This is a genomic window from Bifidobacterium stellenboschense, from assembly GCF_000741785.1.
Lineage (GTDB): Bacteria > Actinomycetota > Actinomycetes > Actinomycetales > Bifidobacteriaceae > Bifidobacterium > Bifidobacterium stellenboschense.
The window spans coordinates 1-41,920 of sequence record NZ_JGZP01000018.1 but is presented as its reverse complement, the minus strand read 5'-3'; the positions used below and the strand labels follow the sequence as shown (position 1 = coordinate 41,920).

The following is a 41,920-nucleotide window of genomic DNA, read 5'->3' as shown; positions in this document are numbered from 1 at the left end:
ATCGGCGACCGCGTGTTCGCGAACTTCAACTTCACCGTGCTCGACTGCSSGSCGGYCACGRYCGGYGCCGCTTCCGGTACCGGAGTGCCCGGAACGCCCGGTACCGGCATCCCCGGCACTCCCGCGGCTCCCAACGGCTTCGCAGCCATGCCCGACGGCGGCAAGCCGAAGGGCGCGAAGCTGGGCGGCAAGGCGGTGGCGATCATCGCCGGCGTGACGCTGGTGTGCGGCCTGCTCGGCGGTGTGGCGGGCGGCGCGGTCGTCAACGCGTTCTCCGATTCCGGCCGCAGCGGCGACGGCACGAGCCAGATGGGCCAGATGCCCGGCGGCTCGTCCGACGGCAACAGCCAGGGCGGCCAGATGGGCGAACCGCCGAGCGGCGGCATGGGCCCCGGCGGCGACTCCAACGGCGGCTCCTCCAAGGGTCAGGGCGGCTCCTCCGACGGCGATTCCGACTCGTCCGGCTCGGGCTCGTCCAGCTCGAAGGGCTCCGGTTCGTCCAACAACTCGTCCGACACCGACTCCAGTTCCACGGCCTCCGGCAGCTCCATCGCCTCCTGACGGTTCCGCCGGCGAAACTGGGGGAGCGATACCGCGGACGGTTGTGTTCCGGCTATGCCTCCCCCACCCGGCTTCGCCGGGAGCCCCCTCCAGAGGGGGCCAAAGAAGAAGCCGTCGTTGCGGACAACCATCCGCAAGTACGGACGGCCTGCGGCCGATCTTATATCGGCTCGCACATCGCCTACAAACGCCTCTGGCGTTTGCTTCACGGCGATGTCCCGTCAGAGGGGGCCAAGGAAGAAGACCACCCCAAAATTAGACAGATTGACTAGCGACACGGCAATCGTTGCGGTTCCTTCATCACCTTCTACTAGGGTGAACACTGAAATCGTCTCGCACGACAGCAGTAAGTAGAAGGAACACACAGGCATGGGCAACGTTCTCGCGATCATCAAACGCGACCTCATCCGCATGCTGAAAGTGCCGGCCGCATGGGTCATCGCCGCCGGACTGACTTTCATCCCCCCGCTGTACGCATGGTTCAACATCGTGGGATTCTGGAACCCGTACGGCAACACGCAGGGCATCCAGGTGGTCATCGCCAACAACGACAAGGGCACGAACAGCGCGCTCATCGGCAAGCAGAACCTCGGCGACCAGATCGTCACGCAACTCAAGGCGAACCATCAGCTCGGATGGACGTTCACCGACCAATCCGAGGCGATGAACCGCGTCGAATCCGGCAAGGCGTACGCGGCCATCATCATCCCCAAGGACTTCAGCGACCGCATGGCCGGCGTCGTCACCGGCGGCGACCGCCCGCAACTCGAATACTACGTGAACGAGAAGGCGAACGCCGTCGCCCCGAAGATCACCGACGTAGGCGCCGGCACCGTCGACACGCAGGTCAACGGCACGTTCGTCTCCACCGTCAGCAAAGTCCTCTCCGAAGCCGTCAACAAGGCGAGCGACAAGGCCGGCACCACCGCCGGAACCCTCCAGACGAAAACCTTGAAATCCCTCGACGACGCGCGCCGCGACGTCGTCGACACGCGCGGCAAGATCGACGACCTCACCGCCACGCTCAAACAGACGCCGGCCAAGACCCAGCAGGCGCGCAAGGCGCTCACCGACGTGCAACGCCTCGCCAACGACGCGACCACCGGACTCAACAGCACGTCGCAGCTCATCGGCACCACGCAGACGACACTCAACACGTTCGTCACGACCACATCCGGCACGCTCGACACCGGCACGTCGCTCCTGTCGCAGGCCTCCCAGCAGGCCACCGACGGCGTCAACCAGATCGCCGGCGGCATCACCGTCGCGAACGGCGCGGTCGGCGACGCGGTCACGACGCTCACGCAGGTCAACCAGACCAACAAGCAGATCATCGACCAGCTCAAGACCATCGTCACGAACCCGCCCGACGGCATCGACACGACCGCGCTCAAGAAGGTCGTCGACGAACTCGAACAACGCAACGCGGCCACCGCGGAAACGCTGAAGAACGCGAAAACCCTCAACGACGACACGACGAAAACCGTCACGTCGGTCTCCGGCCTCGCCACGACGTTCAACACAGCCACGCAGTCGACGCTCACGACGACCACCAACGCGCGCAAGACGCTCACCACCGGCGCCCTGCCGCAGCTCAACAGCGGACTCAACACGCTCGCCGGCACGACCGGCACGCTCGCCGGCGGCCTCACCAGCCAGGGCGCGCTCATCAGCCAGACGAACGTCGTGCTCGACCAGCTCGACCGCGCCGCCGCCGACACCGTCACCGCGCTCGGCGACACCGACAAGGCGCTCGCCGGCATGGAGACGAAACTCGACACCGTCGCCACCGACCTGCGCGCGCTCGACACGTCCAGCATGCTCGGCGACCTGTTCGGCTCGGACGGCAAACTCGACACGAAACGCATCGCCGAGTTCATGCTCTCCCCCACCATGATCAACAAGAAGATCCTCTATCCGGTCGCCTCCTACGGTTCCGGCATGGCGCCGCTGTTCACCAACATGGCGCTGTGGGTGGGCGCGTTCGCGCTCGCCGTGATCCTGAAGCTCGAAACCGACGACGAAGGCATCGAGAACATGACGATCACGCAGGGCTATCTGGGCCGGTTCCTGCTGTTCTGCGTGTTCGCGGCCGCGCAGGGACTCGCGACCACGGTCGGCGACCTCATCATCGGCGTGCAGAGCGTGAACCCGTTCGCGTTCGTGCTCACCGGCGTGATCACGTCGCTCGTCTACGCCTCGCTGATCTTCGCATTGTCGACCACGTTCCTGCACGTCGGCAAGGGCGTGTGCGTGGCGCTCATCATCCTGCAGATCCCCGGCGCGTCCGGCCTGTACCCGATCGAGATGATGCCGGCCTTCTTCCGCAACCTGTACCCGATGTTCCCGTTCACGTATTCGATCGACGCGTTCCGCGAGACGATCGGCGGATTCTACGACGGCCAATGGTTCGCGGCGATCGGCCACCTGCTGCTGTTCGCCCTGGTCGGTCTCGCGATCGGCCTGTTCGTCCGCCCGCTCATGGCGAACATGAACCGCCTGTTCGCGCGCGAGATCGAGGAAAGCGACATGATCATCGGCGAACCGGTGCACATGCCCGGCACCGAATACCGGCTCTCCACGGCCGTGCGCATGCTGTCCAGCCACGAAGGCTACCGCGAGCGCATCGAACGGCAGGCGGCCCGCTTCGCCGTCCACTACCCGCGGCTCAAGCAGGGCGCGCTCGTCGCCGGCATCGTCGTGCCGGTCATCCTCGCCGTCACGTTCTCGCTCACGCCGAACACGAAGCTCGAGGCGCTGCTCGCGTGGATCATCTGGATCCTCATCATCATCGCGTTCCTGCTCACCATCGAATTCATGAACGACAACCTGCGCCGGCAGATGGAACTCGGCAACCTGGACGACGAGGCGATCCGCACGTACATCCGCGAGCGCGAACGCATCCGCGAGAAGGCGAAGGCGCGCAAGCGCGAACGCGTGCGGGAGAAACTCGCGCAACCGCTCAATCCGACGCACGAGGGGAGGCACGCGCAATGAGCGTGAACGATACGACCGAACGCATCGAGCCCATCGCCGATTCCATCGGCGGTGACGCGGGTACGCGCCGTGCCGCGGCCGTGGGCACCGCGGCCGGCGCGCACGCCGCGGCGCCGCGCGTCACGCACAAGACGTGGCGGCTGTTCGTCGGCGACGTGCGCCGCATGTTCAGCAACGTCGTCTCCATCATCATCGTGATCGGCCTCGTGTCGATCCCCGGATTGTTCTCCTGGTTCAACATCGCCGCCAGCTGGAACCCGTTCGGCGACCTCAAGAACCTGAAGTTCGCGGTCGCGAGCGTCGACGAAGGCTACAAGTCCGACCTGATTCCGGTGAAGATGACGATCGGCGACACCGTCGTCAACACGCTGCGCGCCAACTCGCAGCTCGACTGGACGATCACCACGAAGGCCGACGCGATCGACGGCACGAAATCCGGCAAATACTATGCGGCCATCGTCATCCCCAAGGACTTCAGCAAGAAGATGATGACGTTCTTCTCCGCCGACGTCGACAACGTGAAGATCGACTACTACGACAACGAGAAGAAGAACGCGCTCGCGCCGAACCTCACCAACGAGGGCGCGAACGAGGTGAGCACGCAGATCAACCAGATGTTCGCGAAGACGCTGACGAGCACCGCGCTCTCCATCGCGTCGCAGCTCGCCGACGACCTCTCCGAGCCGGGCGCGCAGACCGCGCTCGCACGGTTCAGCGCGAACATCGGCGACTTCGCGACCACGCTCAACGACACGTCGTCGATGCTGTCCAGCTACGCGACGATTACCGGCTCGGCGAGCGCGCTGCTCGACGATTCGAGCGCGCTGCTCGCCAACGCGTCGAACGCCGCGACCGCCGCCGGCTCCCAACTGGACACCGCGAAACAAGGCGCGACCGACCTGTCCGGCGCAATGACCACCGCGGCGGACACGCTCGCCGGCGCGGTCGCATCCAGCGCCGACAGCTACGGCGCGGTCGCCGACGCGGTGGACACGCTGTACGCGAACGCGGGCACGCAGGCCACCGACACGGCCGCCGCGCTCGACACGCAGGCGAAGCACGTGGGCGACCAGATCGCCGAATACCAGTCGATCCGCCAGTCGATCGCCGACCTGCAGGCCAAGCTGCCGGAGAATCTGCAATCCGTGCTGCAGCCGATGCTCGACCGGTTGGACACGGCGATCGGCGTGCAGCAGACGCTGCAGACGCGTCTGACCGACGCCGCGGACGCGGTGCGCGCGAAGAACACGGACGTGCAGAACCAGCACGCGCAGGTCAGGGATCTCGCCACGCAGGCGCAGTCCGCGATCGCCGGCGTGAAATCGAACTTCGACACGCAGGTCAAACCGCAGCTCGCCCAGTTGAACGCGTCCGTGACCGACGCGACGCAGGTGCTCGACGCGGGCGCGGCGAAACTCAAGACCACGCTCGGCGACCTCGACACGACCGCCGCGAACGCGAAGACCGGACTCGCCGAGGTGCAGCAGACGCTCACCGACGTGTCCGGCAAGCTCGCGAAGGCCGGCAAGCGGCTCGGCGCGTTCGACGAGAAGCTCGCCGCCGCGCTGAACAGCGGCGACATGAGCATGGTCAAGGAGGTGCTCGGCAACGATCCGGACACGCTGGCCGCCACGTTGGCCGCGCCGGTCGCGCTGCAACGCAAGGCCGTGTTCCCGGTGGAGAGCTTCGGTTCGTCGCTCGCGCCGCTCTACCTGCTGCTGCCGTTGTGGGTGGGCGCACTGCTCATGGCGGTCACGTTGAAGACGACCGTCTCGCATCGTGTGCGCCGCGAACTCGGCGACCCGCGCCCGCATCAGATGTATCTCGGCCATTACGGGATCTTCGCGCTGATCGCGCTGCTGCAGAGCACGTTCTCGTTCGGCGGCGCGCTGCTGTTCATCCACGTGCAGGCCGTGCATCCGCTGCTGTTCATGCTCACCGGATGGGTGAGCTCGCTGGTGTTCTCGTTCTTCGCCTACACGATGGTGGTGAGCTTCGGCAACGTGGGCAAGGCGATCGGCGTACTCATGCTCATCATGCAGATCGCCGGTTCGAACGCCGCCTACCCGTTGCAGATGCTGCCCGGATGGCTGGGCGCGATCAGCCCGGCGTTGCCCGTCACCCACGCGGTGACGATGATCCGCGCCGCCATCGCCGGCATCTACGACATGGATTACTGGCGTGCGATGGGCGCGCTGCTGCTGGTCATCCCGCCGCTGCTGCTCATCGGACTCGTGCTGAGGAAGCCCTTGGTGCGGTTCAACCAGTGGTATGTGGCCAAGGTGGAAAGCACCAAGGTCATCGCGTAGGGGCGAGCTCCGAGTCTCCGCGAAGGAACGGCAGGGTCGTGAACAGCGGCAGGGCGGTGAACACCGGAATCGGGTACCAGAACAGCGCCTCGGGCGAGGCGTACAGCGACATCACGGTGAAGACCAGCAATCCGAATGCGGCGAGACGCGGGCCGATGGACGCGGTGGCCCCGCCCCGGGAATCATCCACCCCAGAACCGTCCATCATGGGTTCGGACGCATCGGAATCCGCGCGTGATTCCCGATCATCGCGGGAATCACGGGAATCGGCGGAATCCCCGCGGCGGCGATGTCGCATCATCACCGCCTCCGCGATCAGCGCGAGCGCGATCATCAACGGAATCCACGTGACGTAGAGCGCCATCGACGTGAGCGGATTGCCGGGACGGGCGGCGGTGCCGGAGGCCGCCGCGACCGTGCCGGCGTTCGCGCCGCGCGCCCAGTCGCGGACCGCGCGCAACGTGTCGCGCTGCCACTGCAGCCTGTCCGATGTGCCGGCGAGCGGCGCGAGGTCTCGCGCGATGGCGGTCATGCGCGCGGACTCGCCGGACGTGGCGGGATTGGCGGACGTTTCGTTGCCGCCGATGCCGCCGCCCGCGCGGCGCACCTCGGCGGCGGTCAGATATGTGGACCATTGCCGCAGATACCCGTCGCGCAGCAGGTAGTCGGAGTCCGTGGGGTAGGCGAAATTGACGTTCGGATCCCACCATCCGCGCGTCTGGGCGGCGTACGTGCGCGCGTAGACGAGCGGATGCGAGAGGCCGAGCCGCGCCCACGCGCGCACGGCCGCGAGCTTCTGCGCGGAGGTCGGGCCGGGCGCGATGACGGTGCCGTCGGCGTCGCGGCGCGGCTCCTTGAGCGTGTGGAACGTCTCGTCGGTCCGATGCGGGTTGATGGCCGCGGCGGCCTTGTCGAGGTCCATGATGCCGTTCAACGCGCGGCGCTGCGCGGGGGTGATCGCGGACGGGTCGTCGTGGGCGAGGCGGGCGACCGGCTGCGTGACGATGCCCCACACCTCGCGGCCGGGGGATTTGCTCGCGTGGGTCGCGGCGGCGGCGATCGGCGCGAACACGGCTTGCGCGAGGAGGACGGCGACGATTAGGCAGATCGCGGCCCGGGCGCGGTCGGAGAGGCGGGGTACCACGGATTCGGAAAGACGCGGTACCACGGATTCGGCGGGGGCACGGTCGGAGGCACGGGATTTCCGCCCGGCGCAGACGCACAGCAATCCGATACCGCCGCAGACGACGATGGGCAGGGCCGTGCGCTTCGACGCGACGGACGCGAACGTGAACAGCGTGAACGCAACGGCGACCGGCATGCGGCGCAGCACGCGGCCGCGCGTAAGGCACGTTTCGGTGAAGATCACCGCCATCGGGAGGAAGAAGACCGTGTGCAGCGAATCCTTGCCCATCGTCGTTGTGGCGCCGACGACCACATAACTCGTCGCCGCGTAGACGAGGCCGAGGGTGACGAGCCATAGGGGCGCGCCGAGTTTGCGGATGTAGCAGAGGATGAACGCGCCGCCGGCGGCGAGGGCGAGCGCCTGCGCGATCGTGTAGGCGGCCTGGCCGGCGAGCGGGGAGCCGAAGACCATGGCGCCGAAACGCCAGAAGAGACCGAAGATCAGGGTGTCGAACAGCGGATGCTGCGTGTAGTAGTGGTGCAGGCCCATCGCCTGAAGGTACTGGGCCATCGTGTCGTCGCGCATGGCGCCGGGCCACGTGAGCGCGATCCACGGCAGCCAGCATGTGGCAATCAGGGCGAAGTAGAGAAGAAAGCGCTTGCGCAACGCGACGGTGAAGGTCGAGGGCCGGCGGTCGGCGAACCAGAGACGCGCGGCGGCGAGCCAGATACGGCTGATACCGGAACCGGTCCGTGCGGCGATGCCGGACCGAGTGCGCGCGGCGGATGACCAAGTATCCCATTCAGACACGGCCCCCAGTGTACGCGGCTTCGCGGCACCGTGGCGATTGGTGCCATCGGACGCTACTGGACGCTACTGGATGGAGGCCTGCTGGCGGCAGAGGTCGAGGGCCTTGTTGAACGCGTCGGACGTCCAGCTGGCGCCGGCGACCTTGTCGACCTTGAGACCTTTGAGCGGCTTGCCATCCACCACGCCGTTGATCGCGTTCGCGAAATCGGTCTGATGCTTCTTCGAGATCGACGTGAACGGGTGGCCGATCACCTCGACCGTCTGAACGTTCTGATCCTTGATCGTGAAGTGGACGTCGATTGAATCCTCGCCCACCGGACCGTACTGGCCGTTGATCGAATACGTGCCGTCCTTGTAGTTGCCGGTGTCCTTCGCGTCGGAGGACGACGAACCGGAATCGCCCGAGCCGGAGTCACTGTTGCCGTCCGACGAGGAATCGGAGCCGGACTGCGACTGCTCCTCCTGGGATTTCTCGGTCTCGCCCGAATTGCCGGCGTACTGGTCGTCCATCGGCGTGGCCTTCGACTCGGCGCAGCCGGCCACGCCACCCAGCAACACCAACGTGGCGGCCGTCAACGCGACCGTCTTGACGGCCTTCCGCTTGCCGTCGTTCTTCTGCTCGTGCATATCACTCATATTCACTCTTCTACACCATGAGATGGGCCCATGTCACGCCATGTCACGGGCTGATTTCGTTTCTTAGGTACATTGCACGTTTCTTAGGTGGGTGTTCCCGCGGGCCGGGGCCGCGATGACATCGTTTCGGGGCCAATTGCCGCGGGGGACGTACCTAAGAAACGACGGATGTACCTAAGAAATGGGGTTGCGGACTGTTGAGCCCCCTCAGTCCGCTTCGCAGCCAGCTCCCCCTGCAAGGGGGAGCAGAGAATGCTTTGGGTTTGCCGGCAATCCTGACCCTACGCGGTCACGGACGACCTTCGACCTACTACACGTCCGCTTGCCCTCCGGCAGGTCCGCCGCTCAGTCCTCGCCGCCGGTTTTGGCGGCCTTGGTGGGGTCGGCGAAGCCGATGGCGGTCTCGCCGGTCTGCGCGCCCTCGACCTGCGCGCCGGTGGAGGCCGGACGTCCGCCGGCGGCCTCGTACGCCTTGCGCGCGGCCTCATCGTTCCACTTCTCGCCGACGAGCACACCGTGGTTGAGCATGATCTCGCGCTGGGCGCAGCTGGCGACGAGTGCGTCGTGCGTAACGACGATGATTGTCGTGCCCTGCTCGTGCAGCTGGCGGAACAGGTCGAGCACGATCTTCTCGTTCTTCTCGTCGAGGTTGCCGGTCGGCTCGTCGGCGAGGATGAGCTTCGGCTCGTTGATGAGGGCGCGCGCGATGCACACGCGCTGCTGCTCGCCGCCGGACAGCTGGCTCGGCAGATGGTGGGCGCGGTCCTTGAGGCCGACGCGCTCCAGCGCCTTCATGGCCTGGTCCTCGTCGACGACCGAATGGTAGTACTGGGCGACCATCACGTTCTCCACGGCCGTCAGATGCGGCACGAGGTAGAACTTCTGGAACACGAGACCGATCATGTTCTTGCGCACGTCGGCGAGCTGCGAGGCGTTGAGATCCTCGAGCTTGCGGCCTTCGAGCTTCACGGAACCCTTCGACGGGGAGTCCATGCAACCGATCATGTTCATCAGCGTGGTCTTGCCGGAGCCGGACGAGCCGACGATTGCCAGCCATTCGCCTTCCGGCACGGTGAGGTTGAGGTCGTCCACGGCATGCAGGTCGCCGTAGATCTTCGAGATGTGGTCGAGTTCAAGCAACATGGTGGTTTTCCTTTCCCAAGGAATCGGCCCCCGCTGGCGGGGGCTGTCACAGGTGGTACGGCGAAAGTCGTCGTTGCGGATCAATCGGCCCCCGCTGGCGGGGACTGTCGGCGGAGCCGACTGGGGGTGGTCGCCGTCGCGGCGCGCGGTGGGATTACTCCTCGCGCAACACGATGGCGGGGTCGATGCGGGTGGCGCGGTGGACGGGCGGGATGGAGGCGACGACGGCGACGAGCGCGGCGAGCACCACGGACGCGACGCCGAGCGCCCAGTTGAACGCGATCGCGCGTTCGAACACGGCGACGCACAGCCAACTGGCGAGCCCGTAGCCGATCGCCGTGCCGACGAGGCCGCCGATCAGGCCGTACATCGCGGATTCGACGTAGAACTCCACGCCGATCGCGGCGGAGCTCGCGCCGAGCGCCTTGCGCAGGCCGATCTCGTTACGCCGCTGCGAGACGATCGAGCTGATGGTCGTGCCGACGCCGACGAGCGTGAGCACGAGCACGACGAGCGAGACGATCCAGAAGAGGGTCTGCAGCATCGTGATGATGCGCGTGTCCGACGCGGTGATCTTCGTGACCTGCTGCGCCTTCACGTGCATCGACGTCATGTCGTTGATGCTGGTGACGAGCGCATTCAGGTCGCTCGCGCCGGACGAGTATTCGATGACGTCCACGCCGCGCTTCACGCCGGTGAGCTTGTCGACGTCGGCGTTGGTCGCGTAGATGATGGAGTCCTCGCTGCCGCCGGTGTCGACGATGCCGGCCACGCGGAACTCGGTTCCGGTGGTGTCCATGATGTCGCTGTTGACGCGGCCGTCGCGCATCTGCTGCGACGATTGCGCGGATTGGGAAGCGGCGTCGGATTCGGGGGATTCGGCGGTGGAGGCCGAAGAGGAAGAGGCGTTGTCGGAGGCGCGGTAGCCGATGGTGATCGAACCGCCGACCTTGAGACCCATCGCGTCGGCGACATCACGGCCGACGAGCACCTTGCCGGCGGTCGGCCAGGAGCCGTCCACCACCCAATGATGGTTGAGGTTGCGCACCTGGGCGGCGTCCACGCCGGCCATCACGTACGGCGCGGCGTTGACGCGCACGTTCTCGTAACGGTAGGTCGCGTGCTTCTGCGAGCCTTTCGCCGCGACCATCTCGGTGGTGTGCTTCACCATCGCCGCGTCGATGCCGGTGGATTTCGCGTCGGACGAGCCGGTGCCGGACGTTCCGGACGACGAACCGGCATCACCGGACGACGACGCGTCGGACTCCGCGCCCGCGCCCGAACCGGCGTCTCCGGTGGGCGTGACGATGAGGTTCGCGCCGTACGCGCGCATCTCCTGGTTCATCTGCTGCGGCACGGCGATGCAGATCATCGCCAGGCAGAACAGCGTGGCCGCGCCGACCAGCGACGCGATGACCGCCATGACCGCGCGCGAACGGCGGCGGAACACGGCGCTGAACAGCATCCGGAAGAACATGCCGGTATTCGTCATCGCAACCCTCCTTCTTCTTCCAAGCAAGCACGACCACCCTCAGTCCCGCTGCGCGGGACAGCTCCCGCCAGCGGGAGCGGGCACATCTCATCGCGCGAAGCGCAATTCCGTAGCGTCATCGCGAACTCAGCGGCCATGGAGCACCTCCGCGGGCTTGAGGCTCAGAATCGAGCGAATCGACGAGGCGCTGGCCACCGCGACCGTGAGCGCGAGCAGCACGAACACGAGCACGAACACCATCGGACGCATCGTGATGCCGGAACCGAACACCACCTGTCCGATGATCTGCGCGACGCCCGAACCGAGTCCTGCGCCGACCACCGCGCCGAGCAGCGAGACGGTCGCCGTCTCCGCCATCATCAGGCGGGAAACCGCGCCGTCGGTCGCGCCGATCGCCTTGAGCAACGCGAGTTCGCTGGAACGCTCGCCGATCGACGCGACCATCAGGTTCGCGACGGCCACCGCGGCGGCGATCAGCGAGAGCACCGTCATCAGGATCATCACGGCCTGAGTCTTCTGCAGGACGTTGCCCTGCAACGCGGCGACCTGACGCACCTGCTTGGCGACCGCCCCCGGAATCACCTCTTCGATCTGGTAGGCGATCGAGCTCGGGTAGGCGGTGCAGTACCAGGTCTCCCACTCGTCCTGGCTCAGCGCGGCCGGGTTCTTCGCGGCCTTGCGAGCCAGATCGTTCTCCGGCGTGGTGAGCGCCTTCACCTCGATCTTGTCGATTGAGTCGGGCAGGTCGGCGAGCACCTGCGCGGTGGACGAGGCGATGTACAGCGAACCGTTCTCGTCGTCGCCGGAATCGTAGACGCCGGTCAGGCGGATCTTCTGCGTGTGCGTCTGCCCGGACGCGGTCTTCTTGGTGAGCGTGACCGTGTCGCCGCGCTTGACGCCGAGCTGCTGCGCGAGCGTCGCGCCGATCACGCCCTGGTCGGAATCGTCCTTCGGCCACGTGCCGTCGAGCGTCCACCACGAGCGCATGCCTTCGACGCCCACGACGGTGGTCTCGCCGGATTCGAGCTTCAGCGTCTTGTTGAACCACGTGCCGACGATCGGCGCGTTGACCGACTGCCCACCGCCGTTCGCGCCCGAAACCTCGGCGTGCACATTGAGCTGCGGCGCGAAGTTCGTGATGTTGAACGCCCAGAAGATCGTCTTGATCTTCGCCGCGTCCGACTCCTTGAGGAACGACGTCGGATCGGTGACGCCCGACCCCGACGACCCGCCCGACGCGCCATCCGTGTTGTACAGGTCGGAGACGACGGCGTCCGACTTCGGCTGCACGGTGATGTTCGAGCCGTACGTCGACAGTTCGGCGTTGAGCTTGTCGCCCACGTCGAACACGACGCCGAGCATCGCCACGCTCACCGTGGCCGACAGGCACACGGTGAGGGCGATGAGCAGCCGTCGCCGCAACTGGCGCGTGAACGACCGCGCGATCATTCGCAGAAAGAACATGACTACCTCACCTCCCGCCGGCGGGAGGTGTCATGCGCGGCATGACGGTGGGTGGTTGCCCGACGACCTCCCTCAGTCGGCTTTGCCGACAGCCCCCTCCAGAGGGGGCCGAAAACGATGTTCCCCATGGCGATCCTCCTCACTGGAAGTGGGCGCTCAGGGCGTCCAGGTCGGCGGTGTGGATCGTGATCTTGCCGTTGCCGGTCTTGTACGGGAACGGGATCGGGTTGCATCCGCCCTTGAATCCGATGGTCGCCAGGTTGATCGCGACCTCGCACTTCTTGCAGATGATCTTGCCGTCCTTCTCGTAGTAGCCGGCGTCGCCGCAGTTCTCGCACGCGTCGAGGCCGATGCCGTACGCGCCGCCGTTCTTCTTGATGATGATGAACCGCATCGACGTGCCGTCCTTCGCCTTGTATTCGAAGCGGTGCAGATGCCCGTCCTCGACCTGGCTGAACGGGATCGTCGCCACGCCGTCCTTGAGCGAATACGCTTCCGGCGGCGAGAGCGTGATCGTGCGCGTGGTCGCGGCGACGCCCGCGGTGAGCGTCACGGTCACGCCGATCGCGGCGACGAGACTCCACACGGCCGCGGCGACGGCACGACGGCGGAACGCCTTGTGCCGTCGCACGTCGGCCTCGTTCTCGCCGTCGCGCGGTTTCGTCGGCGTGCGGAAGCCGGCGACGATCGACGCGACGGCGGGGACGGCGAACACGACGCCTTGCGCGATGATCATCTGCGTGTCGTGGTTGATGGACCAGACGAGCGGCTGGAACAGGAAATGCGGGAAGAGCAGCGAGTGCGCCTGGATGATCTGCAGCAGTCCGGTCGCGTGCTGGACGAACAGGATCGCCATCATCGCCGCGGCGGCCGCGGTGAACGCGGGCCGCACGGCGGTGTTGCGCATCGTGCGGAAGATCGCCGCGACGATGACGGACATGACGACGCCGAGCACGAAGCCGAGCGCGCGCAGCAGCATCGCGGACGTGAACGCGGTCTCGCCCGGCTCCACCCAGATCGTGAGCTGGAGGATCACGTCGGGCAGCGCGTAGAAGACGGTGAGCGCGATGGCGAGGGCGCCGACCGCGTTGGCCGCGTGCATGAGCGGCGCGTGCCTGCGCCAGTCCGTGGTGATCCAGTGCCCGGCGATGACGGCCACGATGGCGAGCACGTCGACGATGACGGCCACGGTGAGCACCGGCTGGTTGACGAAGGTGCGCTGGTTGATGACGGCGGTGGCCCTGAGGGCGGCGAACACGATGGCCGCGACCGTGCCGAGCAGCAGGCCGTAGAGACGCCAGTGGGCGCTGAATGGTTTGTCCTTGCCTTCGCCGACCGTGAGCGTCACGCTCAGGCACATGACCAGCAACGCGGGTGCCAGAGTCCCCGGCATCACCGCAACGAATTGTTCCAGCATTCGCGCCCTTTCGATTGTATGCGACTCCCTGCGATGAGGGAGCTGACCGCCATAGGCGGACTGAGGGAGAGATTACCGCAAAACGGACTGAAGCCCCCTCTGACGAGGGGGCTGTCGGCGAAGCCGACTGGGGGAGAGACCGCGGCGGCAGCCGTGATGAGAGGGAATCGGCCTTCGGCCGATACCGTGTTCTCCGCGGCTTGCGCCGCTCTTCTTCTCTCCCTCCGTCATCGCTTCGCGATGCCACCTCCCTCGTCAGAGGGAGGCATCACCGGCGAATAACGGACGTTCGCTTACGCGAACGGCTGTTTGCTTCACGGCTCGGCCACTCCGCCGTGGTGATTTCCTACGGAAATCACCACTGACGCGGAGTGTACTCCCAGTTGTCGAAGGTGACTTCGAGCGGCTCGGTCCAGAAGTGGCCCTTGACGCCGGTCTCCGGGTCGACGTGGAGCATCCAGCCCTTCTTGGCCGGGGACTCGATCGAGAGCTTCAGCTGGTAGGTGCCGGCCTTGTCGAGCTTGACGTTGGCGCCGTAGTGCGGGCCGTCGGAGGCGTTCATCTGCATGAAGGTGCCGGAGGTGGCGGTGCCGCCCTCGACTTCCTTGCCGGTGGACTTGTCGATGATCGTGTAGTTGACGGTCAGGTCAGGGATGAAGTCGCCCTTGCCGTAGCCGAGCTCGGTGCCCTTCTTGTTGGCGTGGATGTCGGCCTCGAGGTGGAAGGAGGCGTCCGCGGCCTTGAGGCCCATGGAGGACGGCTCCATGTCGATCGGCTGGAAGTAGACGGCGCCGACGGTCAGCGGGCCGACTTCCTGATCCTGCTCTTCGGCGGTGCCGGACGGGCCGACCGGGACCTCTTCGAAGCCGGTGCCGGCGTCGGAGGAGGAGTCGGACTTGGTGTCGGAGGACTGCGAGGAGGAGTCCGACTTGGCGGAGGAGGTGTCGCTGGAGGAGCCGCAGGCGGCCAACGAGAACGCCATGGAGCCGGCGAGCAGCACGCCGAGCAGGGCGGCGATCTTCTTGTTCTTCATCATTTCTCTATCCTTTTCTTGTGGGAGTGAAGGGGACCTCACGAAAGGGACTTCACAGCTTGTTGGTTGAATTATCGATTACTCGGGAAAGTCTTACTTGGTGGAATCGGCCTTCGCGGCGGACGCCTTGAGCTTGCGCTGCTTGGCGAAGCCGACCACGAACAGCGCGATCACGGCGACGGCCGCGAGCACCTGCGCGACGATGCACTCGACGTACGGGTAGAAGCCGAGCCAGTCGTTCGTCGGCACGCCGTCCAGATAGATGGCGGGCAGCAGGTCGCCTTCGATGAGCGCGTGCACGCCGCCGCCGGCGAAGACGACGACCAGCACGGACATCAGGATCGACGTGACGAGGAAGAACGGGCCGATCGGAATCTTCACGGAGGTGAAGCGGATGATCAGGAAGATGATCACCAGCACGACTGCCGCGGCGATGCCGCCCGTCCACATGCCCTTCGAATCCTGGCTCATCGAGTAGATGGACTGGTAGAAGATCACGGTCTCGGCGCCCTCGCGGAACACGGCGAGGAAGCTCAGCATGGCGAGCGAGACGATCGTGCCGAACGCCACCTTCTCGCCGGCCTCGACCTGTTCGGAGACGGACTTGACGGCCGCCTCGGTCTTGGTGCGGATGTAGCGGTTCCACGCCTCGACGCTCGACTTGTTGAGCATCCAGTTGCTGGTCCACAGGAGCATGCCCATGGCGATCAGTGCGCACACGCCCTCCATGATCTCCTGCTGCGGGCCGGAGCCGCCGAACAGGAGCGTGAAGATCACGGCGATGATGCCGGAGCCGGCGAGGCCGACGACGACGCCCAGATAGATCCACTTGGTGAAGCGCTTGTTGCCGGACTTGACGAGGTAGGCGATCACGGCGGCGACGACGAGCAGCGCCTCAAGACCCTCGCGGATGAGGATGAGGAACGCCTGGCCGACGGCGCTGGTGATGAACTTCGTGAAGCCGCCCTCCTTGTCGGCGGCACCGCCGTCGAGGATGCCGGCGTCCTTGACGAGCATGGCCTTGAGGTCGTCGACGAGCTTCTTCGTGGACTTCAGATCCTTGCCCTTGTTCATCGCCGAACGGCACATCTTGAACTGGTATTCGACCTGCGAGACGCGGTTGCCGGAAATCGCGTTCATCACGTTCTTCTCGAAGCCGAGCTTCTCGTAGTACTGGTAATACGCGTTGTTGACGAGGGTGGCGCCCTTGGCACCGTCGCCCTTCTCGTACGCCTTGTACGCGTTGTCGAGAATCGGGAGCATCTCGTTGGCCACGTCGGTCCAGGAGCGGTTGCCCTTGCCCGGGTTCTTCTTCTTTTTGGCGTCGAGCTCCTTGCGCTCCTTGTCGAGCTGAGCCTGCAGCGCCTTCGCGTACTCCTTCGGCTTGGCGAGCCCGGTGTTCGCGTCGAGCTGCTGCGCGGTGGCGTCGAGGTCGGCGACGAGCGCGGTGATCTTCTGGTCGAGCTCGTCGTTGTTGCCGGGCACGTAGGAGAGGTTCTGGATGTCCTGGAACGCCTGCTGCTGGGCGGACTGCTTGTCCGCGCCGATTGTGGAGTTCACGACGGCGGTGAAGTTGGAGGCGACGTAGATCGAGTTGTACGCGGCCATGAAGTCGGAGGTCGCGCCGGACGTGTTGCCGTCCTCGTACTCCTTCTGGCCGTCCTGCAGCTGTTCGGCCATCGCCTCGGCGACGGCGCCCCACGTCTTGTAGTTCGTGGCATCGCTGGTGGCGGAGGACAGTCCGGACGAGGAATCGGCGGCGAGCGCGGTCTGCGGGACGGCGGCGAACGGCGTGACGGCCATCGCGACGATCATCATCAGCGCGCCGACAAGCGCAATGAGCTTCACCGGAGCACGGTTGAGCAACGCGGACATTCCCAAGGCTTCCTCTCTAATTTCGCAATCCTTCAGAACGATAGAGAAAAAATTCCCGGAACAACAGTCTTGATTTTTGATGGGTTCTGAGGTAGTCGGCATATATAACGATGAATCCGCGGCGGAAATCATCGTTTCCTCACATTTTCGCCACGATTCCCCGCGACTGACAGCGTTTGCACCATCTCACATCGCGAACGCACCCACCCGTCGCCCGTCGCCCGTCCCACATCGCGGAACACGCCCTGTCTCCTCTTCTGCTCCCGCCGGCGGGAGCTGTCGAACGCAGTGAGACTGAGGGTGGTCGCTCCCCGCTCCCGCCGGCGGGAGCACGTCACACCGACCCATCATCCATACGCGCGATTTTGGTGCGCGAAACGCCCCGTTTGCGCACCAAAATCGCGCGGCGTCAATGTTCCAGCACGGAGAGCACCTTGTGCTCGTCGTAGAAGGCGAAGACGATGCCGCCGATGCCGCACAGTATCGCGGCGCATACGGCGGCGATGCGGTAGCCGGCGCCGGACGCCATGCCGATCGTGGAGACGCCGGTGAACAGCAGCATCGCGACGGACTGGCCCATTTTCATCGCGAACGTGCGTGCCGCATAGAACATGCCCTGACGGTCCTGTCCGGTGGTCTTCGAACTGGCGTCGGCGATGTTGGCGACGATCGCCTGCGGCAGGATGCCGAACGCGGCCATCGGCACCGCACCCACGACCGACAGCAGCACGCCCTGCACCATCGGCGGGAGGAACGCGACCGCGCCGGAGCCGAGCGCGCCGGCGAACGCGAACGCGCAGGTGAAGATCACGAACGCGACGAGCAGCAGCCGCTTCTTGCCCACCCGATTGGCAAGCAGGTTGACGGGCACGTAGAACAGCACGGAGACGCCGGTCATCAAGACGAAGTAGACGGTGGTCGTGGTCTCGGGGAGTTTCAGCAGCGAGGTCACGAAGAACGGCAGGCCGGTCTGGAACGTGGTGATCGCCACCCAGTAGACGACGTCGGAGCAGACGAACTTGCGGAATTCGCCGTCGCCGAACGTCTGCTTCAATGATTCGACCGTCGATTCGGACGTGGGCTGCGAATCGACGTAGTCCTTCTCGCGGATGGCGAGCGGCGGCACGAGCATGCACACGAACGCGACCGCCGCCATGATCGTGAACGTGACGCGGATCGCATCCACGCGGCCGAGCGTCGGCACGAATCCGCCCCAGATGACGGGCGCGACGTAGGCGACGGCCGTGCCGAACACCCACGTGAACGAGATGGCGGTGGAGATGGCGAGCTGCTGCTTGGAATCGTGGCCGAGCTCGGCGATGAGCGCGTTGTACGGCGTGCAATAGAACGTAAGCGCGATGTAGTAGCCAATCACGGTGACAAACAGCACGGCCGCGTTCGCCCAACTCGTGCCGTTGACCGGACTCCAGAAGACGAGCACGGTGACGAGCGCGAGCGGGAGGGCCGCGAACTTGAGGAACGGCATGCGGCGGCCGGCGCGCGCGTCGCAGCGGTCGGAGAGGGAGGCGACGGCCGGGTCGATGAACGCGTCGAAGAAGCGGGCGAACGCGGTGATGCCGCCCACCACGGTGACGACGCCGAGCACGGCGAGTCCCTGCGGCACGAACACGGTCTGGCCTTGGGCGATGGTCTCGTTGTCCGGCTGATAGAAGTAGACGAGCCAGTTCGAGATGATGCCGCTCAGCAGCGCCCAGCCGAACTGCCCGACCGCGAACGCCCAGATCTTCGGGGTGGGCAGGTCCTTGACCCGTACAGCGTCATCCGTCATATGCAACCTCCGTGACCTCATTGACACCGCGTCAATCCTAGCACCGACACCGCCCCCGCCGGCGGGGGCCGCCGCGCATCCGTTTGGCCACGCATCCTCGCGCCATGACTCCGCCCCCGCCGGCGGGGGCTGTCGGCGAAGCCGACTGGGGGTGGTCCCGCGGGAAGGTGACGGGCCGCCACCGACCACCCTCCGGCACTACGTGCCCCCTCCCGCCAGCGGGAGGAACCACAATCCCCACCCCACCCTCCGCGCGCCTCGACAGCCCTCAGTCCCGTGCGACCCATAACGCGCCCCTATAATGGGAGTCACGAGAAGACGAGCCGACGCTAAGGAAGCGCATCATGGTCGATCAGCGCAACATCCAACCCCCGTTCCCCGCACGTCCACGGTCCCAAACACCACAACCCCGAGCACCGCAGCCGCCGGCACCACAGTCCCCAACACCGCGGCCCCCGGTGCCGCAAGTTCCCCTCCCCGCGCAACGGACCGCACCGACGACCACCTCGACGACCGTATCAACGCCAACATCGACGCCGACCCGCACGAAACGACGCCCCGCGAAACGCATCATCGCCGCCATAGTCGCCGTGATCGTCGTGCTGCTGGCGGTGGACGGATGGCTGCTCTACCGGTCGCGCACCGTACATGGTCCTTCCGGTGCCGCCATCGAATTCCTCGACGCCTATCGTAACGGCGACGAAACGACCGTCACGAACCTGCTCGCGGCGAACGGCACCGGCGGCAAGGTCTCGCTTGGCGGCATGACCGCGCCGATGCGCACGCATCTCTCCTACGATCTGCACGGCAAGGGACTCACCTGTTCGGGCACATGCACGATCAAGGCGACCATCACCAACGTGGATTTCGCGCGGATCGCCACGGATAAGGCGTTCATGGACAAGTATGCCGAAGCGGCGGCGAAGGCGGGATCAGGCCAGGGTGCCGACGCACGCAAGGCAGAACAGCAGGCGACGAAACTGTTCAACGACAAACTCTCTGCCACGAACGCGCCCACGAAGCGGTACGAGGTCGACATGCAACTCGTCGAACACGACGGCGATTGGAAGGTGCGGATGACCGCCGACCTGTCGAACGCGTTGCTCGGTGGATTCCCCGAGTACGCGGCGAATCCCGCGAACGACGGCACAAACGGCAGCGGCACGAACGACGCCAACGAATCGGACGGGCAGTGACCATGAGACACTCACAACGCCGACTCCGTCTGATGCTGCGCGCCGCGCTCGCCGCGCTCGTCGCCGTGCTCACCGTCGCCGCCCCGGTCGCGACGGCTTCGACGAACGGCATCGACAACATCTCCATCGCGACACTGAACGTCGGCGCGATGCTTGACTCGGCCGCGGACCTGCACACGATGGACGTGGGCATCGTCAATAACGCGTACATCTACGCGAAGCCCTCCGACATCGCGACCGCGACCGGCATGGATGTGATCGTCACGCCGATGACGATCACGTTCCGGCGCGGATGGTACACAATCGAGGTGTCGCGCCGGCTCGGCTATGCGAACGTGTATCTCACAAGCAGCACCGATGACGGCGTCGAACGGATCCCGATCGTGCAGGACAGCTTCCCCATGCGCACGTTGGAGACGGAGGAGCTGGGCGTGCTGCTGCCATTGGAGCAGGCGCTGTATCTTGCGAACGCGGGGTGGACGATGAACGCCGACGAGTCGCTGCTCATCATTGACGCCCCGAAGGCGACGTTCTGGACGATGATGGAGGACTTCGACGAACTTGGTTCCGACGTGGCATCCGCGAGCGCGATGCTCAACGGCGGCGACGAGACCAGCGATCCGGACGACGCCGACTACAGCGGCATGTACACGTTCGTCTTCGCACTCAACCATTTCGACGTCTCCATGCTGGTGCCCGGACTCGGTACCACGTACAGCGAAAAGGCCGCCGATATGGCGTTCGAATCACTGCTCACCGACGAGTTTTCCGCGGTGCCCGCGGACGAGAAGTCGGATGAGCGGACATGGCACGATTCCATCAACGACGTCGGTACGTTCTACACGAACAGCAACTCGTATATCCAAGCCGGACTGGATGCGGCGAACATGGGCGAGCTGGCGACGGAGGCGGACAAGCGCATCACGGCGGTCACGGAGTCGGGCAGCGTCGGCATCATGCGCAGGAAACTGACCGAGAAGCAGGCGTACCGGGCCGAGAAGCTCGACACGATCACGAATGGCATGGACAAGGCGGGCACCGCGGTGGGCGGCATGCTCTCCTATCTCAACGCGATGGACACGGCGGGCAGCGTCTCGTCCAGCTATCTCGCCCAACTCGACGCCCTCCGGAAGGTCGATGAGAGCTCGCTCGCCGACAAGGATTCCCGCAAGCTCGTCGCCAACTACAAGAAACGCGCGAAGAAGATGGCGGACGCCTCGCGCAAGCCGTTGCAAGAATATGTGAAGGAACAGGTCAACGACAAACTCGCCGGCAAGGCCGCCGACTATGTGACCGGCAAGATCCCGTATGCGAACGCGGTCATGGGCGGATACAAGCTGGCGCTCACCACGGCGTCGTTCACACCGGGGCTCAAGGAGTTCCTCAAGGCGGGCGACGACGGCACCACCGCCAATCAGCTCATCAACATCGCGACGATCGCCTATGCCGAGGCGGGCAGACATTGGGCGAACTGCCTGCGCGCGCAAAGCGATGTGGACATGGAGGAGGTCGCGCTCACGCGCACGTATTATCTGCTGGCGGTGCGTGCGATGATGCGCTTCTACGATCTGCTGTATGGTCTGCGCCGGCATGAGTATTATCTCGGCATGAACAGCTCCAGCGGCGGTCTGACCGACCTGGATAGGGACAAGGTCAACCGCAAGTTCGATGGGTCGGCGATTCCGAAGCAGTGGGCGCAACGGGCGCGGCAGCTGCGCATGACGGCGACGTTGCTCACCTCGCCGAGCTCCTGGGCGTCCGCCGGCTATGACGGCGCAATCGAACTGCGCACCGATTTCTCGCGCTTCTACAACGACTCCTACCGGGCCGGCCCGCTGCGCACGCGGCTGTACGCTGGCCCCGACCGCAAACTGCTCAAGTACGGCGGCACGATCCGCGAGTACGGCGACGGAGACGATTCCGGTGACGGAGACGATTCCGGTGACGGCGGCACCGGCAAGAAGTCGAAGAAGTCCATCACCGTGAATCCGTTCGATCAGGGCGGCGTGCTCGACGCCTCCGACTTCCCCTACACCCGAGGCGAGGGCAGCTACGCGCTGGCCCTGGAGCGTGACGGCACCGTCAAACAGTGGGATACGCACGGCGACTATGCGGCCGACGGCCCCGGCGTCACGGTGAAGGGGCTGCCGAAGATCTCGGCGGTCTACGGCGACAACTCGCCGGCACGCTACGCGGTGGACGAGTCCGGTCAGCTGTGGGCGTGGGGTTCCAGTTCCTCGTTGTGCGGCGTGAGCTCGCTCGGCACGGGCGTGCATGAGACGTATTCGGGCGCGGACACCTACTCCGGCACCGATGTTCCGGCGAAGGTCATCGGCATGGATGACGTGAAGCAGGTCTCCATCGCCTGCGGCACCTATTTCGCGCTACAGAACGACGGCACCGTATGGACATGGGGCAAACGGTACTCCACGTCGATGGGCGATACGATGACCGAACCTGTGCGGTTCGAATCGTTGCGCGGCGTGAAGGCGATCTCCGCGCGAAGCGGCATGTCCCTGATCGCGTTGCAGGATGACGGTTCCGTCGTGCAGACGGTGTGCGATTACGGCGACTGCGATCCCGCCGACGCGCCGGTGGAACCGGTCGACGGCGCACCCGACGACGTGGCGTTGCTGAACACCTATGAGGGCGGCGGCGCGCTGATCGACGAGAGCGGGGGCGTCTGGACGCTCAGCTACGACGGCTCCCTCGTGACCGCGAGCAAGATCGATGGATTGTCGGACATCCGCATGGTCTATTCGGACAACGACATGGGCCAGGACGGCACGGACACCAAGTACGCACTGGACGAGAACGGCTCCCTGTGGGGCTGGAGCTCCAACAAGGGCGCATGCGCAGCCGCGAGCTCGGATGACGGCGACGAATATTCCGGCGCTATCGGCGACGGCACATGCGATTCCCATAAGGATACGCCCGTCAAGGTGATGGATGACGTACGTGATGTGAAGATGAGTTTCGGCGGCCGTCTCACCTATGCGCTCAAAACCGATGGCACCGTGTGGACGTGGGGTTCGGGCGAGGGGACGGACCCCTCGTGGAACAGGCCGAAGAAGGTCGCCGGAATCTCGAACGGCTCACGTCTCGCGCATCATCATGTGGTGTTGAGCAACGGCAAGGTGCAGCGCCTTGACTTCGTGACGAAGCAGGATTCCAGCGCGGCGCCCTACACACCCATCAAATCCGCCGGCACCATCATCAAGGGGGTTGACGTCAATGCCAAGTGAGGTGGATGATCCGGGAACGTGAAACCCACCGGACCATCCACCTACAATGGGCGGTATGACGTCACTCGCCGAACGCATGCCGCACACGATGGCCTTCCCGCGCGCCCTGGGCACCGGAATCATCGTGCAGTCGGCCAAGGAAATCGATGACGGACGGTACGAGGAGGTGTCGCCCAACCCCGATGTCGTCGCCATGCTGGACGCATCGGTGCGATCCGGAACCGGTATCGACGGCCTGCTCAGCAACCTCAGTCTTACCGATCTCATGGCCTCCCCCGGCGTCTATGACGAGATCGACGAGTTCATCGACCAGTATGAGTCCGCCCTATCGCGGTTCCGCACCGGTTCCCTCGTGTCCAGGATGCGCCGCGCGGAGCACGGCGGCGCGTTCACGTTCCCCGATTGGGCGGGCCCGCTGTTCGACCTCTACGATCTGTTGTGCGAGGCGACGGACGGCGCCATCGACCCGTGCGTCGGCGAGGACCTCATCCGTCTCGGCTACGACGCCCGCTACTCGTTCACCCTGTTCCCCGGCACGAGCGGCGGCGCGCTCGGCGCGATCCATGGCCGCCCGACGTGGCGCGAGGACGTGACGCGCACCGGCGATCACGGCACGACGCTCGTCACCCGCCGCCCGGTCTCCCTCGATTTCGGGGCCTGTGGCAAAGGCTACCTCGTCGACCTCATCGCCGCTCGTCTCGCAGCCATCTCGGATTTCGTCATCGACGCCGGCGGCGACCTCCTCCTCGATTCCCCCGTGCCCGTCGCCATCGCCCTCGAAGACCCGTCCGACGATTCCCGCGCGGTCGGCACGGCGAACGTCACCCGCGGCGCGTTCTGCGCGAGCGCGCCGAGCCGCCGCCGCTGGACGGCGACCACGCCCGACGAGCGCACGACGGTGACGGTCCATCATCTGCTCAACGCGATCGACGGACTGCCGGTCGACGACGTGGCCGCGACGTGGGTGTCCGTGCCGGCCGCGGACACGGACACAGACCATGATTCCCGCAAGACGGACGGCACCGCGGCGCACCCCGCTCCTGCCGCGCTTCGCGCCTACCCGACCGCGTTGGCCGACGGACTGGCGACCGCGCTGTTCGTCGCCGATCCGAACACGCTGCACGCGCGGCTGGCAGCGCTCCACCCGGGACTCACGTTCGAGTGCGCCGTGCTCAAGGCCGACCGCACGGCCGTCGTCTCCGGCGGGTTCCCCGGCACGCTGTTCACCGCATAGCACACTCTGTCCAGCCCGTCCGCCCCTGTCCGCCGCATAGTCCAACCGCCCGATCCCGGTGCCCATACCCACCGCCCGTTTCGCCTTCGCGCCTCTGCCGTCTCACGGTTTTCCGCGGATTTTGGGCAATCGGCCCATCACGATTGCGCAGCGCCGGCGCGTGAGTAGAATCGTTCCGGCCTGATTCGCCGAAGACGGCGGAAATCCGCGGGCGACGACGGCAACGGGCAGGCGCGCCAAGCCAAACGCCAAGCCCGTCACATCGAGTACGAACCAATCACCACATCACACGGGCACACGCACGAAGGAGCGGAGATGACGAACGACCAGCAGCACGCCACCGACACCCCTGACACCACCAGCACCGCAAGCACCGCGGCCGGCACCACCGCCCCCGAGACCCCGGCCCCGTGCACGAAGAAGGACATGCGCATCGGCATCATCGTGGCCATCGTGGTCGTGATCGCCTCGATCGCCACGTTCGCGTTCACGTGGGGCGGCGGCAAGGCGAGCGCCGAATCCGTGGAGAACTGCGAGACGCAGATCACCGCGCTCAAGGCGCATCAGGATGCGCTCAAGACCGTGAAGGCGGAGGCCGACGAGGCCGTCAAGAACGCCGACGGCAAGACCGACGCCGCGCAGCTCAAGGCGCTCAAGGCCGCGCAGGCCGAGGTCGACGGGCTGGGCGACGCGCCCACCTGCCCGACCGACGGCTCCCAGCAGGACGTGGACGAGGCGATCGCCGCGATCCGCGACTATGCGGACGATCTGCGCAACGCGACCAGCGGCCTCGACGCCGCCGCGAAGGCCCTCGGCGCGGACGCCGAATAACCACGAAGAGCGCGGGCGCACCCGATGCGCCCACATCCCCATGGGCCCGCACACCAGCCGTGTGCGGGCCCATGTTCGTCTACGGTAAAACGGGCGGAAACGCCCGCGTCACGTGGAATCCCCTCATCCCGCGCCCCGATGGAACGTGATGGTCGTGTAAGACCCGGAGCCATCCAGCGGACATTCAGCGTCCCCGTGCCATACTGGAGCCGATAAAAACGGACCACAGAAAGCCAGGGACCACACTTCACATGCTGTTGACCACGCCGCCGGGCACGCCGCGGACCACCCCATTGGTCTCCGTCATCGTGCCCGTGTACGACACCGAGGATTACGTGCGCTACTGCGTCGACTCGATCCTCCGGCAATCGTATCCGCGGCTCGACATCATCCTCGTCGACGACGGCTCCGACGACTCGAGCGCCGCCATCCTCGACGAATACACGCTGCGCGACGACCACGTGACCGTCATCCACCAGACACACGCCGGCGCGGCGCAGGCCCGCAACGCGGGTCTCGACGCCGCGCGCGGCGAGTGGGTGACGTTCGTCAACAGCGACGACATCCTCGACCGCCGGTACGTCGAACTGCTGCTGCACGCCGCGCTGCGCACCGGCGCCGACATCGCGAAGGCGCGCTGGAAGCAGTTCGGCGTCGCGCGACTGTACGACGTGGCGGAGGCCACGGCGGAAGGCGCGCGCGAGCCGGAACGCGTGACCGTGCTCACCGACGCGCTCAAGGCGTACCAGAACGTGTTCTGCAAGAGTCTGCGACTCGTCGGCACCGAATTCGGACGCAACACGGAAGCCCGGTATTTCAACGATTCCTGCTGGGGCCGGCTGTACCGGAGCGACCTGTGGGAGGGACTGCGGTTCCCGGAGGGCACGCGCGCGCACGTGCCGATGGTGTCCGGCGAACTGTACCGGCGCGCGGGCAAGGTCGCCGACATCGACGTGACGCTCTACCACCAGCTGCAGCATGAGGGCGACGTGCCGCCGGAACGCGAGTTCGACTACCAGCACGATCAGGCGGTCGCCGCCGCGCACAACTTCGACCTGGCGATGGAGCACGGCGTGTTGCCGGCGCGCAGCTACTACACGATGTCGAGCGCGTGCGACGCGGAGGCGATGGCGGAGGATTTCGACGCGCCGGGCATGGATCCGGAGGTACGTGAGGCGCATCGCGCGGCGTATCAGGAGGACCTGCTCACGTTGGCGCGGCTGGCCGGGCGGCTCACGCCGGCGCAGCGCGTCAGGTGCACGGCCACGCAGCTGATCCGGCGGTTGGAGCATCGCGCGTACTGGATGCGCGCGGACCTGCTCAAACGCGACCGGAAGCCGTGGACGACGGCGGACGTACACATCGACGACGATGGGGAGGATGAGGTGTCCGGCGCGGCGGACGACGACGTGCCGGACGCGGGCGACACTACTCCACGCTCTTGAGCGCGCCGACCGGGTCGATGCGGTCGAGCACCGGCTTGGTGAGCCACGCGACGAACTCGGCGAAGACGAGCGTCACGAACGCGGCCGCGAGATAGCTGGTCGGGCGCAGATCCACTTCGAAATACAGGGACGGCATGCCGAGCGCCGCGGTGAGGAGGCCGCCGATCCAGCGGCCGAGCGGCAGCCCGACCGCCACGCCCATCCACGTGAGCACGCGCATCTCGCGGTTCACGTACTGGTGGATCTCACGCCTGCGGAATCCGAGCACCTTGAGCGTCGCCATCTCGCGCACGCGTTCGGAGATGTTCGTGTTCGCGAGCGTGAACAGCACGACAAGGCAGAGCGCACCCGCGAGTCCGACGATCAGGGCGACGACCGCACCCATCAGGTCGAAGGAGAAGCCGTCGGCGAGTTCGGCGGTACCGACCGCGCTGACGACAGCGGGATCGTCGGCGAGTTTGTCGACGTAGGCGGTCTGGGCGGCGGCGTCGCCTGTGAGTTTCGCGTAGACGGCGTTCCAGACGGGGGTGGCGGCGGCGGAATCCTTGGAATCAGTGGAGTTGCCGGTGCTGCCAGTGCTGTCGGTCGTCGTGCCGGAATCGGCGGAATCATCGGAATCGCCCGAATCACCGAACAGACGCTGGTACAGTGACTCGCTCACGTACACGTCCGAGCCGACGAGGCTGCGCGTGACGGCGGCGACGCGCGTCTTCGCGCGCGTCAGGTCGCCGCCGCGCAGCGTGACCGTGTCGCCCGCGTGCACGCCGAGCGCGTTCGCCGCGGACTGGCTGACGATCGCGCCGGAGTCGTCGAGCGTGACCTCGCCGCCGCCGGAACGGCCGAACATGCCGCCGCTGTAGCGGTAGAGGTCGCTGTCGCTCGCCTCGCGCAGGTCGATCATCGTGTTGAGGCGTTTCAGCGAACGTTCGGGGACGACGATGAGCTGGATCGTCTCGCTGGAGGCGGAGGACTTCGCGGGCGACGCGGCGGCGGTCGACAGCTCGCCGTTTTCGACGCGGATGCGCAGCGTCGCCGTGGTTTTGCCGTCCTTGTCGAGTCGCGCGCGCAGGGCGGGAGCGTCGGCGTCGGCGGAGACGGCCATCAGGTCGTACCGGTAGATGCCGTCGTACTGTTTCGGGCCGATCGCGGCGACCGTGTCGTTGATGGCGAGCCCGCACAGGATGAGCGCGGTGCAGCCGGCCACGCCGCCGACCGTCATCACGAGACGCGACTTGAAACGGAAGATGTTGCGCGCGGTCACCTTGTTGAGGAAGCCCATGCGGCGCCAAACAGGGCGGATGCGTTCGAGGAGGATACGTGCGCCGGCCTTCGGGGCTTTCGGACGCATCAGTTCGGCGGGCATGTGGCGGATGTCGCGGCGGCAGGCGAACGCGGTGGCGGCGAGCACGCCGACCACGAACAGGGCGATGCCGGCCGTGCCGTACAACCAGTCGTATTCGAGGCGTGCGCCGGGCAGCGTGTACAGGCCTTCGATCACGACGAGCAGGAACGCGGGGATGCCGAGGAATCCGGCGATCAGGCCGAGCCCGCCGCCGATCAGGCAGGCGAGCAACGCGAACAGCAGGTAGCGGGAGGCGACGGCGATTCCTTTGTAGCCGAGACCGAGGTAGGTGCCGATAAGGCCGCGGTCCTCCTCGACCATGCGGGCCATCGTGGTCAGGCTCATCAACACGGCGACGAGCAGGAACACGACCGGGAACGCGCGGCCGATCGATTCAATCGAGGTCATGTCCGATTTGAAGGCGCTGAAGCCGCCGATGTCGGAGCGCGTGGTCACATACCAGCGAACCTGCGGAATCTGGGAGGTTACCTGTATGGTTTGGTCTGTTATGTGCTGGATCGCGGCCTCCTTCTGTATGGTGAGGTCCGCTTGCGCCTGGTCGAGCTGGGATTGGACTTGTTGCAATTCCGGGCTTTTCGCGATGACGGATTGCCTGACTACTGCGGGGTCGTATGCAGGTTGGGTGGAATGGTCTGCAGGTTGGGTCGCGGATTCCACAGGTTGGGTCGCCGACCCTGCAGATTGCGCCGCCAATCCATCAACTTGGGCGTCGAACTGCGCACGTTGCTGGTCGAGTCGGGCTTGGGCGTCCGCGAAACGCTGTTCGGTCTCGGCGCGGGCCTTATCGAGTTTCGCCTGGGCCGCATCGGTGAGCTGTTGACGGCGGGCCTTCTCGCGCTTGGACTGGATCTTGGTTTCAATGCGGTCGGCGACCGTGCGCACGGCGGTGTCGTAGCCGTCGGAGAATGTGTCGAGGTCGGCGGCGCCGGTGATGCGCAGGCTGATCGATGTGTAGATGTCGTCGGGGGCGGTGGCTGTGCTGTCGGTTGTGTCTGCGGTCTCGCTGTTAGGTGCATTACCGGTCACGCTGTTGGTTGCATTACCGGTCGTGCCGCCCGCTGGGGCGAAGAACGCGTAGTCGTCGGAGGCGGTGGAACGGAAGGCGTTCTTCGAGGCGTAGCCGTCCGGATTGGCGAGATCCCGCGGGTCGATGACCACCCCGGTGATGGTGAGCTTCGTGCGGGGACTCGCGGACCGGGACGTGGAATCGGCGGATTGGCTGGAATCCTTGGCGGAATCGGTCGAATCGATTGAATCGGTCGATTCCATCTCTTCCGAATCGACGGTGAACCGGCCGCCCACCTTGAGGCCGCTGTCGTTGAGGAACTTCTTCGTGACGGCGATTTCGCCCGTCTTCTTCGGCAGCCGGCCTTCCGTGAGGTATGGGCGGTCGAGGGCGGCTGCGCCGCCGCCGGTTTCTCCGATCTCGCGAATCACCGCTGTCTTATCCGAGCCGCGCACGGTTACGGTCACGTTCCTCGAACGCTCCGCCTGCACCGATTCCACGCCCCGCACCTTGCGCAGCGCGGCCACGTCGTCGTCGGTGAGGCCCGCGGTGGAGACGATCTGGATGTCATGCAGTCCCTGCGATTCGTAGAAGCGTCCGGCGGCGAGGAACGCGTCGCGGCAGCCCGCGTAGATGCCGGTGAGCACGGCCACGCCGAGCAGGGTGATCAGCGCGATGGAGGCGAACCGCTTCCATGACCGCCGCCAGCAGCGCAGCATGTCCTTGAGAAACGCCTTCGACATCACGCACCTCCTTGTCATCTTCCATTGTCTTCGCGCCGGTCCGCGGACGCAAACGCAATCGCCGTGGGGAAACGGCATACAATACCGTGGTTGCGAACCATCGCGCACGGCCCACAAGGTCTCCCGCGATGGGCGGGCGGCGGAACCGCCCGTGAGACACGACGTGAGATATGAGACAAGAGAGAGAAGAACATATGGCTTCCGAGAACAAGGCCGGGAACACGGCCACGAAGCCGCGCGAAACCGACGACGTGCCGGTGCCCGCGACGCTGCGCAAATCGTTGAAGAACCGCCACATCCAGCTGATCGCGCTGGGCGGCGCGATCGGCACGGGCCTGTTCTACGGCTCGAGCGAGTCGATCGCGCTGGCCGGCCCGTCGATCCTGCTCGCCTACCTGATCGGCGGTCTCGCGATCTTCATGATCGTGCGCGCGCTGTCCGAGATGTCGGTCGAGGATCCGAAGGCCGGCGCGTTCAGCTACTACGCGACCCGCTACTGGTCGAAGCGCGCCGGATTCATCTCCGGCTGGAACTACTGGTTCAACTACATCCTCGTGTCGATGGTGGAGCTGGCCGTGGTGGGCAGCTTCGTGAACTACTGGTTCCCGGCGATTCCGACGTGGGTGTCGGCGGCCGTGTTCCTCGTGGTGATCTGCGCGGCGAACCTGCTCGGCGTGAGCAAGTTCGGCGAGTTCGAGTTCTGGTTCGCGATCATCAAGATCGTGGCCGTGATCGCGATGATCCTGGGCGGTCTCGCGGTGATCGTGTTCGCGCTGCCGACCGAGTCGGGCGCGAAGGCGACGTTCGCGAACTGGTTCACCGTGGGCGGCGGGTTCTTCCCGAACGGCCTGATGGGTCAGGCGAAGGACGGCTCGTGGACTGGCCTGCTGATGGCGCTCGTCGTCGTCATGTTCAGCTTCGGCGGCACCGAGCTCATCGGCATCACGGCCGGCGAGACGGAGGATCCGAAGACCACGATTCCACGCGCCACGAACGACATCATCTGGCGCATCCTCGTGTTCTACATCGGCGCGCTCGGCGTGATCATGGCCGTGGTGCCGTGGAACCAGATCGACGGCAAGTCCAGCCCGTTCGTGCAGATCTTCGATTCGGTGGGCGTGCACGCGGCCGCCGGCATCCTCAACTTCGTGTGCCTGACCGCCGTGATGAGCGTCTACAACTCCGGTCTGTACGCGAACTCCCGCATGCTGTACTCGCTGGCTAAGCAGGGCAACGCGCCCGCCTACCTCGGCAAGCTGAACAAGCACGGCGTGCCGGTGGCCGGCGTGCTCACCTCCGCGGTGATCACCGCGATCGCCGTGGTCGTCGTGTTCGTGTGGCCCGAGTTCGCGTTCAACTACCTGATGTCGATCGCCACGATCGCCGGCATCATCAACTGGACGATGATCATGGTCACCGAAATGAAGTTCCGCCGCGTGGTCGCCGCCGGCGGCGCGCCGGACGACACCGATCTGGCGGGCAAGTCGGGCGCCAAGGCGCTGGCCGCGATCCACTTCAAGCTGCCGTTCGCGAAGGTGACGCCGTGGGTGGTGCTCGCGTTCCTCGCGCTGGTCGTGGTGCTCATGTGCTTCTCCCCCAGCTACCACGTCGCCGTCATCGCCGGCGTGATCTGGCTCGCGATCCTCTTCGTCGCCTACCAGCTCACCCAGGCGAAGAAGTAGAGGTAGGAGCCATCCGCGTGGTTCCGTGAGAATCAACGGGGTGCCGGCACGACCGCCGGCACCCCGTTTCGCATATTCGACCAACAGAAACTCACCCATTCAACGGGCCTTGCGTTCCACCTCCTGCACGAACACATCGAAATCGGACATCTGGGAGTCGTTGAACCGACAGAACTCGGCCATGGCTTTGGCGTCGGCCTGTTTGCGGCTCACCTTCCCTTTGCCTTGCAATGCCTGCCCGCCGGTGAACATGATGTACTGGTTACACAATTCCACGCATTGCGCCATCGTGGTGGTCTGATGATTGCGCACACGCAATTCGGCCGCATCAAGGAAACCAGACACCAACTGGTTGAGATGGTCAAGCTCCTCTTCGCTCAGGTAGTTCTTCGCCACCGTGACGTCGGAGGAATGGATGCGCCCTTCCGGCGACCCTTTCCACGTGGTCAATCCCATGTGCGGCTTGTCCGCATCCACACGATCGTTGATGATTTCAGCCGCCGTATGGCCACTTACCGCGTAATGGAACCGATTCTGCACATTGGCGAAGAAATCGCGCGCCTCCTGGCTTTTCGGGTCATAGTCCACGCTGATGTCCTGGAACAGGTCCGTGATCTTCTGGTAGAAGCGACGTTCGCTTGCACGGATGTCGCGGATACGTCGCAGCAACTCGTCGAAGTAGTCCTCGCCGAACGGACGACCGTTCTTCAACATGTCGTCGTTGAGCACGAACCCCTTGATGATGTACTCACGCAGAGTCTTCGTGGCCCATTGACGGAACCGCGTGGCCTTCATGCTGTTCACGCGATATCCGACCGCGATGATGGCATCGAGATTGTAGAACGCCACCGTGCGCGAAACCTTGCGGGAACCCTCCTGACGAACTATTAGAAAATCTTTAACAGTTCGTTCCGGCTCCAACTCCCCGGAATCATAAATGCCTTTCAGATGATACGAAATATTTGGAACCGTCACATCGAACAGCTCCGCCATGGCTTTCTGCGTCATCCAGAACGTCTCATCCTCGTACCGCATCTGCACCTGTACATTGCGGTCGCCGTCCTGATACAGCACGATGTTCGCTTCGGCATCCATTGCAGTCTCCTTTCATCCACCTCTGCACGACACCATCAATTAATATCGATAAAGATATTATCATGTTGTTCGTGAGGGCACGCCGACGCACCAGACATCGCGGCCGCTTCCGCGCCACTACCGCCGCCCGATCTGACGCAGCCATTGGACCACGGCTTGGGTGAGGGTGGCGGCGCCGAGCTTGCGGCGGGCGCGCATCGAATGCGTGCGCACGCTCGCCGGGGTGATGTCGAGCCGGTCGGCGATCTCGTTCTGCGTCAATCCATCCGCCGACATCGCCAACACCTGCGATTCCTGAAAGCTCAACCGCGATGCGGGAGAGGCCGCACCCGCACCGGCCGCACCGACACCAGCGGATCGGCCGAGCCGCGCAAGCAACCGCCGCTGCGCCTCCCGCGGCGACAGGAACCGCGCATCGTCGCTTCGCCCAAGTCATCGACACCTCCGATGCCTGCACCTTCCCACCGCGGTACCCTGCCGCTGTCGAAGAGCTGTCCCACGTTGGCATTTCCCATATCGGCACCCTCCCGCCGCGGCGTCGGCACGGCGAACACGCGGCCGGCATGGACGAACCGGATGGCCCGTTCCAACCACGGATAGTCGGCCTTGCCGACGATGCCCTGCGCACCGGCGCGCGCGGCGTCGCGCCGGTAGCGTTCGGGCGGGTACGCGGTGATGACGAGCATCGCACATGCCCCGTTGCCGGCGCGCAGCCGACGGCACACCTCCGTGCCGAGGTCGTCGCCGAGTTCCGCGTCGACGAGCAGCACGTCCGGCCAGCGTTCGTCCTCAAGGCAGTTGACAATGGTCTGCCGCCCCGACGACGCGGTCCAGATGACATGAAAATCGTCGTTGCGTTCAAGCAATGCGGCGAGCGCCTTCACGGTGATGACGTCGTTGTCGACGATCCCGATGGTGATGACGCTCATCTCTCAGCCCCCGCAAACGGCACGTGGACCCGCACCCGCCACACTCCGGCTTCCGCCGACACCGTCATGACGCCGCCACACGCCTCGACACGATGTTGCAGCAATGCGAGCCCATGCCCCTGAGGCAATGCGACCGGAGTCCCGACGATATTCTGGTCAACGCTTCCACCCCAGCCGGCACCTATGCCCGACGGATTCCCCGATTCATCGATGTTCCCAACACCATCCATCGGATTGGTCTGCACGATGTCCACGCCCCGACCGGACGCGTCGACGTCCAACGTGTAGCATCTGCCGCCCTCGCCACCGTATCGGGCGATGTTCGCCGTCAGTTCGCGCAGCACCGCAGCGACCATATCGGCGGTGTCGCCGGTCCCCGTAATCCTGTCCCCGACGCGGCCCGCACCGGAGTCCCCGCTCTCCCCCAATTCACCTTCAACGCCACCACCGTCCGCGCGCACGCCGCTTTCCCCACGCGCATCGCCGCCAGCCTCACGAGAGCCGCCATCCTCCGCGAGGATGCGGATGATGCGGTGCACATGCTCCAGTGCCTCGCCCGCGCGCGCCACGATGTCGGCGAACAGTTCGCGCTGCCGTTCCGATGCGGCGTCCTGTATGCCGAGCCGCGCCATCAGACTGATGGAGGTGAGTTCGCCGCTGGTGGCGTCATGCAGCTGGTGGGCGACGTCGAGGTTGCGCTCGACTTGCCTCATGCGCATCGCCTGCCGGCGCAATGCGGCGAGTTCGGTCTGCCGGCGCGCCATCAGCCCTATGATGACGGCGGCGATATACGTCGAGTTGAGCGGCACCAGCATGTTCAGTGCAAGACCGCCGCTCCACGCCGTCATCTCCAGCCATTTCATCCCGATGAGATAGCCGAGCACGCCGATGGTGAGCGGCACGCGCGCCCGGTAGGCGATGTATCCGAGCGCGATGGCGAGGCACCATCCGTTCGATTCCAGATACGGGTCTGGCAGCAGCACGTCAATCGAATAGGCCGCGATGGTCAGTACGCTGGAGGCGGATGGCACGACCGCGAACAGCGCGGTCGACGCGACGATGACGAGCTGCATCAGCAGTTTGGGCCATGCCCAATCCTGCACACCCATCAGTTCGACGCGCCACTGCGATGCGGACAGCGCCAGCGCCGCCAGCGCGATCGGAATCGTCCAGCACCTCCATCCCAAGATCTCGCGGACGCGCCGCCCGACCGCGGCGATGCCGCCACCCCGGTCTCCGTCCACACCGCCACCACCGCGACCGTCTCCGTTCCCGTCGCCACGCCGAACACCGCCGCCCGCATCGCCGCCGGAACCGCCTCGTTTCGCCGTCATGGTCCGCTCCTCTCATGTCGCCGTGCGATTACGCTTCCCAGCCTACGGCCGCGAATCCGGCACCGGACCATGTCTACCGCTTTCGGTCAACGCGTGTTGACCTCGCGGAACAAATCGTCAATGCCGACGAGACGCAGTGACGACGGCTCGGCGGCGGCCATATCGGAGAGACCGCGATCGAAGCCACCTAGCGAGAACAGGACGGACAGTTGCGGCTCGATTCCCGTACGAGCCGCACGCGCACGTAGCAGATTCAGTACGCCTCCATCCATCGCGGTGTTGCGGAATTTACATTCGCCGACAATCGACTTGGAACCGGTCGCGTCCACCGCCATCACGTCGATCTCATCCTTGCGATCCCACCAACGCCCCACCGCACGGGCGCGGAACGGCAATCGTCCGGCGATGCTTTCGCGCCACAGCCATTCGCGGCATATCCCTTCGAAAGGTTTGCCGGCGAAATCATGCAGAACGGGTTCGATATGCCGCTCATACACGCCGTCCACGTCGCCTCGTTCCAGCTCGGAACGATAGGGGAACACGAACGCATACCAGAATCGGAAGAAGTTGTCGCTCAGTTGATACAGTCCACGCGTGCCTTTCGCAAGCTCCTTGAGTTTCGCCGTGACCGGGAACTCACGCTCCACGATGCCCAGCTCCATCAGGTTGCCCAGATACGACGAGACCGTGGCACCCGGCATCATCGTATGCGTGGCGATTTCGTTCAACGACGTGGCACCGAGGGCTATCGCCCGAATCACGCTGTTGTATTTCGCCGTCTCGCGTAATTCCTCGTGCAGCAGGAACTCGACCTCGCTATACAAAGGGGCGATACGCCTGAGGATATGCCGTTTGACGTTTTCGGCCACGCTCATGTCGGGATCGAATTCTTCGAGATACCGTGGAATACCGCCTAGTATCGCGTAGGCGAGCGCCTTGTCTTCGGCGCTGTAGTCGGGAAGGAACCGCACCGCGTCCCAGTAGGGCATCGGGTTGATTCTCAGAACGCCGGTCGCGCGGCCGTACAATGGCGATTTCTCCGCCAGCAACTCCTTTTCCATGAAGCTCATCGCGCTGCCGCAGATCACGATCATCAGGTTCGCATCGCGCAATGTATGATCCCACAGATTCTGCAGCACCGACGGCAACGACGGATCGGATTTGACCAAATATGGGAATTCGTCGAACACGACGAGTCGGCGGCTTCCATCGGCGGGTTCGGGCAGCTTGACCAGCTCGGACAACGCGCGCTCCCACGATGGATATTGGCTGAGATAATCCTTGCCCGGGGCGCCCGCTTCGAACATCAGACGGGAGAACGAGGCGAGTTGTTCCTCTTTCGTAGCGTTCTGCGCCGCGAAGAATATGGTCTCCTTGTCTTGGGAGAAGCGGACGAGCGTCGCTGTCTTCCCTACGCGCCTGCGCCCATATACGAAGACGAGTTGCGCCCTGCGAGCCTTGTAGCAGTCATTGAGCTGTTCCAGATCATCGACGCGACCGATGAACGTCATGCTCCGCCCCCTCCTATGGCACCGGCATTGTGCGCGATTATTATAATCACGATTTATTGTAGCGTGATTATAATAATCGCGATGCAATAACAAGTGCCGTGGAGGCGCGCCCTCATCGGAACGACTCACTCCGTTACCGTCACGGCTTGCTCCGCAACCATCACGGTTCACTCCGGGGTTTGCCACGGAATAGTGCGACAAACCCCGGAATGAACCGTGATTATTCGGAAGTGAATCGCATAGACCGTGGACCCGACCGCGAAAACCAAGGAGCGAGCCACACAATTCGGGAGCGAACCGACCGGGTTCCCCTACTCCTCCTCGGGGTAGGTCATGTGCCATTGGTCGCGGCGGATCTCGGTCATCATGTCCATCACGTCGCGCGTGTAACCGAGGTGCAGGAGGCCTTCGACCTTCGCGGCGGCCTCATCGGCCGGAATCTCCCCGGACCGGCCCGCCTCGTACGCGGCGATTGCGGCCTCCATGTCCGCCACCTCGTAGGCGAGCGCGTGCGCGGTATCGCCCGCCTCGACCTCGCGCACCACCGCGCCGGTCGTGTCGTGGATCGTGGCGCGTTCGCCGCGCGGATAGTCGAAGATCTCCACATAGCCGTTCTCGAACGCGATGGTGCCGCGCTTCGGCTGCTTCGCGTGCAGCGACAGCGTGATCGTGGCCATCTGCCGTCCGGGTTGGTCAGGAGGATGCCGGCCTGCTCGTCCACGCCGGTGGGCGCGGCCTTGACCTGCGAGACGATCCGGTCGGGCTTGGAACTCATGAACCAGCGCATGCAGGAGAGCGCGTACACGCCGATGTCGAGCATCGCACCGCCCGCGAGATTGCGGTTGAAGAAGCGGTTGGCCATGTCGTACTCCTTGTAGGAGCCGAAGTTCATCTGGATGAGCTTGACCTTGCCGAGTTCGCCGCCCGCGATGATCCGGTCGAGTTCGCGGTACAGCGGCATGTGGTAGAGGGTCATCGCCTCGGCGAGCAGCACGTGGTTCGCTTCGGCGAGCGCGATCGCCTCGTCGAGTTCGCCGGAGTTGAGCGTGATGGATTTCTCGCACAGCACGTGCTTTCCGGCGGCGAGCGCCTTGCGCAGGAATCCGATGTGCGTGTTGTGCGGTGTGGAGATGTAGATGACGTCCACGTCCGGATCGGCGAACACGTCGTCGATCTCGTCGTAGACCTTACCGATGCCGTATTTCTCGGCGAACGCGACGCCCTTCGCGTGCGTGCGGTTCGCGACCGCGTACAACTTGCGTCCGCTCTGTTCCAGCGCCTGTTCGAGTTGGTTGGCGATGACGCCGCATCCCAGCGTCGCCCACTTGAGTTCGCGCATGTCGGTTCCTTCCACGTCGATGGTTGCCTGCGGATGATTACGCCCCGATTGTACCCGCGCCCATTGCCGCGTCACCCTATCCCGTCACCATACCCAGCCCACCGCAACACCCAAGTCAGTCCACCGCCCCACCCAAGTCCATCCCATTGCAACACCCGAGTCAGCCCATCGCAACATCCGAGCCAGCCCATCGCCACACCCACATCGGGCCATCGCCACACCCGGCCCATCCCATCGCACCCAAGTTCGGTCCACCGCAAAGCCCAAGTCAGCCCATCACACACCCACGTCAGTCCATCCGCCCCACCGCCCACTCCATATTGCCTCGAAGCGTCCTGTTGTCGGGAAACGAGCCCACTGCTCCCGAATCGGGGACGCTCACCTAGACTCACCGTCCCGTTGTCGGGAGATGGCGGTTCGTTTCCCGACAAAACGCCGCTGAAAACAAGTCAGCGTCCCGGAATCCGGAGCAATGGGAAGCACTCCGGATTCCGGGACGCTAGAAAGAATCGGGGGACACCGGGAAAGGGTTCGCCCCCGCTGGCGGGGGCTCCCGGCGAAGCCGGGTGGGGGTGGCCGCTCGAGATGCGAACCCGTGGACCACCCCCAGTCGGCCTGCGGCCGACAGCCCCCGCCAGCGGGGGCGGAAATACAACCGTCCGCTAAGCGCGGCGCTTGCGGCGGGCCGTCAGGGCGATGCCGGCGGCCAGCGCCACCACGGCGAACACCGCCACGCCCGTCACGGCGGAACCGGTGGCGGACAGGCCGCTACCGCCGACACCAGCGGAACCGCTGCCCTTGTTCGGGGCGGACTTCTTGACCAGCCCGCCGGAGGCGGCCTTGAGGTCGGCCAGGGCCGCGGACACCTCGTCCTTGGTGGCGGTGCCGCTCTGCAGCACCTGGTATGCCTTGTCGCGGGCGGCGGCGAAGGCGGCCCAGCCGGACTGGTAGTCGCTCTCCTTGTAGCCCTTGACCTGGTCGTAGAGCTTCTGCAGTTCGCTCTTATCCGCGACCGCCTCGCCCGGCTTGATCGTGAACGTGGCCTTCACCGTACCCGAGTACTTGCCCGCGCCGGTCACGGTCACGGTGGCGGTGCCCGGCTCGACGTTGTCCGCGTAGGCCACGGTGTAGTCACCGGCCCCGAGCACCGTAACACCGTCGGCGAGCGTCACCGATTCGACCGCGGGCTCCTTGGCGGCGCCGTCGGCCGTGTACTCGGTCTGCGCGAGCTTCACCACAGCGCCGGAGATGTCGATGCCGTTGACGGTCACGGTCGCCTCGACCGGCATGCGGGAGTCGTCCTGCGCGACGCCCTTCACGGTGAACGTGCCGGTCTTCGCATAATCCTTGGCGTCAACCGCATTCCACTTCACATCGACATCGGCCTCGGAGCCGTCCGCATGCGTGAGGTGCACGGTCGCCGGCAGCTTGGCGGTCGGGTCCTCACCGACCGTCGTCTCGACGGCGCCCAACGCACCCACGGACTTGACGGCCACGGCCGGGGCGTACGACTCCAGCACCTTCTGGTACTGGGCGCGCGTCACCGGCACGACGGTGCCGTGGCGCGGCTTGCCGCCGTCCGCGTTGGTGGGCAGGTTCTTGTACTTGACGGAGGTCACGTCACCGGTGGCGAGGTCGTTGACCTTGAAGCCGATGTAGTGGTTCGGGCCGCCGTGGTAGCTCGGCTGGTCGATGAACAGGTACCAGTGGGAGTCGCCGTTCGCGAAGTTCACGTCGCCGTCGTTCGCGGGGAACACGGACGGGCCTTCGCCGCTGGTGAACGTGCCGCCGTACTGGTTGTTCTGGCCGTTGCCGATGTTCTCCTTGACGAGCGTCCACTGGTTCGAGGCCGCGAGCCCCGGGGTCTTCGGCAGCATGCCGGGCGTGGTGTCCGAGCCGATCGTGGCGAGCAGTTCGGTGGACTTCTCCTCGCGGATCCTCATCTGCGATTCGTCCTTGTAGAAGCGGTAGTAGACGCCGTTCTCCTTGGCGATGGTCGCGTCGATCATGCCCTTGCCCTGGCCCTGGTTCACGTTCACCCACGCCTTCGGGTCGGAGAAGTGAACGAAGTCGTCGGTGGTGACATAGATCATCTGGTTGTAGGTGACGTGCGTGCGCACGGAGAGGCTGTCGTCGGTGGTGTCGTACATGTTCGACGCCCAGTAGACGACGTACTTGCCGATCTCCTCGTCCCAGTACGCTTCGGGCGCCCACGTGTTGCCCGCGTAGTCGGAGCTCACCTTCACGTGCGACTGCTTCGTCCAGTTGACGAGGTCGTCGGATTTCCACACCTCGATGTAGCGGGAGCCGTTGCGCTGGCCGGAGTCGAAGCCGCCGGCGCGGCCCGCGATCTTGAGGTCGGTGGCGAGCATGTAGAACTTGTCGCCGTCCTTCGAACGGATGATGAACGGGTCGCGCAGGCCCTTCTCGCCGAATTCGGAGGTGAACAGCGGCTGTCCGCCGTTGAGCGTGTTCCAGTCGAGCGCGTCGTTGCCCTTGGAGGCGGCGAGGCTGATCTTCTCGGCGCCCGCGCCCTCACCGGTGAAGAACGCCCACACGTAGGCCTCGTCCTTCTCCTCGGCGGCCGGCATCGGCTGGATCTCGATCGTGTAGTCCTTGGTCAGCGTGGCCGCGCCGTTCGTCACGGTCGCCTTGAGCGTCACGCTCGCGGCCTTCTTGCCGGCGGCGGGGCGCTTCACGTCGATCGTGACGAAACGCTTGTCCGTCACCTTGCCGACGGCGGCGACGTCCTTGCCGCCCGTCACCTCCCAGGCGATCGTCGAACCGTTGCCGCCGGTCACGGGCAGGGAGATGTTGGAACGCACGTCGTCCGCGCTTTCGATGGCGATCGCGTCGAGGTCGGCCTGCGCCTTGTCGCCGTCCGACGGCTGCTTCGGCACGGTCACCGTGTACGTCGCGGTCTTGGTCGCGCCGTCGAGCGTGAACGTCGCGGTGAGCGTCACCGTCGCGTCGCCCGCGGTCGCGGCAGGACGCGTGACGGTCGCCTTGCCGGTCGCGTCGTCGACGACGATGGCCGCGCTGTCGGACTTCCACGCGACGGTCGCGCCGGCGGTGGCGACCGGCAGCGTGAAGTCCTCCGTCGCGCTCGACGGCACGGCGGCGGCGACGGCCGCGCCGGCCTTGTCGAGCGCTTCGACGCTGTAGAGTCCGGCGACGTCGTCCGCGGTGAGCGCGGTGCCGTAGACCGCGTAATCGTCGACGTCGATCTTCGTGTTCGGATCGGCGTAGGAGGATTTCGCGATGTAGGCGACGAGGTCGCCGTAGTTCGTGAGGCCGCCGGCGGGGATCGTGTACGTCGTGTCGCCGACCGGCTGGCCGTTCAGGTAGACGCTCATCGTGCCGTCGGTGCCGTCGATCACGGTGGTGTAGAGCGCGAGCGCGTTCGTCGCCTTCGCGCCGGTGGTGGCGGCGTTGGTCGCGGCGGGGCCGACTTCGGTGCCCCACGGGCTGGTGTTCGGGGCGGCCGCGGTGGCGGTGGTCATCACGGACTTCACGTAGCCGGACGGGTTCGCCGGATTGAGCAGGAAGTAGCCGTTCTTCGTCGCGCCGTTGCCGATGTACGCGGCGGCGACGTTGCCGTTGCCGTAGTTGTTCTTCAGCCAGATGGAGACGGTCACGTCCTTCTGGTCCTTGATCGCGGTGGTCGGAACTTGGATGGACTGTGACCCGGTCAGGTTGATCTGGCCGTTCGCGAAGGTCGCGTCGCCGTTCAGGGTGGCGTCGCTGTTCGCCGCGGTGCCTTCGTTCGCGATGGTCTTGCCGTTGCCGCTTGGCGCGGCGTCGAATGAATAATGGATGAGCGGCTGCGGCACGTTGCTTGTCGTGCCGTCCGCCGCGACCGCCGTCATCGGCAGCATGAGACCGGCGGCCAGCGTGGCGACGCTCGCCACAAGACCGATGGTCTTCCTTTTCCACGTCCCCATAATGCTCCTTCGGTAGGGAATCGTTGATGATTAAGTGATGGGGGCTCCCGCGAAGCGGAAGGGCGGTTGCGCCCCCGCTGGTGAGAGGGCCCCGTCAGCAGGGCTGTCAGGTGGGCTGTCAGCGGGCCCCCTACCCTCGCCCCCGCTGGCGGGCTGAGCCGTGAAGCGGAGAACCCGGTGGGTTCTCCGTAGGCGAAGGCGAGCGGCAGCGAGCTGATGTGAGGTCGGCCGTAGGCCGTCTGCAGTTGCAGGGCCCGGAGGGCTCCCGGCGGAGCCGGAGTCCATACCCGCCCCCGCTGGCGGGGGCTCCCGGCGAAGCCGGGTGGGGGTGGTCGCCCGAGGTGCATCCCCGTGGAACCACCCCCAGTCAG

26 protein-coding genes and 1 pseudogene are annotated in these 41,920 nt (G+C 65.5%); 9 read left to right on the top strand and 18 right to left on the bottom strand.

Annotated features, from left to right (window positions below):
- The 3 genes from BSTEL_RS09145 to BSTEL_RS09135 all read left to right on the top strand — a co-directional run.
- A partial coding sequence (locus tag BSTEL_RS09145) for a hypothetical protein (protein ID WP_051923034.1) occupies positions 1 to 561 on the top strand: 561 nt, incomplete at its 5' end.
- A 369-nt stretch (positions 562 to 930) separates the two neighbouring features.
- Positions 931 to 3,558, top strand: a complete 2,628-nt coding sequence (locus BSTEL_RS09140) for a YhgE/Pip domain-containing protein (protein ID WP_034529861.1) — start codon at positions 931 to 933, stop codon at positions 3,556 to 3,558.
- 164 nt (positions 3,559 to 3,722) lie between these two features.
- The gene (locus BSTEL_RS09135; RefSeq protein WP_051923035.1) at positions 3,723 to 5,867 is read left to right on the top strand and encodes a YhgE/Pip domain-containing protein; all 2,145 of its coding nucleotides are present in this window, start codon (positions 3,723 to 3,725) and stop codon (positions 5,865 to 5,867) included.
- Here the strand turns inward: BSTEL_RS09135 and BSTEL_RS09130 are convergent.
- The 10 genes and pseudogenes from BSTEL_RS09130 to BSTEL_RS09090 form a co-directional block, all read right to left on the bottom strand.
- The gene (locus BSTEL_RS09130; protein ID WP_034529859.1) at positions 5,857 to 7,803 is read right to left on the bottom strand and encodes a DUF6020 family protein; all 1,947 of its coding nucleotides are present in this window, start codon (positions 7,801 to 7,803) and stop codon (positions 5,857 to 5,859) included. The two genes, BSTEL_RS09135 and BSTEL_RS09130, sit on opposite strands and share 11 nt — an antisense overlap.
- Positions 7,804 to 7,866: 63 nt before the next feature.
- On the bottom strand, positions 7,867 to 8,439 hold the full coding sequence (locus BSTEL_RS09125; protein ID WP_034529857.1) for an FMN-binding protein: 573 nt from the start codon (positions 8,437 to 8,439) through the stop codon (positions 7,867 to 7,869).
- 345 nt (positions 8,440 to 8,784) lie between these two features.
- On the bottom strand, positions 8,785 to 9,582 hold the full coding sequence (locus tag BSTEL_RS09120) for an ABC transporter ATP-binding protein (protein WP_034529854.1): 798 nt from the start codon (positions 9,580 to 9,582) through the stop codon (positions 8,785 to 8,787).
- A 154-nt stretch (positions 9,583 to 9,736) separates the two neighbouring features.
- The gene (locus BSTEL_RS13065; RefSeq protein ID WP_420796409.1) at positions 9,737 to 10,126 is read right to left on the bottom strand and encodes an ABC transporter permease; all 390 of its coding nucleotides are present in this window, start codon (positions 10,124 to 10,126) and stop codon (positions 9,737 to 9,739) included.
- Between the two features lie 351 nt (positions 10,127 to 10,477).
- A pseudogene (locus tag BSTEL_RS13060) lies at positions 10,478 to 11,074 on the bottom strand (hypothetical protein); the annotation flags it as partial.
- Positions 11,075 to 11,200: 126 nt separating this feature from the next.
- Positions 11,201 to 12,538 carry an ABC transporter permease gene (locus BSTEL_RS09110; RefSeq protein WP_034529828.1) on the bottom strand — a complete coding sequence of 446 codons (1,338 nt, stop codon included), beginning with the start codon at positions 12,536 to 12,538 and terminating at the stop codon, positions 11,201 to 11,203.
- Between the two features lie 139 nt (positions 12,539 to 12,677).
- Positions 12,678 to 13,955 carry a DUF2318 domain-containing protein gene (locus BSTEL_RS09105; protein WP_034529825.1) on the bottom strand — a complete coding sequence of 426 codons (1,278 nt, stop codon included), beginning with the start codon at positions 13,953 to 13,955 and terminating at the stop codon, positions 12,678 to 12,680.
- A 355-nt stretch (positions 13,956 to 14,310) separates the two neighbouring features.
- Positions 14,311 to 14,991, bottom strand: a complete 681-nt coding sequence (locus tag BSTEL_RS09100; RefSeq protein ID WP_084686236.1) for an iron transporter — start codon at positions 14,989 to 14,991, stop codon at positions 14,311 to 14,313.
- Between the two features lie 90 nt (positions 14,992 to 15,081).
- A complete protein-coding gene (locus BSTEL_RS09095) occupies positions 15,082 to 16,791 on the bottom strand; it encodes an FTR1 family iron permease (RefSeq protein WP_238567686.1) in 1,710 nt (569 codons plus the stop codon).
- 481 nt (positions 16,792 to 17,272) lie between these two features.
- The gene (locus BSTEL_RS09090) at positions 17,273 to 18,652 is read right to left on the bottom strand and encodes an MFS transporter (RefSeq protein WP_034529822.1); all 1,380 of its coding nucleotides are present in this window, start codon (positions 18,650 to 18,652) and stop codon (positions 17,273 to 17,275) included.
- Positions 18,653 to 19,110: 458 nt separating this feature from the next.
- On the opposite strand from BSTEL_RS09090, the gene BSTEL_RS09085 reads away from it, so the two are divergent.
- The 5 genes from BSTEL_RS09085 (at position 19,111) to BSTEL_RS09065 (ending at position 26,603) form a co-directional block, all read left to right on the top strand.
- Complete coding sequence (locus BSTEL_RS09085; protein ID WP_156963257.1) at positions 19,111 to 19,848, top strand: hypothetical protein; 738 nt, start codon at positions 19,111 to 19,113, stop codon at positions 19,846 to 19,848.
- 2 nt (positions 19,849 to 19,850) lie between these two features.
- Entirely contained in the window at positions 19,851 to 23,093 is a 3,243-nt protein-coding gene (locus BSTEL_RS09080; RefSeq protein WP_034529818.1) for an RCC1 domain-containing protein, read from the top strand.
- A 55-nt stretch (positions 23,094 to 23,148) separates the two neighbouring features.
- Positions 23,149 to 24,327 carry an FAD:protein FMN transferase gene (locus tag BSTEL_RS09075; protein ID WP_034529816.1) on the top strand — a complete coding sequence of 393 codons (1,179 nt, stop codon included), beginning with the start codon at positions 23,149 to 23,151 and terminating at the stop codon, positions 24,325 to 24,327.
- A gap of 315 nt (positions 24,328 to 24,642) precedes the next feature.
- The gene (locus tag BSTEL_RS11550; RefSeq protein WP_051923030.1) at positions 24,643 to 25,158 is read left to right on the top strand and encodes a hypothetical protein; all 516 of its coding nucleotides are present in this window, start codon (positions 24,643 to 24,645) and stop codon (positions 25,156 to 25,158) included.
- 251 nt (positions 25,159 to 25,409) lie between these two features.
- A complete protein-coding gene (locus tag BSTEL_RS09065; protein WP_084686235.1) occupies positions 25,410 to 26,603 on the top strand; it encodes a glycosyltransferase family 2 protein in 1,194 nt (397 codons plus the stop codon).
- On the opposite strand, the gene BSTEL_RS09060 is transcribed toward BSTEL_RS09065, so the two are convergent.
- Positions 26,587 to 29,715, bottom strand: coding sequence for an FtsX-like permease family protein (locus BSTEL_RS09060; RefSeq protein ID WP_034529814.1), 3,129 nt, complete (start codon positions 29,713 to 29,715; stop codon positions 26,587 to 26,589). The genes BSTEL_RS09065 and BSTEL_RS09060 overlap by 17 nt on opposite strands.
- 194 nt (positions 29,716 to 29,909) lie before the next feature.
- Here BSTEL_RS09060 and BSTEL_RS09055 point away from each other — a divergent pair, with 194 nt between their 5' ends.
- Complete coding sequence (locus tag BSTEL_RS09055) at positions 29,910 to 31,397, top strand: amino acid permease (protein WP_156963256.1); 1,488 nt, start codon at positions 29,910 to 29,912, stop codon at positions 31,395 to 31,397.
- Between the two features lie 99 nt (positions 31,398 to 31,496).
- On the opposite strand, the gene BSTEL_RS09050 is transcribed toward BSTEL_RS09055, so the two are convergent.
- The 7 genes from BSTEL_RS09050 to BSTEL_RS09025 all read right to left on the bottom strand — a co-directional run bounded on the left by BSTEL_RS09050 (position 31,497) and on the right by BSTEL_RS09025 (position 41,549).
- Positions 31,497 to 32,492 (bottom strand): virulence RhuM family protein, encoded by a 996-nt coding sequence (locus BSTEL_RS09050; RefSeq protein ID WP_034529808.1) that lies wholly within the window; start codon positions 32,490 to 32,492, stop codon positions 31,497 to 31,499.
- Positions 32,493 to 32,609: 117 nt separating this feature from the next.
- Positions 32,610 to 32,768 (bottom strand): helix-turn-helix domain-containing protein, encoded by a 159-nt coding sequence (locus BSTEL_RS11905; protein WP_084686234.1) that lies wholly within the window; start codon positions 32,766 to 32,768, stop codon positions 32,610 to 32,612.
- Positions 32,769 to 32,794: 26 nt separating this feature from the next.
- Positions 32,795 to 33,421, bottom strand: coding sequence for a response regulator (locus BSTEL_RS11545; protein WP_051923028.1), 627 nt, complete (start codon positions 33,419 to 33,421; stop codon positions 32,795 to 32,797).
- Positions 33,418 to 34,755, bottom strand: coding sequence for a sensor histidine kinase (locus tag BSTEL_RS09040; protein ID WP_034529806.1), 1,338 nt, complete (start codon positions 34,753 to 34,755; stop codon positions 33,418 to 33,420). Before BSTEL_RS09040 ends, BSTEL_RS11545 begins: the two co-directional genes overlap by 4 nt.
- Before the next feature lie 86 nt (positions 34,756 to 34,841).
- Positions 34,842 to 36,395 carry an ATP-binding protein gene (locus tag BSTEL_RS09035; RefSeq protein ID WP_238567685.1) on the bottom strand — a complete coding sequence of 518 codons (1,554 nt, stop codon included), beginning with the start codon at positions 36,393 to 36,395 and terminating at the stop codon, positions 34,842 to 34,844.
- Between the two features lie 244 nt (positions 36,396 to 36,639).
- Positions 36,640 to 37,605 carry a Gfo/Idh/MocA family protein gene (locus tag BSTEL_RS09030; protein WP_202962084.1) on the bottom strand — a complete coding sequence of 322 codons (966 nt, stop codon included), beginning with the start codon at positions 37,603 to 37,605 and terminating at the stop codon, positions 36,640 to 36,642.
- 662 nt (positions 37,606 to 38,267) lie between these two features.
- Positions 38,268 to 41,549 (bottom strand): immunoglobulin-like domain-containing protein, encoded by a 3,282-nt coding sequence (locus tag BSTEL_RS09025; protein WP_034529801.1) that lies wholly within the window; start codon positions 41,547 to 41,549, stop codon positions 38,268 to 38,270.
- Positions 41,550 to 41,920: the final 371 nt, after the last annotated feature.

What these genes read in the sequence shown, in the direction of transcription:
- BSTEL_RS09140 (WP_034529861.1), top strand. Translation starts at nt 931, where the DNA reads ATGGGCAACGTTCTCGCGATCATCAAACGCGACCTCATCCGCATGCTG.
- BSTEL_RS09135 (WP_051923035.1), top strand. Translation starts at nt 3,723, where the DNA reads ATGTTCAGCAACGTCGTCTCCATCATCATCGTGATCGGCCTCGTGTCG.
- BSTEL_RS09125 (WP_034529857.1), bottom strand. Translation starts at nt 8,439, where the DNA reads ATGAGTGATATGCACGAGCAGAAGAACGACGGCAAGCGGAAGGCCGTC.
- BSTEL_RS09120 (WP_034529854.1), bottom strand. Translation starts at nt 9,582, where the DNA reads ATGTTGCTTGAACTCGACCACATCTCGAAGATCTACGGCGACCTGCAT.
- BSTEL_RS13065 (WP_420796409.1), bottom strand. Translation starts at nt 10,126, where the DNA reads ATGCTGCAGACCCTCTTCTGGATCGTCTCGCTCGTCGTGCTCGTGCTC.
- BSTEL_RS09110 (WP_034529828.1), bottom strand. Translation starts at nt 12,538, where the DNA reads ATGTTCTTTCTGCGAATGATCGCGCGGTCGTTCACGCGCCAGTTGCGG.
- BSTEL_RS09105 (WP_034529825.1), bottom strand. Translation starts at nt 13,955, where the DNA reads ATGCTGGAACAATTCGTTGCGGTGATGCCGGGGACTCTGGCACCCGCG.
- BSTEL_RS09100 (WP_084686236.1), bottom strand. Translation starts at nt 14,991, where the DNA reads ATGATGAAGAACAAGAAGATCGCCGCCCTGCTCGGCGTGCTGCTCGCC.
- BSTEL_RS09095 (WP_238567686.1), bottom strand. Translation starts at nt 16,791, where the DNA reads ATGGCCGTCACGCCGTTCGCCGCCGTCCCGCAGACCGCGCTCGCCGCC.
- BSTEL_RS09090 (WP_034529822.1), bottom strand. Translation starts at nt 18,652, where the DNA reads ATGACGGATGACGCTGTACGGGTCAAGGACCTGCCCACCCCGAAGATC.
- BSTEL_RS09080 (WP_034529818.1), top strand. Translation starts at nt 19,851, where the DNA reads ATGAGACACTCACAACGCCGACTCCGTCTGATGCTGCGCGCCGCGCTC.
- BSTEL_RS09075 (WP_034529816.1), top strand. Translation starts at nt 23,149, where the DNA reads ATGACGTCACTCGCCGAACGCATGCCGCACACGATGGCCTTCCCGCGC.
- BSTEL_RS11550 (WP_051923030.1), top strand. Translation starts at nt 24,643, where the DNA reads ATGACGAACGACCAGCAGCACGCCACCGACACCCCTGACACCACCAGC.
- BSTEL_RS09065 (WP_084686235.1), top strand. Translation starts at nt 25,410, where the DNA reads ATGCTGTTGACCACGCCGCCGGGCACGCCGCGGACCACCCCATTGGTC.
- BSTEL_RS09060 (WP_034529814.1), bottom strand. Translation starts at nt 29,715, where the DNA reads ATGTCGAAGGCGTTTCTCAAGGACATGCTGCGCTGCTGGCGGCGGTCA.
- BSTEL_RS09055 (WP_156963256.1), top strand. Translation starts at nt 29,910, where the DNA reads ATGGCTTCCGAGAACAAGGCCGGGAACACGGCCACGAAGCCGCGCGAA.
- BSTEL_RS09050 (WP_034529808.1), bottom strand. Translation starts at nt 32,492, where the DNA reads ATGGATGCCGAAGCGAACATCGTGCTGTATCAGGACGGCGACCGCAAT.
- BSTEL_RS11905 (WP_084686234.1), bottom strand. Translation starts at nt 32,768, where the DNA reads ATGTCGGCGGATGGATTGACGCAGAACGAGATCGCCGACCGGCTCGAC.
- BSTEL_RS11545 (WP_051923028.1), bottom strand. Translation starts at nt 33,421, where the DNA reads ATGAGCGTCATCACCATCGGGATCGTCGACAACGACGTCATCACCGTG.
- BSTEL_RS09040 (WP_034529806.1), bottom strand. Translation starts at nt 34,755, where the DNA reads ATGACGGCGAAACGAGGCGGTTCCGGCGGCGATGCGGGCGGCGGTGTT.
- BSTEL_RS09030 (WP_202962084.1), bottom strand. Translation starts at nt 37,605, where the DNA reads ATGCGCGAACTCAAGTGGGCGACGCTGGGATGCGGCGTCATCGCCAAC.
- BSTEL_RS09025 (WP_034529801.1), bottom strand. Translation starts at nt 41,549, where the DNA reads ATGGGGACGTGGAAAAGGAAGACCATCGGTCTTGTGGCGAGCGTCGCC.